The organism is Rhodoglobus vestalii, assembly GCF_006788895.1.
Classification (GTDB): domain Bacteria; phylum Actinomycetota; class Actinomycetes; order Actinomycetales; family Microbacteriaceae; genus Rhodoglobus; species Rhodoglobus vestalii.
This window is the reverse complement of the sequence record NZ_VFRA01000001.1, coordinates 461373-518697: the sequence shown is the minus strand read 5'-3', so window position 1 is coordinate 518697 and position 57325 is coordinate 461373. Positions and strand designations below refer to the sequence as shown.

At 59.6% G+C, this 57325-nt stretch carries 56 protein-coding genes (2 of these 56 only partly in view); 41 read left to right on the top strand and 15 right to left on the bottom strand.

All coding sequences use genetic code 11. From position 1 onward, the window contains the following. Positions 1–430, top strand: partial view of a 30S ribosome-binding factor RbfA gene (gene rbfA / locus FB472_RS02540; protein ID WP_141989522.1) — the 3' portion only. It extends 56 nt beyond the left edge of the window; 430 of the gene's 486 nt are visible here — the last part of the coding sequence; its start codon lies beyond the left edge, outside the window; the stop codon is at positions 428–430. Here the strand turns inward: rbfA and FB472_RS02535 are convergent. Further along, positions 427–1272 (bottom strand): HhH-GPD family protein, encoded by an 846-nt coding sequence (locus FB472_RS02535; RefSeq protein ID WP_035897879.1) that lies wholly within the window; start codon positions 1270–1272, stop codon positions 427–429. The genes rbfA and FB472_RS02535 overlap by 4 nt on opposite strands. Positions 1273–1354: 82 nt before the next feature. Continuing rightward, positions 1355–2362 carry a ketopantoate reductase family protein gene (locus tag FB472_RS02530; protein WP_141989521.1) on the bottom strand — a complete coding sequence of 336 codons (1008 nt, stop codon included), beginning with the start codon at positions 2360–2362 and terminating at the stop codon, positions 1355–1357. A gap of 159 nt (positions 2363–2521) precedes the next feature. On the opposite strand from FB472_RS02530, the gene truB reads away from it, so the two are divergent. From truB to FB472_RS02505, 5 genes are read left to right on the top strand one after another with little or no spacing between them, the layout of a single operon-like run. Beyond that, entirely contained in the window at positions 2522–3457 is a 936-nt protein-coding gene (gene truB / locus FB472_RS02525; RefSeq protein ID WP_246078031.1) for a tRNA pseudouridine(55) synthase TruB, read from the top strand. After that, positions 3450–3818 carry a hypothetical protein gene (locus FB472_RS02520; protein ID WP_035896781.1) on the top strand — a complete coding sequence of 123 codons (369 nt, stop codon included), beginning with the start codon at positions 3450–3452 and terminating at the stop codon, positions 3816–3818. Before truB ends, FB472_RS02520 begins: the two co-directional genes overlap by 8 nt. Positions 3819–3842: 24 nt before the next feature. Then, entirely contained in the window at positions 3843–4256 is a 414-nt protein-coding gene (locus FB472_RS02515) for a hypothetical protein (RefSeq protein WP_141989519.1), read from the top strand. Position 4257: 1 nt separating this feature from the next. Continuing rightward, entirely contained in the window at positions 4258–5214 is a 957-nt protein-coding gene (locus tag FB472_RS02510) for a bifunctional riboflavin kinase/FAD synthetase (protein WP_141989518.1), read from the top strand. Positions 5215–5264: 50 nt separating this feature from the next. Then, complete coding sequence (locus tag FB472_RS02505; RefSeq protein WP_141989517.1) at positions 5265–6521, top strand: MFS transporter; 1257 nt, start codon at positions 5265–5267, stop codon at positions 6519–6521. 3 nt (positions 6522–6524) lie between these two features. Here FB472_RS02505 and FB472_RS02500 read toward each other — a convergent pair whose 3' ends face one another. After that, on the bottom strand, positions 6525–7484 hold the full coding sequence (locus FB472_RS02500) for an ROK family protein (protein WP_021808488.1): 960 nt from the start codon (positions 7482–7484) through the stop codon (positions 6525–6527). A 147-nt stretch (positions 7485–7631) separates the two neighbouring features. On the opposite strand from FB472_RS02500, the gene FB472_RS02495 reads away from it, so the two are divergent. From FB472_RS02495 to FB472_RS02465, 7 genes are all read left to right on the top strand, one after another. Continuing rightward, on the top strand, positions 7632–8576 hold the full coding sequence (locus FB472_RS02495) for a sugar-binding transcriptional regulator (RefSeq protein WP_141989516.1): 945 nt from the start codon (positions 7632–7634) through the stop codon (positions 8574–8576). Then, positions 8573–9586, top strand: a complete 1014-nt coding sequence (gene deoC / locus FB472_RS02490; RefSeq protein WP_141989515.1) for a deoxyribose-phosphate aldolase — start codon at positions 8573–8575, stop codon at positions 9584–9586. The genes FB472_RS02495 and deoC overlap by 4 nt, the downstream gene beginning before the upstream one ends. 8 nt (positions 9587–9594) lie before the next feature. Then, entirely contained in the window at positions 9595–11106 is a 1512-nt protein-coding gene (locus tag FB472_RS02485; protein WP_141989514.1) for an aldehyde dehydrogenase family protein, read from the top strand. After that, entirely contained in the window at positions 11103–11960 is an 858-nt protein-coding gene (locus tag FB472_RS02480; RefSeq protein ID WP_141989513.1) for an aldehyde dehydrogenase family protein, read from the top strand. The genes FB472_RS02485 and FB472_RS02480 overlap by 4 nt, the downstream gene beginning before the upstream one ends. Before the next feature lie 74 nt (positions 11961–12034). Continuing rightward, positions 12035–13507: an SDR family oxidoreductase gene (locus FB472_RS02475; RefSeq protein ID WP_141989512.1), complete on the top strand. Its 1473-nt coding sequence runs from the start codon at positions 12035–12037 to the stop codon at positions 13505–13507. Between the two features lie 40 nt (positions 13508–13547). Next, a complete protein-coding gene (locus tag FB472_RS02470; protein ID WP_141989511.1) occupies positions 13548–14450 on the top strand; it encodes a ribokinase in 903 nt (300 codons plus the stop codon). Positions 14451–14538: 88 nt separating this feature from the next. Then, entirely contained in the window at positions 14539–15483 is a 945-nt protein-coding gene (locus FB472_RS02465) for a glycerophosphodiester phosphodiesterase (RefSeq protein ID WP_141989510.1), read from the top strand. On the opposite strand, the gene FB472_RS02460 is transcribed toward FB472_RS02465, so the two are convergent. Then, the gene (locus FB472_RS02460; protein WP_141989509.1) at positions 15480–16811 is read right to left on the bottom strand and encodes a M20/M25/M40 family metallo-hydrolase; all 1332 of its coding nucleotides are present in this window, start codon (positions 16809–16811) and stop codon (positions 15480–15482) included. The genes FB472_RS02465 and FB472_RS02460 overlap by 4 nt on opposite strands. Before the next feature lie 137 nt (positions 16812–16948). On the opposite strand from FB472_RS02460, the gene FB472_RS02455 reads away from it, so the two are divergent. The 4 genes from FB472_RS02455 to FB472_RS02440 all read left to right on the top strand — a co-directional run bounded on the left by FB472_RS02455 (position 16949) and on the right by FB472_RS02440 (position 23075). Then, a complete protein-coding gene (locus tag FB472_RS02455; RefSeq protein WP_141989508.1) occupies positions 16949–18745 on the top strand; it encodes a DUF2207 domain-containing protein in 1797 nt (598 codons plus the stop codon). A gap of 57 nt (positions 18746–18802) precedes the next feature. Further along, positions 18803–19147, top strand: a complete 345-nt coding sequence (locus FB472_RS02450; RefSeq protein ID WP_141989507.1) for a DUF6804 family protein — start codon at positions 18803–18805, stop codon at positions 19145–19147. Positions 19148–19337: 190 nt separating this feature from the next. Beyond that, positions 19338–21482: a DEAD/DEAH box helicase gene (locus tag FB472_RS02445; protein ID WP_141989506.1), complete on the top strand. Its 2145-nt coding sequence runs from the start codon at positions 19338–19340 to the stop codon at positions 21480–21482. 129 nt (positions 21483–21611) lie between these two features. Then, entirely contained in the window at positions 21612–23075 is a 1464-nt protein-coding gene (locus tag FB472_RS02440) for an aspartate ammonia-lyase (RefSeq protein WP_246078257.1), read from the top strand. A gap of 28 nt (positions 23076–23103) precedes the next feature. Here FB472_RS02440 and FB472_RS02435 read toward each other — a convergent pair whose 3' ends face one another. Further along, positions 23104–23616 (bottom strand): protoporphyrinogen oxidase, encoded by a 513-nt coding sequence (locus FB472_RS02435; protein WP_141989505.1) that lies wholly within the window; start codon positions 23614–23616, stop codon positions 23104–23106. A 9-nt stretch (positions 23617–23625) separates the two neighbouring features. After that, positions 23626–25101: an AlkA N-terminal domain-containing protein gene (locus FB472_RS02430; RefSeq protein WP_141989504.1), complete on the bottom strand. Its 1476-nt coding sequence runs from the start codon at positions 25099–25101 to the stop codon at positions 23626–23628. A 54-nt stretch (positions 25102–25155) separates the two neighbouring features. On the opposite strand from FB472_RS02430, the gene FB472_RS02425 reads away from it, so the two are divergent. Both FB472_RS02425 and FB472_RS02420 read left to right on the top strand, forming a co-directional pair. After that, complete coding sequence (locus FB472_RS02425; RefSeq protein WP_141989503.1) at positions 25156–25983, top strand: hypothetical protein; 828 nt, start codon at positions 25156–25158, stop codon at positions 25981–25983. Between the two features lie 57 nt (positions 25984–26040). Beyond that, complete coding sequence (locus tag FB472_RS02420; RefSeq protein WP_141989502.1) at positions 26041–27276, top strand: PrsW family intramembrane metalloprotease; 1236 nt, start codon at positions 26041–26043, stop codon at positions 27274–27276. A gap of 48 nt (positions 27277–27324) precedes the next feature. Here the strand turns inward: FB472_RS02420 and FB472_RS02415 are convergent, their stop codons facing one another. Further along, positions 27325–28407, bottom strand: coding sequence for a hypothetical protein (locus tag FB472_RS02415; protein WP_141989501.1), 1083 nt, complete (start codon positions 28405–28407; stop codon positions 27325–27327). A 208-nt stretch (positions 28408–28615) separates the two neighbouring features. Here FB472_RS02415 and FB472_RS02410 point away from each other — a divergent pair, with 208 nt between their 5' ends. From FB472_RS02410 to FB472_RS02400, 3 genes are all read left to right on the top strand, one after another. Then, on the top strand, positions 28616–30865 hold the full coding sequence (locus FB472_RS02410) for a UvrD-helicase domain-containing protein (protein WP_141989500.1): 2250 nt from the start codon (positions 28616–28618) through the stop codon (positions 30863–30865). 255 nt (positions 30866–31120) lie between these two features. After that, entirely contained in the window at positions 31121–31921 is an 801-nt protein-coding gene (locus FB472_RS02405) for a nuclease-related domain-containing protein (RefSeq protein WP_246078029.1), read from the top strand. A 62-nt stretch (positions 31922–31983) separates the two neighbouring features. Then, positions 31984–32694, top strand: a complete 711-nt coding sequence (locus FB472_RS02400) for a hypothetical protein (RefSeq protein ID WP_141989499.1) — start codon at positions 31984–31986, stop codon at positions 32692–32694. Between the two features lie 47 nt (positions 32695–32741). On the opposite strand, the gene FB472_RS02395 is transcribed toward FB472_RS02400, so the two are convergent. Further along, entirely contained in the window at positions 32742–33923 is a 1182-nt protein-coding gene (locus FB472_RS02395) for a MarP family serine protease (protein ID WP_141989498.1), read from the bottom strand. A gap of 152 nt (positions 33924–34075) precedes the next feature. On the opposite strand from FB472_RS02395, the gene rpsO reads away from it, so the two are divergent. Further along, complete coding sequence (gene rpsO, locus FB472_RS02390; protein ID WP_009771894.1) at positions 34076–34345, top strand: 30S ribosomal protein S15; 270 nt, start codon at positions 34076–34078, stop codon at positions 34343–34345. Positions 34346–34447: 102 nt separating this feature from the next. Here rpsO and FB472_RS02385 read toward each other — a convergent pair whose 3' ends face one another. After that, positions 34448–35050 (bottom strand): HdeD family acid-resistance protein, encoded by a 603-nt coding sequence (locus FB472_RS02385; protein WP_141989497.1) that lies wholly within the window; start codon positions 35048–35050, stop codon positions 34448–34450. A 100-nt stretch (positions 35051–35150) separates the two neighbouring features. Here FB472_RS02385 and FB472_RS02380 point away from each other — a divergent pair, with 100 nt between their 5' ends. The 6 genes from FB472_RS02380 (at position 35151) to FB472_RS02355 (ending at position 40354) form a co-directional block, all read left to right on the top strand. Next, complete coding sequence (locus FB472_RS02380; protein ID WP_141989496.1) at positions 35151–36068, top strand: NADP-dependent oxidoreductase; 918 nt, start codon at positions 35151–35153, stop codon at positions 36066–36068. 80 nt (positions 36069–36148) lie between these two features. Next, complete coding sequence (locus FB472_RS02375; RefSeq protein WP_141989495.1) at positions 36149–37360, top strand: benzoate/H(+) symporter BenE family transporter; 1212 nt, start codon at positions 36149–36151, stop codon at positions 37358–37360. 98 nt (positions 37361–37458) lie between these two features. After that, entirely contained in the window at positions 37459–38283 is an 825-nt protein-coding gene (locus FB472_RS02370; RefSeq protein ID WP_141989494.1) for a DUF4397 domain-containing protein, read from the top strand. Between the two features lie 52 nt (positions 38284–38335). After that, positions 38336–38944, top strand: a complete 609-nt coding sequence (locus FB472_RS02365; protein WP_141989493.1) for a class F sortase — start codon at positions 38336–38338, stop codon at positions 38942–38944. 20 nt (positions 38945–38964) lie between these two features. Further along, on the top strand, positions 38965–39525 hold the full coding sequence (locus tag FB472_RS02360) for an RNA polymerase sigma factor (protein WP_141989492.1): 561 nt from the start codon (positions 38965–38967) through the stop codon (positions 39523–39525). Further along, the gene (locus FB472_RS02355; protein ID WP_141989491.1) at positions 39512–40354 is read left to right on the top strand and encodes an anti-sigma factor; all 843 of its coding nucleotides are present in this window, start codon (positions 39512–39514) and stop codon (positions 40352–40354) included. The genes FB472_RS02360 and FB472_RS02355 overlap by 14 nt, the downstream gene beginning before the upstream one ends. Before the next feature lie 53 nt (positions 40355–40407). Here FB472_RS02355 and FB472_RS02350 read toward each other — a convergent pair whose 3' ends face one another. Beyond that, the gene (locus tag FB472_RS02350) at positions 40408–40590 is read right to left on the bottom strand and encodes a DUF5302 domain-containing protein (RefSeq protein ID WP_141989490.1); all 183 of its coding nucleotides are present in this window, start codon (positions 40588–40590) and stop codon (positions 40408–40410) included. Positions 40591–40898: 308 nt separating this feature from the next. Between FB472_RS02350 and FB472_RS02345 the strand changes: the two genes are divergently transcribed. After that, positions 40899–43148 (top strand): polyribonucleotide nucleotidyltransferase, encoded by a 2250-nt coding sequence (locus FB472_RS02345; protein WP_021808521.1) that lies wholly within the window; start codon positions 40899–40901, stop codon positions 43146–43148. A 178-nt stretch (positions 43149–43326) separates the two neighbouring features. Further along, positions 43327–43512 carry a hypothetical protein gene (locus tag FB472_RS02340; protein ID WP_141989489.1) on the top strand — a complete coding sequence of 62 codons (186 nt, stop codon included), beginning with the start codon at positions 43327–43329 and terminating at the stop codon, positions 43510–43512. A gap of 62 nt (positions 43513–43574) precedes the next feature. Here the strand turns inward: FB472_RS02340 and FB472_RS02335 are convergent, their stop codons facing one another. Further along, positions 43575–44120 (bottom strand): YbhB/YbcL family Raf kinase inhibitor-like protein, encoded by a 546-nt coding sequence (locus FB472_RS02335; RefSeq protein ID WP_141991421.1) that lies wholly within the window; start codon positions 44118–44120, stop codon positions 43575–43577. 188 nt (positions 44121–44308) lie between these two features. Between FB472_RS02335 and FB472_RS02330 the strand changes: the two genes are divergently transcribed. After that, complete coding sequence (locus FB472_RS02330; protein ID WP_141989488.1) at positions 44309–45301, top strand: aldo/keto reductase; 993 nt, start codon at positions 44309–44311, stop codon at positions 45299–45301. On the opposite strand, the gene FB472_RS02325 is transcribed toward FB472_RS02330, so the two are convergent. Next, positions 45298–45891, bottom strand: a complete 594-nt coding sequence (locus tag FB472_RS02325; protein WP_246078028.1) for a TetR/AcrR family transcriptional regulator — start codon at positions 45889–45891, stop codon at positions 45298–45300. The genes FB472_RS02330 and FB472_RS02325 overlap by 4 nt on opposite strands. A gap of 317 nt (positions 45892–46208) precedes the next feature. Between FB472_RS02325 and FB472_RS02320 the strand changes: the two genes are divergently transcribed. Then, the gene (locus FB472_RS02320) at positions 46209–47576 is read left to right on the top strand and encodes a M16 family metallopeptidase (RefSeq protein ID WP_141989486.1); all 1368 of its coding nucleotides are present in this window, start codon (positions 46209–46211) and stop codon (positions 47574–47576) included. 18 nt (positions 47577–47594) lie between these two features. Beyond that, the gene (locus FB472_RS02315; protein ID WP_021808528.1) at positions 47595–48197 is read left to right on the top strand and encodes a histidine phosphatase family protein; all 603 of its coding nucleotides are present in this window, start codon (positions 47595–47597) and stop codon (positions 48195–48197) included. Here FB472_RS02315 and FB472_RS02310 read toward each other — a convergent pair. Further along, entirely contained in the window at positions 48194–48652 is a 459-nt protein-coding gene (locus FB472_RS02310; protein ID WP_141989485.1) for a GNAT family N-acetyltransferase, read from the bottom strand. The two genes, FB472_RS02315 and FB472_RS02310, sit on opposite strands and share 4 nt — an antisense overlap. A 70-nt stretch (positions 48653–48722) precedes the next feature. Here FB472_RS02310 and dapB point away from each other — a divergent pair, with 70 nt between their 5' ends. Together dapB and FB472_RS02300 are read left to right on the top strand one after the other, a co-directional pair. Next, positions 48723–49478: a 4-hydroxy-tetrahydrodipicolinate reductase gene (gene dapB, locus FB472_RS02305; protein ID WP_141989484.1), complete on the top strand. Its 756-nt coding sequence runs from the start codon at positions 48723–48725 to the stop codon at positions 49476–49478. After that, complete coding sequence (locus tag FB472_RS02300; RefSeq protein WP_021808531.1) at positions 49475–49924, top strand: hypothetical protein; 450 nt, start codon at positions 49475–49477, stop codon at positions 49922–49924. Before dapB ends, FB472_RS02300 begins: the two co-directional genes overlap by 4 nt. Here the strand turns inward: FB472_RS02300 and FB472_RS02295 are convergent. Together FB472_RS02295 and FB472_RS02290 are read right to left on the bottom strand one after the other, a co-directional pair. Then, a complete protein-coding gene (locus FB472_RS02295; RefSeq protein ID WP_141989483.1) occupies positions 49921–50820 on the bottom strand; it encodes a TIGR01777 family oxidoreductase in 900 nt (299 codons plus the stop codon). The two genes, FB472_RS02300 and FB472_RS02295, sit on opposite strands and share 4 nt — an antisense overlap. Positions 50821–50822: 2 nt before the next feature. Further along, the gene (locus FB472_RS02290) at positions 50823–51248 is read right to left on the bottom strand and encodes an OsmC family peroxiredoxin (protein ID WP_141989482.1); all 426 of its coding nucleotides are present in this window, start codon (positions 51246–51248) and stop codon (positions 50823–50825) included. A gap of 96 nt (positions 51249–51344) precedes the next feature. Here FB472_RS02290 and FB472_RS02285 point away from each other — a divergent pair, with 96 nt between their 5' ends. From FB472_RS02285 to FB472_RS02265, 5 genes are all read left to right on the top strand, one after another. Continuing rightward, entirely contained in the window at positions 51345–52154 is an 810-nt protein-coding gene (locus FB472_RS02285; RefSeq protein ID WP_141989481.1) for a thymidylate synthase, read from the top strand. Beyond that, a complete protein-coding gene (locus FB472_RS02280; RefSeq protein ID WP_141989480.1) occupies positions 52151–52711 on the top strand; it encodes a dihydrofolate reductase in 561 nt (186 codons plus the stop codon). Before FB472_RS02285 ends, FB472_RS02280 begins: the two co-directional genes overlap by 4 nt. A 9-nt stretch (positions 52712–52720) precedes the next feature. Beyond that, entirely contained in the window at positions 52721–53695 is a 975-nt protein-coding gene (gene dapA / locus FB472_RS02275) for a 4-hydroxy-tetrahydrodipicolinate synthase (protein ID WP_141989479.1), read from the top strand. 94 nt (positions 53696–53789) lie between these two features. After that, positions 53790–55466: a ribonuclease J gene (locus tag FB472_RS02270; RefSeq protein ID WP_141989478.1), complete on the top strand. Its 1677-nt coding sequence runs from the start codon at positions 53790–53792 to the stop codon at positions 55464–55466. A gap of 65 nt (positions 55467–55531) precedes the next feature. Further along, a protein-coding gene (locus FB472_RS02265; protein ID WP_141989477.1) for an FtsK/SpoIIIE family DNA translocase crosses the window boundary here: on the top strand, positions 55532–57325 show its 5' portion. The gene runs 945 nt beyond the window's last position; the window shows 1794 of its 2739 coding nt (coding positions 1–1794); it begins with the start codon at positions 55532–55534; its stop codon lies off the right edge, out of view.

Genomic DNA, 57325 nt, shown 5'->3' with positions numbered 1-57325 from the left:
CAAGACACTTGAGCGTGGTATCAGAGATCCGCGGCTTGGGTTTGTCACCATCACCGATGTTCGGGTGACTGGAGATTTGCAGCATGCCTCCGTCTTCTTCACCGTTTATGGTACAGACGAGGAGCGAATCGATAGCGCCGCGGCTCTCAAATCAGCGACCGGGCTCGTTCGCCGCGAAGTGGGCAAGAACCTCACAGCGCGGCTGACGCCCTCAATTGAGTTCATCCCCGACGGCATCCCGGAGAACGCCGCCCTCATCGACTCGCTGCTGACCGAAGCGCACCATCGTGATGCGTCCATCGGCTCGCTCAAGAAAGATGCGAAGTACGCCGGCGACGAAGACCCCTATGTGAAGCCTCGCGATTATGCTGCCGAAGAAGAAGCAGCGGGTTTCGACGATGACGCGGTTTACGAGAGCAAAGACGACTAGGGCAACTCATAGTCCGCGCCACTGAGTACGACAAGGCCGTCTCTGAGAAGCCCATCCAGAGCTCGTTCTCGCTGTGCCGAATCAGGCCACACCTGCACAATTTCTTCAGGAGTTACGGGCACGTCGCTCGCGCGAAGCTCGGCAAGGATGAGGCCCCGCACCTGGCGGTCTGATCCCTCGAACCGTTTCTGGGGCGCCGGCCGTTTTCCCTCATACACCGGGTAACCATCGGCACGCCACTGACACAAATCGCGTACCGGGCACTCTTGGCACAGCGGTTTTCTCGCGGTGCAGACGATCGCGCCGAGTTCCATGGTCGCAGCGTTTGTGGACTGAGCGTCAGTGGGGTCAGCAGGGAGCAGTTCTTCCATTGCGGCGAGGTCTCGTCGGGTCGACGGCGGCCCCGCTTCGCCCTGACCCAGCACAACCCGGGCGATGACGCGGCGAACGTTCGTGTCGACGACCGGATGACGGTGGCCATAGGCAAACGCGGCCACGGCGCGAGCGGTGTACTCCCCGATACCGGGCAGCGCCAACAGTGAAGGGACATCCTCGGGCACCATGCCACCGTGGTTGTGCGTGATCGCGGTCGCGGCAGCATGAAGGTTGAGTGCCCGTCGAGGGTAGCCGAGGCGTTCCCAGGCGCGAACCGCATCTCCGGGAGCAGCCGCGGCAAGGGCCTCCGGCGTGGGCCACCGTTCCAGCCACTGTTCGAGTCGCGGGATGACGCGTGCAACAGGGGTCTGCTGCAGCATGATCTCGCTCACCAAAATTCCCCAAGCGCCGAACCCGTCGCGACGCCACGGAAGGTCGCGGCCGTGCTCGACGAACCACGCGCGGATTAGCCGCGATACAGTGCCAGCATTGTCCGCTGAGGGCCCACCGGCTGAAGCATCAGCAGCTGAGTCGTCAACGGCTGAGGGTTCAGCGGTCACGTGTTAGTGCCGCGTACCGTATGGCGACGTCGTCAGGGCTAAAAAATGTTCCGCTGGACTCAACAGAGTGCACAAGTTCGACCATGAGCGCGTTCACTGCGGCGGGTTGGCTTTTCGCCGTTGCGGCACGAACGACGGCACCGTTGAGGGCATCAACCTCGCTGGGCTGGCCACGCTTGATGCTCTGAAGGGTTGAGCCGGGATTGGGGGTGCTCCCCATGCGGCGGGCCATGACTCGTGGCAGCAGTTCGCTCATCCACAGTGGTGATCGAGCGAAGTTCTTCAGTCGACGATGGCTGAGACCCTGCAGAGTTTCGAAGTGGATTCCATTCGAGAGCGCGACTCTCACCGTCTCTCGCATGCTTGCTGTCATCACTCGGCGCAGCAAGGAGTGGGCAACGATTGATTGCACGCTGTATCCGGTGATTGCGGGCAGTGCATTGACCTGATTGATGACCAGCTTGGTCCACTGGGCACCGCGGAAATTGGCGACCACGGAGGTCGGCATGACGGCATCGAGAATATGTGCCGCATATCGGGCTGGCACATCATTGTCGCCTGCTACCCCGAGGTAGCTGGGCCCCGCCGCGGTGACATGGATATTTCCCGGTGAGAGAAATGATGACGCAAAGGTAGCAAGGCCACCAATCGCATCCGATCGAGGAGAAGCACGGTGTGCGGTTTCGAGAGAGTCGAGCCCGTTCTGAAAAATTACGACCGGCACGTTACGGAGGTAGGTGATGTTGTCGCGAAGTGCCTGTTCTGCGTCGTGCGCTTTCGTGGCAACGATCACGAGTTCGTTGACGCGCGTGAGGGTTGCTGCCGCACGCAACCGTGAGATGCTATCGCCCCAAACCCCGGTGATTGCCAGACCGGAGGCGCGGATGGTGTCAAGGTGGGCCCCGCGTGCAGTGACCTCCACATCATGGCCGGCACGCGCAAGCAATCCGGCGACAGCCCCGCCAACGGCACCCGCACCTATGACGCCGATTCGCATAGCCAAAGTCTACGGGCACCGCCATGCACTCCTGTCACCGCTGCCCGGCGTCACGGCGTCACGGCGGCCCGGTGGTGTCGAGGCGGGTGTGAGGTGCGAGAGAATTAGCTAATGTTGTTGCGCTGCCCACCCGGGGCTGCGGGTGGAGGAGGTTCGGTCGTGGCTAAGGCTCCGCGCAACCCTGCCAGTGGCATCCTGTTCATCGACAAACCGCACGGCATCACCAGTCACGGCGTTATAGCTCGGGCGCGGGCATCCGTCGGTACACGCAAAATCGGGCATGCAGGCACCCTTGACCCCATGGCGACGGGCCTGCTCGTGCTTGGCGCTAACAATGCCACCCGGCTCCTGACCTACTTGGTGGGTCTTGACAAGCAATACACTGCCACCATTCGCCTGGGGGCCTCATCAAATACTGACGATGCTGAGGGGGAACTCTCTGAACCAGCGGATGCTGCCGCCCTGAGTGCGATCACCAACCGAGACATCGCGGCCGCCGTCGCCCAGCTCACCGGTCACATCATGCAACGGCCAAGCTCCGTCAGTGCGATCAAAGTTGACGGTAAGCGTGCGTACACGCTCGCACGTTCTGGCGAAGAAGTCAGGCTTGCAGAACGCGCCGTCACAGTCTCAGCGTTCGAAGTGCTGGAGGTTGTGCGAGGGGAGCACATCGACGTTGAGGCTCGAGTGGACTGCTCGTCGGGTACCTACGTTCGGGCGCTTGCCCGCGATCTGGGTGCGGCCTTGGGGGTCGGTGGTCACCTCACCGTGCTTCGCCGCACCCGAGTGGGCCCTTTCCATGTTGACGGCGCCAGCACTCTTGCCGATGATCTTGAGCAGCACCTCATCGCCCCGGCGGTGGTTGCGGGTCAACTCTTTGACAGTGTCGAGCTCAATGACCAGCAATCGTTCGAGCTTTCCCGGGGCCAGCAGGTTCCTCTGGGCAATGTCGGTGCCGGTCCGATTGCCGTAGTGAACCCTGCTGGGCGGCTGATTGGTCTCGCCGAAGTGGTGAACGGGCGCACCCGCATCCTCTCGAATTTTCCGGCGGATGTCCGAGCGGTCGTGCAGGAAGGTGCGCCAGATAATGGTTGATTGGTTTGTATGGGTGCAGGTTGTCGTGGCCGTTATTGCGGGCTTGGCGGCGGTCACTGTTGGCTTTGCAGGAGTGCGACCAAATGATTACACCCTTGGCGCCACGCTGCTTGTTGAGGCGCTGCTGGTGGTTCAACTGGTGATGGCTATCATCGCGCCAGCCTTCGGCAATGTTGCGACGGGCAGCGCGCTGGAGTTCTGGATCTACCTGGTCTCGGCCATCCTGATTCCGCCGGCGGCAATCCTGTGGGGCCTCATTGAACGCAACCGGTGGAGTAGCGTAATTTTGGGGGTCGCCTGCCTATCGGTCGCTGTCATGGTTTACCGAATGAGCGAAATCTGGTTTGTGCAGTTGGCCTAGGCCACAGCACCTAAAGTTGAAGCGATGACTAGCAAGAATTCTTCTACCGCGTCGGGCATTGGCCGTGTGCTCATCGCCGTCTACGCGGTGATGGCATTGGGCGCTACCGCCCGATCCTTTTTTCAGATCGCTACCAAGTTTGACGATGCTCCCTTTGCGTATCTTCTGTCGGGGGTTGCAGGGCTCGTGTATGTGGTGGCCACGGTGGCCCTGGTGCGTTCGGGTGAGCTCTGGTTTCGGGTTGCCGTAGTGGCGATCGTGTTCGAACTCGTGGGAGTGGTGACCGTCGGATTGCTCAGCCTTTTTGATGCGGTGCTGTTCCCGGCCGATACTGTCTGGTCGTCGTTTGGGGCTGGTTACCTGTTTGTGCCTCTAGTGCTTCCCATCCTTGGTTTGTTCTGGTTGTCTCGGGTGCGTCGTTCTCAGGAGAATCGCTGACATGGAGTTGTTCGAATCTATCGATGCTGTACCGAATGACTTCGGTGCGGTTGCGGTGACCATCGGCAAGTTTGATGGGGTACACGGTGGGCACCGTGCGGTGCTTGCCCGACTCGAGCAGGTCGCCGCTGAGCGCGGATTGCACTCCGTTGTTGTGACCTTTGATCGCAATCCCATGAGTTTGCTGAATCCGACGGCGTGCCCCGAACCTCTGGTCAGCAAGCAACAAAAGCTGGAACGGCTCGCCTCGGCTGGAGTTGATGCAACTCTCGTGCTTGCATTCGATCGCGCATTGAGCGAAGTCAGTGCGGCAGAGTTTGTTGAGACGGTGTTGGTTGATGCACTCGCGACTCGGGTCATTCTTGTCGGCGCAGATTTTCGTTTTGGTGCCCACGGCACCGGCGATGTTCAGTTGCTGCGGTTGCTGGGCGAGGAGCACGGTTTTGAGGTTGTGGTTCTTGATGACGTCGAGCTCGAGGCAGGTCGCCGCATCTCGTCAACGTTCGTGCGGGAACTACTCGCTGATGGCCAGGTTGCTGAAGCGGGGCGTATTCTCACGACACTGCATTCCGTGCGCGGCATCGTGGTGCTGGGTCAACAACGCGGTCGAGAACTCGGTTACCCGACAGCGAACCTTGAGGCGAACTCCGAGGGATTCACCCCGGCCGACGGGGTGTACGCGGCGTGGCTGGTGGTCGACGGTACGCGCTATGCGGCCGCGGTGTCGATCGGCAACAATCCGACGTTTGAGGGCGTCGCGGAGAAGCAGGTTGAGGCGCACGCCCTTGATCAAGACTTCGATATCTACGGAAAGCGGGTCGAGGTCGAGTTCGTGGAATACGTTCGCGGAATGGTCAAGTTTTCTACGATCGATGCGCTGGTCGAGCAAATGTGTCTCGACGAAATCGTTGTGCGGGAAATTTTGGCCGTTCCCCCGAAAGTAGCGCCCACAAAGTAGCGCCCTCAAACTAGCATTCCGAGTGTTGAGCGACACGTAGACTTCTTCGAATGACTACTAGCTCGCGCACTATATGGCGAGGGCGGATTCTCGCGCTCCTGGGCATCCTCTTCATTGCCCTCAATGTGCGCACCGCGGTTGCCGCCATCTCTCCGATTCTCAGTGTGATTGAGAACGACATTGCGCTCACCAGCTTCGGGCTTGGGGTGCTCGGAATGCTTCCACCAATAGCTTTCGCGCTTGCCGGAATCTTTGCTCCAGCACTGGCACGCACCCGAGGGCTTGACGCGAGCTTGCTCATCGCCGCCATCGCCATGGTGGTTGGTTCGGGCATCCGTGCTCTCAGCGACAACTACCTCATGCTGGCACTCGGAAGCATCATCGCGCTGGGCGGCATGGGCATCGGCAATATTTTGCTACCACCGGCGGTGAAAAAGTACTTTCCTGATCGCCTTGCAACGGTAACCGGCGGCTATGTCATGCTCATTTCGATGGGCGCGGCAATCCCCGCGTTCTTTGCCGCTCCCGTGGCGGAGGTCGCGGGATGGCGTGTGTCGGTGTCGGTGTGGGCTGTGCTTGCCCTTACGGCACTTGTGCCCTGGCTCGTTCTTTCGTTGCGGGGGCGAGATTCGCGTCGCGCGGCGGCACGGGAAGCAGCTGTCCTAGCGGCACCGACGAGCATCTCAGTGTGGTCAATGGTTCGATCGAGGACGGCGTGGGCGATCACCATTGCCTTCGCAGTCTCGTCAATCAGCTTCTACTCGTTTTTTGCTTGGCTCCCCGAGATCCTTATCGAGTCGGCGAACATGACCAATGTCGAGGCGGGCGCGATGCTGTCGCTCTTTGGGCTCATCGGCATCCCCCTCGGCATCCTTTCGCCCATTCTGGTTAGCCGAATCTCGAACGTGGGCCTCATCATCCTCGCTGGCGTCGTTGCTGGCGCGGTCGGCTTCATTGGCCTGGCGTTCGCTCCCGAAACCCTGACGTGGCTCTGGGTGCTCCTTGTCGGTGTCGGGAGCATCACATTTCCGATCAGTCTTGTTCTTATCAATCTGCGCACGCGCAGCCACGAGGCGTCGGCTGCACTCAGTGGGTTTGTGCAGAGCATCGGCTATACGGTAGCCGCGCTCGGCCCCTTCGCTGTTGCTTTGGTCCGCGAACTTTCGGGCGGTTGGGTTCTGCCGCTCATGTTTCTGCTCGCCGCAAGCCTGCTGGGCTTGGTTAGCGCGCTTTGGCTCACACGGCCACGGTTTGTCGAGGATGAGTTGCAGATCACCCCGACCACCAGTGACAAGTTGCGCAACTGAGCGCTACGCTCGCGCGGCCTCACTGAGTCGTTCAGGGTGGTGCACGAGGGCGGCAGCTCCGATTAGGGGACCGTCATGGGAGAGCGCCGATGCGACGACGCGAACCTTGGTGATGAAGGGGAACGCTGCGCGATCGGTAATCGCTTCGGCGACGAGGGCAATGTAGTCGGCGGAGACGTGAGAGAAGCCTCCGCCAATGGCAACGAGCTCGAGGTCAACGAGTGCTGTTGCGGAAGCGATCGCGTGGCCAACTGCGCGAGCAGAGCGGCGCACAGCCTGAACGGCAATTTCGTTGCCGTCGGCGTAGTGTGCTGCTAGTTCTTCGCCCGTAGTTCCGGTCCAGCCGTGAGCCTGTGCCCATTCGACGGTTTTGGGACCGGAGGCAACCGCTTCGACGCACCCGGTTCCGCCGCATCCGCAGACCGTGTCTTCACCGCCGACTTCAACATGCCCAAAGTGGCCGCCGTTGCCGGTGGGGCCATCAATGAGCCGATCGTCGAGGATGAGGCCGCCGCCAACCCCGGTCGACACGACCATACCCATAAAGAACTTCACCCCTTGGGCTGCACCGATCCAGTGTTCGGCCAGGGCGATGCAGTTTCCGTCACCCCGAAGCGAAACGGAGAGTCCGGGGAGTTCCTCTTCGACAACGGCGCGCAGTCCAAAGTCACGCCACGCTGGAAGGTTGAGGGGGGAGACCTCGCCGCGGGATAGCGAAATGGGGCCGGCGCTGCCGATTCCTGCACCGAGGAGTTCTGCGTCATCGGGCAATGCTGCTGTGGACTTGCGGATGACGGTGCGCACGCTTTCGGCGAGTTGGTCGCTGGACGATGCGCGACCTGTTGGGGCGCGAAAGCGACTCGGTGGGAAAATGGCACCGTTGGGGTCGACAAGGGCGGCTTCTACTTTTGTTCCGCCGAGGTCGATGGCAAGGGCGTAGCGATTTGATGTGGTGGTGGTCACGGCATCAACCTTATTGGGTTCTCGGGTTTCGTCTGCTCAGTCGATGTTGTGGCCGTCACCCGGGAGTTTGCTGCTCATCTGAGCATCCAGAGTCACAAATGTTGCAGCAGTGAGCGCCTGACTCTATCGTTGGGGGAGGAGGCCGCAGTGGACGAATCGACCGAGCTCTTAGCCGTGCGCGTTGCTGAGCTCTACTACGAAGAGAATAAGACTCAAGACGAAGTGGGTGCCCTGCTGGGCATCACCCGTTGGAAAGTAGGGCGGCTGCTCACCCGTGCGCGCGAAACAGGAATTGTGCGCATCGACATCGTGCACCCCCGCGCCCGGCGACTGGATGTCGAACGCCAGCTCCGAGACCGTTTCGGTCTCAAAGATGCGGTCGTTGTTCCGCTTCCTACCGATGGCGAAGAGGTGAACCCTCGCGTGGCCCAGGCCGCTGCCGATTACCTTGCAGCAGTCAGACCTGTTCCTCGCACTCTCGGTGTGAGCTGGGGGCGCACCCTAGACGAGGTTGCTCGCCTACTTGCTCCCGGGTGGACCATTGGTGTGCAGGTTGTGCAGATCAACGGCGGTGTGAGCCTCAATAGCAAGCAGGGAACCGCAGCCCAGACTGCCGTGACCATTGCCCAAAAAGGACACGGTCAAGCAACGCTGCTGCCGATCCCCGCAATTCTTGAGCAGGTCGAAACGAAGCGTGCGATTGAGCGCGACCGATCGGTTGCCAGCGTTCGTGCACTTGGCGCTTCGGCATCCGCCTATCTTTATAGCGCTGGTGTCGCCGGTGCGAGTTCGGTACACATCGACAGTGGCTATTTGACCGAGGATGATGTTGACAACCTTGTGGCCAAGGGTGCTGTCGGCGATGTTGTCGGGCGCTATATTGACCGCAACGGTGAGATTGTCGATTTTGCTTTGGATGAGCGCACGGTCGGTATTGGTCTTACTGAGCTTCGTGCAGCAGAGCACGCAATTTTTGTCGTCGCGGGTGACGCTAAGCATGACGTCGCACGCGCCGTCGTTACGAGTGGGTTGTGTTCCGTTATCGTCACCGATGAGGCCACAGCACACGCACTTCTGGAGGAAACCACATGACTATCGAATCGGCCATCGCGCTCGCTCCTGCTGAGCGGGCGGTCACTCTCATCGGTGCAGATCTGACGGAGAAATCTCTCAAGCTTCACCTTGAGGGGCTCTCGGGTGTTGACGCTGTCGGGCTCGAGAAGCGTGCTGCTGGGCTGGGCACCCGATCAATCAAAACCACCTCAAAGGCATGGGCGCTCGACACCATCATCAAGCTCATTGACCTGACGACGCTGGAGGGTGCAGACACTCCGGGCAAGGTGCGTTCGTTGGCGGCCAAAGCCGTGCTTCCTGATCCGGGGGATTCGAGCACGCCACAGGTTGCTGCTGTCTGCGTTTACGGCGATATGGTTCCGTTCGCGGCAGAAGCATTAGGTTCGGCATGGTCGAACGGCTCAGATGAGGGGATCAACATTGCTGCTGTCGCTACCGCATTCCCGAGCGGTCGCTCATCACTTCCGATCAAGATCGCTGACACCAAGGAAGCCGTAGCAAACGGTGCTGACGAGATTGATATGGTCATCGACCGCGGCGCATTCCTCGCCGGCAAATACGGGATCGTCTTCGACCAGATCGTTGCCGTCAAAGAGGCGTGCCGACGCGATAACGGCACCTATACCCACCTCAAGGTCATCCTCGAAACCGGTGAGCTCAACACCTACGACAACGTGCGCAAAGCATCGTGGCTATCGATTCTTGCCGGGGGAGACTTCATCAAGACGTCCACCGGCAAGGTGTCGCCGGCCGCGACCCTGCCCGTCACTCTGCTGATGCTTGAGGTTGTGCGCGACTGGCACCTGCTCACCGGCGAAAAGATTGGCGTAAAGCCTGCTGGTGGCATCCGTAGTTCTAAGGATGCGATCAAGTATCTGGTGACCGTGGCCGAAACCGTTGGTGAGGAATGGCTGCAGCCGCACCTGTTCCGTTTCGGTGCCTCCAGTCTTCTCAATGACGTTCTCATGCAGCGTCAGAAACTCACTACCGGCCACTACTCCGGCCCCGACTACGTCACGATTGACTGAGGCACACCATGACTGAGAATGACACCGCACTGAGCGTGAAAGCACCAAGCTTTCTCGACTACGCACCGGCCCCCGAATCGACCTCGATTCTCCACCTGAAGAAGCACTACGGGCTCTTCATCGACGGTGAATTTGTTGACGGGCGTGGAGACTCATTCACCACAATTTCTCCCGCAACAGAAAAAGCGATTGCGTCAATCTCCAACGCCAATAATGCTGACGTGGATGCCGCAGTTGCGGCCGCCCGCAAAGCCTACGACCGCACCTGGTCGAAGCTGTCGGGCGCAGACCGCGGCAAGTATCTCTTCCGCATCGCACGGCTCGTACAGGAGCGCGCTCGCGAGCTTGCCGTGGCGGAGAGCCTCGACAACGGAAAGCCGATCAAGGAGAGCCGTGATGTTGACGTGCCTCTCGTTGCCGCCTGGTTCTTCTACTATGCGGGATGGGCAGACAAGCTCGACTATGCCGGGCTCGGCCCGAACCCGCAGTCGCTTGGCGTTGCTGCTCAGGTGATCCCGTGGAACTTCCCACTGCTCATGCTCGCCTGGAAAATCGCTCCGGCGCTCGCCGCGGGCAACACCGTCGTGATCAAACCGGCCGAGACCACACCGCTCAGCGCGATGATCTTCGCCGAAATCCTCCAGCAGGCTGGCCTCCCCAACGGCGTCGTCAACATCGTGACCGGTGCAGGGGACACGGGCCACGCTCTCGTTAACCACCCGGACGTCAATAAGGTTGCCTTCACCGGTTCCACGGGAGTCGGCCGCGCGATCGCCAAGTCGATTGCCGGCACGGGCAAGAAAGTCACGCTCGAACTCGGCGGTAAGGCCGCGAACATCGTCTTCGACGACGCACCTATCGATCAGGCCATTGAGGGAATCGTCGACGGCATCTTCTTCAATCAGGGCCATGTTTGCTGTGCAGGTTCGCGCCTTCTGGTGCAGGAGAACATCCACGATGAGGTCGTGGATCGGCTCAAAGCGCGGCTCTCCACTCTGCGCATGGGGGACCCGCTCGACAAAAACACCGACATTGGGGCAATCAACTCCAAGGCGCAGCTGGAGCGCATCCATGAACTCAGCAACATTGGCGAAGCCGAGGGTGCCGAGCGGTGGACCGCCAAATGCGACATGCCTCAAACCGGGTTCTGGTTCGCGCCCACGATCTTCACGAATGTGTCGACCTCGAGTCGTATCGCTCGCGAAGAAGTGTTCGGCCCCGTGCTGAGTGTGTTGACCTTCCGAACCCCGGCAGAAGCCGTCGCCAAAGCCAACAACACCCCCTACGGGCTGTCTGCGGGCATCTGGAGCGATAAGGGCTCCCGAATCCTCGCCGTGGCTGACAAGCTGCGTGCCGGAGTCATCTGGGCCAATACGTTCAACCGTTTCGACCCTGCGTCGCCCTTCGGAGGCTACAAGGAGAGCGGCTATGGTCGCGAGGGAGGCCGTCACGGACTGGCTTCGTACTTGGAATCCTCTGGCTGGGCCACGCCCGCCGTCACGAAAGGTGGCAAGAAGTGACCCGTCTCACGGTTCCCAAGACCTACAAGCTTTACATCGGTGGCAAGTTTCCGCGGAGCGAGAGCGGCCGCACGTATGAGGTGACCACCAAGAAGGGTGCGTTCCTCGCGAACGCCGCATTGGCGAGCCGCAAGGATGCACGGGATGCCGTGGTGGCGGCACGGTCAGCCTTCAACGGTTGGTCGACGGCCACCGCCTACAACCGCGGCCAGGTGCTGTACCGCATCGCCGAGCTGCTGGAGGGCCGTCGTGAGCAGTTCATCGATGAGTTGATGGCAACGGAGTCGCTGTCGAAGTCGGCAGCGACCGCTCAGCTGGATACCGCTATTGACGCGTGGGTTTGGTATGCGGGCTGGGCCGACAAATACGCGCAGGTAGCGGGAAACGGCAACCCGGTCTCTGGTCCATACTTCAACCTCTCCACGCCGGAGCCGAGCGGGATTATCGCGATCGTTGCGCCTCAAGACTCGTCGTCGCTACTGGGACTCGTGAGCGTCATTGCTCCGGCTCTCGTCAGTGGAAATACGGTTGTCGTTGTTGCTCACCAGGGCGCACCGCTCAGTGCGATCAGCCTCTCAGAGGTTCTTGCTACGAGCGATGTTCCGGGAGGCGTCGTCAACATCCTCACGGGCTCGCCGGCGGAGATCGCCCCCTGGCTGGCGAGTCACGCGGATGTCAATGGTCTCGACCTTGCTGGAGCAGAACAGCTCGAATGGGTTGACCTGCAGATCGCCGCAGCCGACACCCTGAAGCGGGTTTCGGGGCCGGTGGTGGGGGTTCCTGCGCCATCCATCGAACGTATTGTGCAGTGGACCGAGACAAAAACGGTCTGGCATACTAAATCTATGATTTAGAGAAACCGCGGCGGTCATTCCTTCACGACTGGTGCTGTGCGCCACTTCCCAGTTGCGCTGTTTAGAGTTGTAGGATGCACGTTCTCGTAACTGGAGCAACAGGATATTTGGGTGGCCGACTCGTACCTCGGCTGATTGTTGCGGGGCACACGGTGCGAGTTCTTGTGCGAAACCCCCGAAAATTGCGGGATGTGCCGTGGCGCAACGATGTGGAAACCGTTGTCGGTGATCTCACCGACGCAGAAACACTTACCGCTGCGGTAGCGGACATTGATGCGCTCTACTATCTGGTGCATGCCATGGGTGCCAAGGGCGACTTTGAGAAGACGGAAAAGGTTTCCGCACGCAATGTGGCGACCGCGGCCAAGAGCGCCGGAGTCGAGCGGATCGTCTATTTGGGCGGCCTCCACCCCGAGGGTGAGGTTGAAGAACTCAGCCGCCATTTGCGCAGTCGGGCCGAGGTCGGCCGCATCCTCATGGATTCGGGGGTGCCCACTATTGCGTTCAACGCGGGAGTTGTCATTGGTTCAGGTTCGGCATCGTTCGAAATGATCCGCCATCTCACCGAAGTATTGCCCTACATGCCGGCACCGAAATGGGTGCGCAACTTCATCCAACCAATCGCGGTTCGCGATGTGCTCTACTATCTCGTGTCTGCCCTAGAACTGAAGAAAGACCTCAACCGCAGTTTCGACATTGGCGGGCCGGACGTGCTGCGCTACGGCCAAATGATGAATGGCTACGCGCTTGAAGCGGGCCTTCACCAGCGGCCCATCGCGTCACTTCCGGTGCTTACTCCCTGGCTGGCCTCACAGTGGGTGAATCTGGTGACCCCAATTCCTCGTTTGCTTGCGGTACCGATCATCGAATCGCTGCAGTTTGACTGTGTTGTTCGAGATAAGTCTGTTTCTGATTTCATCCCGGAGCCTGAAGGTGGGCTTACCGGGTATCGAACCTCGGTGCGTTTGGCGCTCGTCAAGATGAGTGACGGAGAGGTTGAGACGAGTTGGCAGGATGCCACCGTTGCGGGCGCGCCGAGCGACCCGATTCCGAGCGATCCGGAGTGGACCGGTCACACCGTCTATACCGACTTGCGCGAACGACACACACCGGCGTCGCCGGCGGCACTGTGGGCGGTGGTCGAGGGCATCGGTGGCGAGAACGGGTGGTATTCGTTCCCGCTCGCTTGGGCTCTGCGCGGCTGGCTCGACAAGCTCGTTGGGGGTGTTGGTCTCCGACGAGGGCGTCGCCATCCCAGTACCCTTAATACCGGCGATGCGCTTGATTTTTGGCGGGTCGAGAGTATCGATCGTGGGCGCAGTCTTCGCTTGCGCGCCGAAATGAAGCTGCCAGGGCGAGCGTGGCTTGAGCTGACCGTGAGCGAGAGCGGTGATGGCGGCTCGCGTTATCGACAGCGTGCGGTTTTCTTCCCGAGCGGACTGGGCGGTCGACTGTACTGGCTCGCGATTCTTCCTTTCCACGGCGCAATTTTTAGCGGCATGGTCAACAGGATTGTCGCGGCCGCCGAAGCGGGAAAATCTGACTAGCACCGCTGAGGTGGCGCGCAGACTACGGTACTTTTGACTGATGTCAGGAATTGTTGTTGTCGGTAGCGCAAACATTGATCAGGTTTTTCGTGTGGAGCGAATTCCTTCACCCGGCGAGACTGTTCTTTCGCACGGGCTCAGCACAGCCCTCGGGGGCAAAGGTCAAAATCAGGCTGTTGCCGCGGCGCGAGCGGGTGCTGCGACCGTTTTTATTGGTGCTGTTGGTGACGACGCTTTTGGGGAGCAGGTTCGCTCTGGCCTCAGTGACGATGGCATCGATGTGTCGTTGCTGCGCACAGTTGCGATGCCCACGGGCACGGCATTGATAGCCGTCGATGGCACCGGGGAGAACATCATCATTGTCGAGCCTGGCGCGAACGGCCAGGTAACCGCTCTCACGAGCGCCGATGCTGCAGCCATCAGTGAAGCCTCCGCCCTGGTAATGCAGTTGGAGATTCCGCTCGACACGGTGGTCGAAGCAGCACGTATTGCCAGAGCGGCCGGTACGCGTGTGATTCTTAACGCCGCCCCCATCCAGGAGTTGCCCGAAGCTTTGATCGAGACTCTGGATGTGCTCATTGTTAATGAGCATGAAGCCGCTGAGTTGGCCCGCGATAACGGGTTGGATGCTGAGCCTGAGGGTGTGGGGCAACGGCTGCTCGCGCTCACTCCGACGGTGGTTGTGACCCTCGGTGCCGAGGGCGCGTCGTTGCACCGTGTTGGTGCTGAGCCAGTTCTGGTTCCGGCGCATCGGGTAACCGCCGTCGACGCTACGGGCGCTGGTGACACATTCTGTGGAGCTTTTGCCGCTGCTGTTGTGGAGGGAATGCTGCCGGATGACGCACTGAGGTTTGCCGGAGCTGCGGCGTCGATTTCCGTCGAGAATCATGGCGCTGTTCCCTCGATTCCGGTGCGAGAAGCTATTGAGACACGCCTCAAATAATTTACTGATTAGGTAACAGACAGGTAACAGACTCGCTATAGTGGGGCCACCGTGAACGTGCGGCAACCCGACAAAGGATGGCGAGTCAATGACGACACCGCAAAACTTAGTACCGGCATATCCTCATCTGCGTGCGCGCAAAGCCGCCGTTGCGGCGGCGATTGTCACCGCGATCACTCTGGCGCTAGTGCTGAACGTCAATGTCAGTCGCGTTCATGCGATGGGTGTGTTCTCCGCTTTGCGTTCGCCGGGGGAAGCAGCCTTTATTGCTGGACACCGCGGTGATGTGACCGCGGCGCCAGAGAACACCCTCGCGGCGCTCGGCCAGGCACTCAATAGCCCAGCCGACTACGTTGAAACCGATGTGCAGCTCACCGCAGACGGTATTCCGGTGCTCATGCATGACTGGACGGTGGATCGCACGACGGATGGCACAGGGCCGGTGTGGAACTACACCTACGAAGAGCTTTCAGCGCTCGACGCCGGATCCTGGTTCGGTGACGAATTTGTCGGTGCTACCGTTCCGACGCTCGAAGAGTTCCTCAATTTGCTGCGCTGGTCAACGAAGAACGCGATTCTTGAATTGAAAGGCACGTGGACCGACGAGCAAGTCGCGCTCGTCTCAGACCTCATCGCCCGCCATCGCGTCAATGACCACGTCATGATTGGCAGTTTCGACATCATGACCCTGCAGGCTTTGCAGCGGGTTAGCCCAGAATTGCCCGGAATGCTGATCGTGCGGGATATCGAGGGTGACCCCGCGGCGCTTGCGGCAGCCGCGGGAGCCATTGCTCTCGTGACGAGCAAGAGGGCCATCACGACAAACCCACAGCTGGTGCAGCGTGTACATGATGCCGGGCTCGGCATCCTTATCTATACACTCAATGATTCCGAAACATGGGCGGATGCCGTGTCGCTGGGTGTAGACGGAATCGTCACTGACCGTCCGGCCGAGCTGGGGCAGTGGATCGCGCAGGAAATAGCGGGGACGAGCGAGTTGCCATTCGCCACGGGTGTGGGAGTTGCAGGTTAGAGCGAGGCGATGAGGGCTCGGTAGAAGTTGATGCCATCAAGGTAGCTGCTGATGAGCATTCGTTCGTTGCGGGCATGGAGGGTATCGCGCATCTCGCGTGCCATCGCGAATGGAGTAAACCGATACACACCGCGACTGATGCGGGTGAAGTGGCGGCTGTCCGTAGCTCCATTTTGGATGTATGGCGTCACAATAGTTCCCGGGAAGCTCTTCTCGATTGTTGATCGCAGTAGCTCCCACGCAAACCCAGAAGTTGGCGACACCGGGGAGGGCTCACCGGGGGACTCCACGGTGATTCGCACCTTCTTGTCGTTGATGGCGCGTGTCACGTGCGTGATCGTGGCTGCCATGCTGGAGTTGACAGCAATTCGAACATTGATGATGGCGCTCACTCGTTCAGGAAGCGCATTCACCGCATGACCGCCCTCGAGCATCGTGACGGCCTGTGTGGTGCGCAACATCGCCGCAAGTTCGTCACTTTTACGCACTAAGACAGGCACGAGCAGAGGGCGAGTCCACGACACATTCCGCAATAGGAATCCAGTAAACCCGGTGGCGTGAATGCCGATGGTGTGAAGCAGATCCGAGCCCGTCGCGGTCAGATGTGCGGGAAACGGTCGCGAGTTAAGCCGCATGATTGCCTGGGCGAGCCGAACGGACGCCGTCATCCGGGGCGGTGTTGACGCGTGGCCACCCGACTGATCGACGGTGAGACGCAGCATTGCTGTGCCCTTCTCGGCGACACCCACTACGGCCATCGGAGCATCGACCTGATCGAAGACGTCGTCAACAATTGCGCCCCCCTCGTCCAGCACCAAAACAGGTTTCACTCCGCGTTGTTCGAGCAAATCGACAATTGCGGATGCCCCGGTGCCGTGCGTTTCTTCGTCGTGTCCAAAGCAGAGATAGATGTCTTGCGCAGGCACGAGTCCTGCTTCTAGCTGCGACTCGACAGCTTCAAGGATGGCGACGACGGAGCCTTTGTTGTCGAGTGTTCCGCGCCCCCAAATGAGCTGATCGTCCCCTTTGCCGCTGAGCTCTCCCGCAAAGGGCGGCCGTTTCCATCCCTCGGGAGGGGCAGCAACGACGTCATAGTGTGCGAGAAGCGCCGACGGTTCGGTGGATGACCGACCGCGCCAACGAAAAATGAGAGAGTGCTCGAGCACTGTCTCGCGCTCAAGGCGGCTGTGGCACAGCGGATATAGTTTGCGGAGTGCTCCGGCAAAACGGGAGAATTCGGTCCAATCGGTGGTTTCTGCATCTTCGCGAGAAACAGTCGGTATGCTCACTAGCTCTTGCAGGTGTTCGACGGCCAAGGCACTCTTCATAGGACGACTCTATCGACAGCGGGCCACGGGTTGCCTCCACGCTGGGGCCGCGATCGCTCGAAAGGGACACTGTGGCACAGCGTGGGCTTACAAACGGCAGACCAGGATCACGAAGCAGCGGCACTCTCCGGGGTTTAATGGCGCTGGGTGTCATGATTCTGGGGGTGGCGGCTCTTGCGGGAGCGGCCCCAGCGGATCAGCAGTACAGTCCAGCGAACGTTCTGCCTAGCGGGGTCGATGACTTCGAATTCGACAGCTACGACGCTGACTTTTTTCTTGATCGTGATAGCGAGGGTCGATCAACCCTGCGCACCGAAGAGACGTTTGTTGCCGTTTTCCCTGCCAACCAGAATCAAGGCATGCGTCGCGCGATCCCCGACTCGTACCAGGGCGCACCCGTCGATCTCTCAAATATTTCGGTAACCGATGAAACGGGCACAGCGCGGCCATTCGAGGTCGAGACCGATGAGGGATTCACTCTGGTTACCAGTGCGGGGGACTCCTTCGTTGACGGCGCTCAGACCTACGTTTTCCGTTATGAACAATCGAATGTCACCCGATACTTTGCGAATACCGACGCCGACGAGTGGTACTGGGACACCATAGGAACAGGATGGGATCAACCATTCGGCAGCGTAACCGCCACCGTTCATCTAAGTAGCGCAATCTCAGCATCGCTGACTACTGAGCCTCGATGCTACTGGGGCTATGAGGGCTCGACAGCGGAGTGCGACATCAGTGCAATCGACTCCGGTCAATTTGTTGCAACGCACAGCGACCTGGCTGCAGGTCAAAACGTCACAGTTGCCTTCGGGTTCGAGCCCGGCACGTTTATCGCCCGCGACAGCACCTATCTCGCCACCGGTGCAGGTTTTGTGCAACCGTTCGGGGCTCTTGGTGCGCTCCTAGCTTTGGTCTGGGCTATCCGCACTCGCCGCACGAAGCTTGCTGATGCAGCGGGGAGACCCACCATCATTGCGGAATACTTGTCGCCACGTGATCTATCAGTGACGACCGCTGCTCTCCTACTGGGCAAGCGCGGTAAAGTGTTCGCCGCGCAGATCCTCGATTTCGCCGTGCGCGGTAGGTTGCGAATTGCGGAGTCAGAGGTGAGCGGGTTTCTTTCGAAAAAAACTAGCTATCGTCTCGAACTTGTTGATCCGACCGACGTGCGTGGCGTCGAACTCGAGATTCTGCGTGCCCTCTTCGGTAAGCAACTTCAGCACGGAGCGGTGCGCGATCTGGCTAAGCCCAACGCCAAACTCGGCCAACGGCTGTACAAGATCGTTTTGCGAGAGAACTCTGGGCTGGTTTCGGCAGGCTTTCGGCGTAAGGCATCGGCGAGTAGCTACCTGCCGTTCGTTCTCTCTGTGGTTTCTGCGGCCCTAACGATTGTGGTCGGAATAGTTCTGATCGATGGGGCGCACGGCGCGGCTATTCCGTTCATCATGACAGGGTTCGCCCTGGTAGCAGCGGTCGTGACGGCAATCTTGCTGTTCCGCACACCCGTGACGGCCCTCGGGGCCGAGACCCGTGATCATCTTGAGGGGCTTGAATTGTATATTCGGTTGGCAGAAGCTGACCGCCTGCAGATGCTGCAAAGCCCCCGGGGTGCGCTGCGTGAGCGAAACGAATCCACGGGAGAAAATGACGTGCTCAGCATTTACGAAAAACTTCTTCCCCATGCCGTGTTGTTCGGGCTCGAAAAGGAGTGGTCGGAGCAATTGGGCCACTATTACCCTGAACAATCGCCAGAGTGGTACGCAGGATCGGGGGCATTCAACGGTGCCCTGTTCGCGGCAAATATCTCCAGCATCTCTGACTCCATTGCACAATCGTATTCGGGCAGTGCGTCGAGCAGCTCAAGCGGAGGCTCCGGTGGAGGTGGCTCTTCAGGTGGTGGAGGCGGTGGTGGTGGTGGCGGCGGAGTCTAGAGTTCGCTGCGACGGCGCGACACTGGCGACACTGGCGAGCCCGGTATATTGGATTCCGTGAGTGCAACGTATCCTGATCGACCTCGCCGGGTTGTTTTGCCGGCGGCAATACTGGCGGTTCTGGTGCTGCTGGTGGGTGCGGCAATCATCGACTCCGATATTTTTACCGTCGTTCGCTATGTGGTCAGCATTATGGCGCTCATCTGTGTGGTCCTCATTGTGCAGGCACGCCAGTGGTGGTGGGCTACCGGGCTCGTGCCCATCGCGATTCTCTGGAATCCCGTGTTTCCGATCGAGATTGCCAACACTCAACTGTTCGCCGGATTGCACTACGCGGCAGCCCTAGTGTTCATTGTGGTGGGCGTACTCGTGCGAGTCACTGATCCGACAGCGAGACGTTAGTTTTTCGCCTAGCACGATCGTTCATTTCTGCGTACACTAGAACCGCATCCCTTGAGACCACCAATCGCACCGCAGTTGGGTCTGGCTCACTCGAGTGGATGTTGTCACCCAGTTGAAGTCCCCTTCGTGGCAACGTCTTCGAGTATTCGATCCGCGTGACTGAGCCGTTCGCCTAGTACCAGGAGACTAATTGACCAACTCGTCAAAAACCGGCCCCTCGCCGCGTAACAAGCGACCCAAAAACTCGCAGCAGCGACAGGCGGGTTCTCAACGACGCCGCGCACGACCCGGTGACGACACCGGAGTCATCCCTGTTCTCGCTCGCGCTGCTCGCGAAGTCGAGACGGCGGTGCAGAATGGCCCGCTCAAGCCCGCAAACCGTGCTCGCTTTCAAGTGGCTGCACTGCTTCTGCGCGAAGAGCGCGCGCGAGTCAAGGTCGATGCGGCGTTGACAGACTCTGAACGTGCCAATGAACAGAAAAGACTCGACGGCCTCGCGGGCATCCTGGCGAAGACCGCTGCCCGCGACACCAGTTTGATATCGATGTTGGGCGAGTCGGCCCCGATCACTCCCGCGGCTCAAGCGTTGCGCCGTGATCTGCTGCTGGCGGCTGGCGTTGAGTTGAGCCCAGAAGAGCTGATCATTTCGGCCGAACCGAAGCCGGTCGACAAGCAGGTCGAGAAGCAGGTCGTTCCGGCATCCGTTCGTCAGATGCAGATGGCCAACCCGTTCCTCGCTCCCGACTTTAGCGCCGCGCCGGCGCAGCCCGAGCACGGCAACCGTCTGACTAACTGGGAGCTCATCGAACCGCTGTTCCGCGCGTTTGAACAGGGTGCCGGTGGCGGGGCTGCCTCCATGAAGCTGCCAGAAGCGGCATCGCTGCAGACCCGTGGCCGCCTTGAGCTCATGCGCCACCAGGCGCGCTTCGTTGAGAAAGTCAAGCAGGGGCACCGAACGTTCCTACTGGCAGATGAGCCAGGTCTTGGCAAAACTGCCCAAGCACTGATGGCAGCAGAAGCGTCACACTCCTACCCGCTGTTGGTCGTTGTCCCCAATGTTGTGAAAACCAATTGGGCTCGCGAAGTGGAATTGTGGACGCCGGGCCGCAGCGCCACCGTTGTGCACGGCGACGGCGAATCCGTTGATGCCTTCAGCGATGTTGTCATTGTCAACTATGAAGTGCTCGATCGCCACGTCGGCTGGCTCGGCCGCTTTGGCTTCAAGGGCATGGTTGTCGACGAAGCCCATTTCATTAAGAACCTCAAATCTGAGCGTTCGAAGCACGTGCTCAGTTTGTCGCGAAGCATCCGTGCAACGTACCCGAAAGCGCTCGTCATGGCACTGACGGGAACACCGCTCATCAACTCCATCGAAGACTTTCGCGCGATTTGGCAATTTTTGGGATGGATCGATGGCACCAAACCACTGGCCCCACTCATGTCCAAGCTTGAAGAGTTCGACCTCACGCCCGCCGACCCCGGTTTCTTCTCCGAAGCCCGACGGGCTGTGATCGACATGGGCATCGTGCGCCGGAAGAAAGTGGATGTCGCCGCCGACATCCCCGCACGCCGCATCGCCGACATCCCGGTCGAACTCGATGACGATCTTGGCCGTTCCATCCGCGCCGCAGAGCAAGCGCTCACGGCTCGCCTGGTTGATCGCTTCACTCGCGTGCGCAATCTCAAGCCAGAGGTCGCGGCCGAGGACCTCATCCGTGTGGTCGCGCATGCCGAACTTGAAGAGTCAAAGAGTGCGACCACCGGGGAGAATGTCTTCACCATGGTTCGCCGAATCGGTCAGGCTAAAGCAACCCTTGCCGCTGACTACACCGCACAACTGGCCCGCTCTGTTGGCAAGGTCGTGTTCTTCGCGAAGCATATCGATGTAATGGATGCCGCTGAAGCGCACTTTGCCAAGGTTGGCCTCAACTCTGTTTCCATTCGCGGAGACCAGAGCCCAAAAGCGCGTCAGAATGCGATCGACTCGTTCGCGGATGATCCCGAGGTCTCCGTCGTGGTGGCATCACTGACTGCCGCTGGCGTTGGGCTCAACCTGCAGGCGGCATCCAACGTCGTTCTCGCGGAACTCAGTTGGACCAACGCTGAACAAACTCAGGCCATTGACCGTGTGCACCGCATCGGTCAAGAGCTTCCCGTGACGGCGTGGCGAATTATTGCCGCGCACACGATTGACGCGCGCATCGCGGAGCTCATCGACAGCAAAGCGGGTCTCGCTGCGCGGGCTCTCGATGGATCTGATGAGGAAGTGGTGGCTGAGTCGAATGTTCAGTTGCAGGCACTTTCGGCACTACTGCGTGACGCAATTAAGAATTAGCCTTCCGTCAAGGATGGGTCTTCCGGCCTTGGGCGTCCCCGACGCCGATAGGCTTTCGAGCGTACACTCAACACGTAAGTGACACGCAGTTTTGTTGTGCCAGCCGTCAACGGAGATGAGAACCAACAGTTGAGTAACACCTCTTCAGAGAACACCGCCACCCGCATCGAATCTGATTCGCTCGGCGCTCTCGAGATTCCTGCTGACGCGTATTGGGGAGTGCACACTCTCCGCGCGATGCAGAACTTTCCCATTACCCGACGGGCGATTTCTGTCTATCCCGATCTAGTGCTCGCTCTGGCGCACATCAAGCAGGCGGCGGCGCGCGCGAATGCTGAGCTGGGTGTGATCGAATCACAGAAGGCACACGCCATTGATGCGGCCTGTCAGGAGATTCTGGAAGGCTCGTTGCATGCAGAATTCTGTGTCGGTGTTATCCAGGGTGGTGCTGGTACCTCCACCAATATGAACGCCAACGAAGTAATCGCAAACCGCGCCCTCGAGATCTTGGGTCATGAGAAGGGTGAGTACTCGTTCCTTCACCCCATCGATGACGTCAACCGCAGCCAGAGCACCAACGACGTATACCCGACTGCGATTAAGCTCGCGATGGTCTTCGGGGTTCACCGCCTGCTCGTCGAGCACGAACTGCTGTCCGGTTCCTTTGCTGACAAGGGGCGCGAGTTTGTCAGCATCCTTAAAATCGGGCGCACGCAAATGCAAGATGCGGTGCCGATGACCCTGGGCCAAGAGTTCTCTGGGTTCTCCCACACGCTCGAAGAAGATCACGCCAGATTGACCGCCGTGCTGCCCTTCATGAGCGAGATCAATATGGGGGCAACCGCCATTGGTACCGGAATTACGGCAGATCCTCGCTATGCCGAAGCAGTGCGGCGCCACCTTACCGATGCCACCGGGATCGAGATGAAGACGGCGTTTGACCTCATCGAGGCCACCAGTGACGTCGGAGTGTTCATGACGCTGAGTGGTGTGCTGAAGCGTTCTGCGGTGAAACTTTCTAAAATTTGTAACGACCTCCGCTTGCTTTCTAGCGGGCCGCAGGCAGGATTCGGCGAGATCAACCTCCCTGCCAAGCAGGCAGGTTCGTCCATCATGCCTGGCAAGGTGAACCCGGTCATCCCCGAAGTCGTCAACCAGGTCGCGTTCAGCGTAATCGGGGCGGATGCCACAGTCACAGCGGCAGCGGAAGGTGGCCAGCTGCAACTAAATGCTTTTGAGCCCGTGATTGCTCATTCGCTTCTTCAGTCGTTGGAGTGGATGACGAATGCGTGCCGCACACTGCGTGAAAACTGCATCGTTGGCATCACGGCCAACGAGGCACGACTTGCGGCTCAGGTCGAGTCGAGTGTTGGTGTCGTCACGGCTCTTACCCCGTACATCGGCTATGCCGCTGCGGCGACTCTTGCCCACACGGCCCTTACGACCAATGCCTCGATTGCCCAGCTTGTGGTGTCGGCGGGACTGATGAAGGAAGAAGATGTAGCGCGCGTGCTCACTCCCGAGCGACTCAGTGGCGTTTCGCCCATGACCGCGGCGATTACCTTGCCGGTGATGCCCTCAACGGGACAGTAGGTAGCTCCGCCGGCGAGCAGCCTCAAAACTACTTTGCTGACTGCTCGTCGTCGTCATCGTCGAGAGGCGCGAGAGCTTCGTCGCGTGCTTTTCCGGCGGTCGTGACGGCACGGTCGATGGCAGATTCGCCGCGTTCGCGCAGTTCTGCAGCCGTCTTGGTGGCGTTATCGCGCACATCGGTGGCGGTGTGTGTCACGCGACCGACAACGTCGCGAGCCGACGCAGAAGCTCGGTCAACAAATTCTTTGGCGGACTCTGTGGCGGATTCAGCAACATCGCGAACGCTTTCTGCGACATCTTTGGCCGTATGCGCCACGAACCCTGGCGTTGCCTTAGCAACCGCCTCGGCACGATCGCGCAAAACGGGACCCTGGGTGCGTGCGTAGTCTTCGACATTGACGCGCGCTTTAGCTACGCGAGCGCTTTCCCAAAACTTTGTCACAGTGCTTTTCATTTGGTCGTAGCGTTCGCGGCCTTCGCGCGCTCCCACCACGTAGCCAATGGCGATACCGATTCCGAGTACGAAGAGTCTGACGTTCATGACTCCACCCTATGGTGAGTTGGGCGTAGGCTCCACCGGTGACGGTCGAGATCGCCACAAATGCATCGACGCATAGCTGCGCCACGGAGCCCATTGAGTGGCATAGCGCGTTAACGCTGTGGCGGCAGCGGGAAGCCCTAACTCGTCGGCACCCTGACGAATAACACGGTCACGGTGCAGCATGATGTCGGGATTGCCGAGCACCCGCATGGCCATGTATCCCGCCGTCCAGGGACCGATTCCGGGCATTGCGGTCAGTCGAGCCGTGAATTCGTCGAGGGGAGTCGAAACATCGAGTATGAGTTTTCCGGATGCGAGAACCTCGGCAATTGAGAGGATAGCGGCGACTCGGGTACGAGGTCCAGGAAGAACTTCGGCACCCGCCTCAGCCAGTTGGGCTGCGGTCGGGAATAGTCCTTCGGTGCCGATTTCCCGTGCTAAGCGGGCGTGTACGGTGCGCGCCGCCGCCACCGAAATTTGTTGACCTGTGAGTGTTCGAAACAGAGTCTCTTCGGCGTTGACGCTTCCGGGCAGCCGAATTCCTGGCACCCGGGCCACTGATGCGGCTAGCACTGGATCCCACGACAGAGCTCGGTCGATGGCCAGCGAATCTGCATCGAGGTCGAACAGGCGGCGGACGCGCGCAACGAGGGGTGAGACATCCGAAACTTTGGCTAGTTGGGCTGTGCAGACAACGCCCTGTTCGATCAGTTGCAGGCGCACTGTCGCTATGCCGCCTGGCAGACGTAGTGCCCGCTCGAAACTGGTGGCGGTCGCGGTCTCGATTCCGTCAATAGCGTGGTTTGCAAAGAAAGTCATGAGCCCCGCGCCGTCAAAGGGTGCCCGGGTGGGAAGCCGCAGGGTGAGGTTTGATGGAAGCTCAAGAGAGTGATTCCCGTCTGCAGATGGTCCGCGGCGTGCGAGGATGCGGAGTTGCGTTGGTGTTGTTTCGTACACCGCCTGAATGGTGTCGTTGAACTGTCGGATGCTGGAGAAGCCGGCCGCGAATGCGACATCCGAGATGCTGAGACCGGTCGCGCTCAGTAGTGTTCGCGCCGCCTGCGCTCGGTGGGCTCGAGCAAGGGCGAGCGGGCCGGCGCCGAGTTCCGCCGAGAGTACGCGGGTGAGGTGGCGGCTTGTGTATCCCAAGCGCGATGAGAGCCCTGCTACTCCTTCACGTTCCACAACACCGTCGGCGATGAGACGCATTGCCCGGGAAGCGAGGTCGTCATTCAGGTTCCAGTCGGGGGATCCAGGCGTGGCATCTGGCTGACACCGTTTGCAGGCGCGGAGGCCCGCTTCATGGGCGGCGGCGGCCGTGCGGTAGAACCGCACGTTTCTGGGCTTGGGGGTGACGGCGGGGCAGCTTGGTCGGCAATATATTCCGGTCGAGTGAACACCGGCAATAAACTGTCCATCGAAGCGGGAATCTCGCGAGCAGAGTGCTCGGTATTGTTCATCGAAGCTCAGGGTTCCGGCGGGCATGAACCAAGCGTGTCACCTTCGAATCCTCTCCACCAGAGCGACTACAGTCGCACCGTGGAATCTTCTTGGACAGTACTCACCGTCATGGCGGCGCTCTGGCTCATCGCGTTCGCATCTCAGTTGGCCGACTACGCCACCGCACGCTTTGATCACCTTCGACTTGCTCGCGGCGTGAGAACTCGAGTGCGGTTGCATCCGGTTGCCTGGGTCGTTCCTTTGGCAGCACTAGCGCTCGTCATCGGGGCTATCGGCGTGAACCTGAGTACGAGAGCATTCTTTGCCGATCCCACTCGAACTTCTCCCGCCGTGCTCATCGCACTCAGCACGGTTGTTGTCCTTGTGGCAGTCGTCGCTACGGTCACTCTGGTCGTGGTTCGTCCTCCCGCTGACAGCTACCGACTTATGCGCGATGAACTCATCGAGCTGGCGGGTGTGCGTCTTCATCAAGACCAGGTCGACGAGTTTCGCGCGCGTGTTGCGGCCGTTGATGCCGCATCCGACGATCGAAAGCGTGTCGATGGCGTAGCGGCTAGTTCAGCGCTGACTCTGGTGGTGCGCACACCGCAGCGCTTTGTTGCGCCGGTCGTTGCGCTGGTTGTAGCCGTCGCTGCGCTCATCGAGGTGCTGAACGACCCGTCGCGCTCGTGGGTGCTCGTCGTTGCGTTGCTGACAGTTGTTGTAAGCTGCACTTTTGCTTGTGTCGCGGCGAGAGCGTCCGCGGCGTTACGTACCTCGGTCCGTTCCACTCAAGAGGTGTATCGGGGTGAGCTTTCCGGTCTCATTGCTGAGGTCGAAAAGTCATCGAAGAAGCGGGTAGCAGGTCTAGGCGATCGGGTGGCCCGTGCGTTGAGCATCCTGCGTGAGCAGCAAGGATCGCAATAGCTCTTCCTTTCTCTGCCCGGCTCACTACCGTGTCGTGCGCACGCTAGGGTTTTTGACATGACTGCGAGCGATTCATCTCCTGCGACTCCAGATTTCACGGCTTCCGCGGGTGTTGCTGCCGAGCATCCCGCGGCTGCACCCGCTGATGTTGCCCTCGAAGCCCAGCAAGATTCTGTCCATGTTCGCGCACCCAATTCCCGTGGCCCGGGCCTGCTTGTCCTCGGAATTGTGGGAGTTGTCGCGCTCTCACTAGTGATGCTCTTTGTCGTGGTGTACCTAATTTCAGGTCTCGGCACCGATGCCTTTGCGCTCGGTGGAGTTCTCGCGCTAGCACCTCTGGCTGTGGTGTTTTTTGCCGTCCGGTGGATTGATCGGTGGGAGCCAGAGCCACGATTGGCTGTTGTCTTCGCTTTCCTTTGGGGTGCAGGTGTTGCCGTTCTTATTGCTCTAATCGTTGGCGCAGAAATTGAGAACGTTGTTGCTGCAATCGGCGGGCCGGGGCCTGGCTATGAATTCTTCTCCGCTGCGGTCCAAGCGCCAGTGGTTGAAGAAATGGGTAAAGCCCTCGGCATTCTGGTCATTTTTTGGGTTGCTCGACGGCATTTCGACGGACCAATCGATGGGTTGGTTTACGCCGCCTGGGTGGCCGGTGGCTTTGCGTTCACAGAGAATATTCTCTATTTCGGTTCCGAGTTGGTCAGCCTCGATGGCGGCGGCGTTGGTCTCTTCCAAATGTTTTTGGTGCGCGGCCTCATGTCGCCGTTTGCCCACGTGATGTTCACTGTCTGTGTCGGCATCGCTCTGGGGTTTGCGGCACGCTCGAGCCGAAGGCGCGTGGCAGTGGTGATGTTCGTCGTGGGGTTGGGGCTTGCGATCGCTTTGCATGCCCTGTGGAACGGAGCGCTATTCTTCGTCAATGATTTCTTCGGTTACTACGCGATCGTGCAATTTCCTCTCTTCATGATCGCCATCGTGATCGTCATTTATTTGCGCAAGCAGGAGGAGAAACTGACCTTCGACCGGTTAGCCGAATACGCGACTGTTGGTTGGTTCAATCACGAAGAAGTGGCGGTGCTTGCCACCCGCCGTGGCCGTCGGCAAGCTTTAGTCTGGGCTGCTCGGCACAACAAGCACCCGGCCATGAAAACCTACATCCACGATGCGACGCGCCTCGCGTTCGCCCGTCAGCGCATCATTACCGGTCGTGATCGCATCGGTGCCACAGCTGATGAGGCTCTCTTGCTTGGTGCAGTGGTCGAAGCGCGGCATGTGCTTCTCGGTCGTCAGCCCTAGCCTGCGCCCGGGAGTTGCCGTGCGGATGTGCACGGCGCCCACGAAAAACTAGGTGAGCAGGTCGTGGAGAAAAACGGCGCCGACCAGCGCCGCGAACCCATAAGCGACGAGGAAGACGAATAAAGGAACCTGGGTTCTCAGACGTCGACCCCGCGGGGCGATCAGGTTCACACGGGAGTCGCCGATGCTCTCGTCTGCATAGTTGCGCGACTGACGGAGGGCTTTGGAACCGACCAGATCTGCAATGCCCAACAGACGTTGATGCTGCACTGGGTCCACGAGGTCGAATGGTTGGGGGGAGTAGACCAAGAGCCAGCTATCGACCACTTCCACGTCGTACGGTGAAGCGTGGTCGATGAGCAGTGCCATCAGATCGGGAGTGAAAACGTAAAGCGCATCACGTTCGTACTGCTGCGGGCAGTAGAGCGTGAAGTAGGAGTTGAAGTCGCCCTCGAGCTTGAGTACCTGACTCTTGGCAAAGGCCAGCGGTAAACTGCTGACACCGAAGAGATAATTATTCGCTTTGGCATCCAGCACCATGTGCGGCAGTGCTCGATCGAGTTCAAGAGCCATCAGGCCCCAGTTATGGGTTTCACGATTCTTGCCGGAGCCAGTCGTGTACCGGTAATTACCGTATTCGAGGCTCCGGCCACTCACGCTCCGAAAACGGTCACGAATCGAACGTTTCTGACTGACGTCGAAGAGCAGCCCAGAGTAGCTGACTTTAGTATCGAGCGGTGCAAACGCCAGCTCGTTATCTTCAGCAAACTTGTTCATCCGGTAAAAGCGTTGCCAGGGGCTCCCGTTGCGACGCCACGCGCGCACGCCGAGATAGCCTGCCCAGATGGCTGCACCCATCACGGGGAGCAAAACAAGCAGCGAAGGTATGGCGGGCCTCAAGGAGCGCTCCGCGAGCGCAGCCTCACCGATTGCAGCGAACACACCAAAAAGTTGGGTGCCAACGATCACCGCGAAGAACACCGCGACGATGGAGCCCAGCCCCACCTTTAAGGCCGTGACGATGGCACGCTGCGAGTATCCAAACAGGCTGCGGCGGTTCGACCGAAACCGTGCCACCGCATCAGGATCGACAGGGTCAATCAGAGCGGAGTAGTTGATCGAGCGAAGCATGAGCCCATCGTAATGGGCCCATCGTAATTGGGGGTGCCCTCATCAAGACTCATCGCCCACCGGTGCGGCACTGCCTGCGACTCTGGTGAGCGATGAGTTGTTATGCAATTAGCCTGCCACTGAGTTCGCTGGAGCGCAAGGGTAAATCGGCAAATCACTACTCGAATACGGCGTAAGATTGGAGGTCGGAATTTGGAGAGGACCGGGGATGTCATCGAGTGAGCTTGCACGGGAACGTGACTACGTTCACGGCCTCTACCACCAGCTCGATTCGCTTCGAGATGCCGCGCAACAGCAGCTCGAAGCGGTGCGCAGAAGCACCCCTGGGGGAACCCACCAGAATCGGTCCGAGCGAGACGCATTCGCCCGTATTTATGAAGACAGGGTCGGGCAATTGCGCGAAATCGACGAGCGTCTGGCGTTCGGGCGACTCGAATTAGAGCCGGAGGAGGGCGGCCCTGAGCGCGTCCTGCGGTACATCGGGCGCATCGGCCTCCGAGATGAGGAACAAGTGCCACTGTTGCTCGACTGGCGGGTTCCGCAAGCGCGAGCGTTTTATCAGGCAACAGCGGCAACCCCCCTAGGTGCACGTGCCCGGCGCCACCTGCAGAGCCGCGGTCGAGATATTGTGCGCATCGACGACGAAATTTTTGATTCTGAGATCCTAGAGAGTGACGTCGCTTCGCTGCAGGGTGAAGCTGCCCTGATGGCAAGTTTGACCGCCGAACGTACCGGTCGCATGGGCGACATCGTTGCCACGATTCAGGCTGAGCAGGATGCCATTATTCGATCCGACCTCGGCGGTACGCTCGTCGTGCAGGGTGGCCCGGGCACCGGTAAAACGGCGGTTGCGCTGCACCGCGCTGCCTACCTGCTATATTCGCACCGGGAACGGCTTTCGACATCCGGTGTGCTGATTGTGGGGCCGTCGCGCTCGTTCTTGCGCTATATCGAAGCCGTTTTGCCCTCACTCGGTGAGACCGGTGTGGTGCTGGCCAGCCTTGGCCAGCTGTTTCCCGGAGTGGATGCTCGGCGCGAAGATGTCGATGCTGTGGCGAGCCTGAAGGGTTCTCTGGAGATAGCGGCTCTCATCAGGAGGGCTGTGCGTTCTCGGCAGGTGGTGCCGACAACGACTCAGCGCATGGAGATCAATGGCGAGATTCTTGATGTGCCTGCGGAACTAATTCGGGGAGCAATGCAGAAGGCCTGGGATTCCCACAAGCCGCACAATCTTGCTCGCGTGGCTTTCAATAAGGCGGCGATCAACGCACTCAGTCGTATGCTGGCCGATCAGCTCCGCTCTCATGGCAACACCATCGATGATTCTGATCAGAAGTGGTTGCGCGAAGACATCCGCACCGCGCACGATGTCAAGGTCGCGCTCAACACCGCGTGGATGCCGCTCTCCCCGCAAAAATTGGTCAATGATCTCTATGCGCGACCCAACTGGTTGCGCAGCCTCACGCCTCGGTGGACTCACGACGAGAGGCAGCTGCTGCTGCGCGAACGAGAAGCACCATTTACTGTGAGTGATGTTGCGCTGCTCGACGAAGCCGCGGAATGGCTCGGCGAGGTGGATGTTGAACACACTGCGGCCGAACGTGAACAGTCTCAGCAGCGAAAGCGCGACCTCGAAAACGCTGCCGCCGCCATCGAGAACATGGGCGTTGAGGGCATGATTGATGCGGAGACTCTCGCTGATGGCTTCGAGGCGACGGCAGAGCGTTCCTCAACCGCTGATATCGCAGCGGCGGATCGCTCGTGGGCTTACGGGCATATCGTCGTTGATGAGGCGCAGGAATTGTCGCCCATGCAGTGGCGACTTCTCGCACGCCGCAACCCTCTGAAGTCGTTCACGATTGTTGGTGATGTTGCTCAGGCGAGTGCGGCGGCCGCCGCAACTCGCTGGGATACGGCGCTTGCCGCCCACGTCGGTAGCGCGTGGCGGCTCGAGGAGCTCACCATCAATTACCGCACGCCATCCCAAATTGTTGCTGTTGCTGAGGCTGTGGCGTTGGCGCACCAGGTTTCGATCACGCCGTCTCGAGCGGTCCGTGAGAGCCCCTGGCCAGTGGCAGTTACGACAACGACGGATGGTAGCCGTATTGCGAGTGTTGTCGAGGCGGTGCGGGTTGATCGAGCGATCTCCGCTGAGGGAACGATGGCCGTCATCGTGAGCGATTCGCTCACCACTGATGTGGTGGAGGCGCTCGAACGCGAGTTTGGGAACGACGTCGGGGAGGGAGCGGCGGGCCTCATGAGGCCGATAGTGGTGCTCACACCCCGCGAGTCAAAAGGCTTGGAGTTTGATTCGGTGATTGTGGTTGAGCCGCAGCGAATCATCAACGAGATTGCGCGAGGGGCTGCGGCGCTTTACGTGGCCATGACGCGTTCAACACAGCGGCTCAGTATCGTCGCGTCTGAGGGTTTGCCGCAGGGAATTCCCGAATCGAGGTGAATGGGCCATTGGCTGTTTGCCACGCTGGCTGATTGCCCCATTGGGGTGGTCCCACAAGTGGGGGTTACATGAAATTCACAGTGTGGGCACTATATATCTAGAAGTCATTCCTCGGGGGAGGGACCTTCGCTCGGGAGCGATTCTTCGCGACGAGTCAGGCCGGAGGCGGGGGAGCCTCCGGCCTAACGTATTTCGGCGTGCAGTTCGGTGTGTGCAGTTCGGTGTGTTTAGGCGATATGAGAGTGGGAGGACTTGGTGCCGCAGAACCATAGTCTTCGCGGTCAGATCGCTGGGCAGTCTGCCATATCCGCAGTAATCGAAGCGCAATCACACCGTGCGCCGCGGGGGCGATTCGCACGTGTCTTTGGTTCGTCGCCTCTCACCGATGAAGGAAAAGCGCATTACCGAGGCGCGGTGGGTGAGCTTCTTGTCGGATCAATCCTTGACCGGCTTGGCCACAGCTGGGATGTACTGCACGGGGTTCCCCTTGGTTCGACGTCGCTGGACCACTTCGCGGTCGGTCGCGCGGGCGTTTTCGCACTCGTGGTTGTCAACTGCCAGTCAGCGGAAGTGGCTTTCAGCGGTGACGACCTGATTGTTGCAAAGAGCATTAGTGGCGCTCTGACAGAGGCACGAGAGTCAGCGCGCCACGTTGCTGGGGCCTTGAGCGCCGCACTCAACGCCCCAATCGCGGTCACCGCAGTGCTGGTTCTCGTGGAACCGACCAAGGTCTCGGGGCTGCTGGCACCCGAAGATGTTAACGTACTCACTTCGAGCCAGCTTGAACAGTGGTTGCTTGCTGCTCCCGCGATCCTTTCCGGTGCCGCTGTCGCCGAAATTTCTGGAGCCGCGGAAGCGAACGGTACGTGGCCAGAGCCTCAATCGGTCGCGCACGAGGCGCGAAATCTGACGCGCGCTTTCGTGCGTATCCATCATGATGTTCGCACGGCGGCGGTGCGACGTTTCTTATGGGTTGTCGCTGCGCTGGTCGCGACGATCTTTTCGCTCTGGGCTGTGGTGATGATTTTGACGTCGCTTGTCGTGAATTCAGGGTGACGCGTGAGCTGAAGTGACCGCTCTCTCGGGCCGTGCTCTTGGGGACTGCTAGCGTGTTCCGGGTGACTTCTGAGCCCTCGCTAGATCCTGTGCAGCGCCGTGTTGCGGTGGTTCCGATAGTTGTGGCGGTTGTTGCCGTGCTGGTTTTCGCAATTATCGTGACCATTGTTGTCACTCTCGCGGCCACACGACAACCGGCAGACAGTTCTCAACCGCCCGTTGTGAGCGCTACGCCAGCTGTGCCGGGTGCCGCAACCACGCCCCCAGAGCTATCCGCGATCGCGCCGACAGGAGCCTCAACGGGCACGCGCTGCATAGACTTCACGTCAGAGACTGATGCGCTTGATATCGACTCTGTTTCGGTGACTCAGCCTGACGGCGACAAATTGCTCATCGAGTTCCTTCTCACATCGGAAGTTCCCGATGGTTCGGTACAACTGGCTGTCTATGCTGAAACGGCGGATGCCGACCGCTCCTATCAATTCTCTGTCGAGGTTCGAGACGGTGAGATTCAGGGCGCCACGTCCTCCGAGTTTGACCGCGATAAGAGTCAACGAATGGATGCCGATGATGCGGAAATCGATGGTGCAGTCGTGCGATTTGCTGTGCCGCGAAGTCTCGTGAAGAAGCTCGACGACGATTGGTCATGGTTCGCGTTCACGACGCTCGATGATGAGCCGGTCGATGCGTGCCCGGGTGATCCTGGTTCCTCAGAAACCTTGAGGTTTGACGGTGGGGCGGACTCGTCAGACGATTCCGGCCGCGATGACTGATCGCAATGACAGACTGCGCTGGGTTATTGCTCTGACTGCCCCAACGATTACTCGCGTATGCATGCCCCGCTAGACACGGTTCCGTTGAGGGTGGGGGCTTTGTCTACGACGGGCCGGAGTTCGGTGAGAGTTACCGCATAGCCCACGTTTTCTTGGTCGGCGCTTCGGGCGAACACCGTCCCTATGACGGTGCCATCGAGGGTGAGCAATGGGCCGCCTGAGTTTCCGGGATTCACCTGCCCGGCAAGCGTGTAGACCTCGCGAGGGAAATCTCCTGTGCCGTAGATGTCGGGGCTGGTGGCAACGCTGATTCTCTGCACTAGTGCGGCGCCAATGGTGATCGGGCCTCCGAAGGGGTAACCCTGAATTGCCGCACTACTGCCGGGTCGTGCGGTGATTCCCAGGGGCAGGGGCCGAGGGGTGAGGCCGGGTACGGCGATTATCGCTAGATCGTCCCGCGCATCAAAGTAGACGACTTTTCCGGTGAGTACTTGGCCGTTGAGCGCCTCGACGACCGGCTGTTCGATGCCCGCAACGACGTGCGCGTTGGTGACAACTCGTTCGTCGGCGACGATAAATCCGGTTCCGGTTTGCGCTTGTCCGCATGCGTATGCGTTTCCGGTAATACGCACCACTGATGCGGCGGCGGTGGAGAGTGCGGCGCTGCCGGTATCGATTCCTGGAATTGTCGCTTCGGTACGCCCCAGTTCAGCGGTGAAGAATGGCACCGCTTGATCTGCGAGCACGGTGCGCAATTGGGCGATGGCTACTTCGACGTTGCCCGGTGTGAGGTCGTGAATCGTGCCGATCACCGCCGAATCCGCGATTGTTCGGGAGAGAAGTGGTGATCCGAGCTGTGCAACGCTGAAACTTACGGTGGAGACAACGAGCGCGGCAATTACGCCAATGACGACGCCTCCTGCCGCACGATCGATGCCGCGAAGCCTGCTCGTGTCGAGTTCTTCGCTCAGACCTTTCGCAATTGCATGGCCGATGGCGTGACCGACCGCGATTAGGCCGATAGCCGCGGCAATTGTGACGACGACGCGAATCTGCGGCTCAGGGATTGCGCGCGCCACGGCGGGGGCGAATAGAACTGCTGCGACGACACCCGCCACTATCCCGGCAATCACAAAAACGCTCCGGGTGAGTCCGACGTTGATGCCGTATCCCGCGTAACCGAGCAGCAGCACGATGAGCAGCAGGTCGAGCAGAAGGGCGGCATTCACGTTCCCACCCTAAACCGAGTGAATGGGCCAGCAGGCGTGCGAGGTGCCCGGTTCTGCTAGAATTACAAGGTTGCCGTCTAACGGCCGCGGATAAAGAGAGCTTACGCATCCAGCTGTGGGCACCGCGCAACGACCAGAGAGGGGATCACCTTATGGCTCTTGAAGCTAGCATCAAGAAGGCGATCATCGAAGAGTACGCAACCCACCCGGGTGACACGGGATCCCCCGAGGTCCAGATCGCGATGATGACTCGTCGCATCCTCGACCTCACGGAGCACCTCAAGATGCACAAGCATGACCACCACTCACGTCGTGGACTGCTTCTTCTTGTCGGTCAGCGTCGTCGTCTGCTGGGTTACCTGCAGAACGTCGACATCACGCGTTACCGCACGTTGATCGAGAAGCTGGGACTGCGCCGCTAGTCGACTCGCCACACTTGCCACAGGCCGTCATCGCATCGCGATGGCGGCCTGTGTTGTTGTGTTCACAGTCAGTTGCGCTAATCCGCGCACGTTCGAGCAGGGTTAGGCGACGGGTCCCGTTGCCGTATCTTTCTTGATCCGGCGGGGTAGCGTAAGCAGGGTGGTGAGACTCACGGCGATCATCAGGATCGCTCCGATCTTAACGAGCGAGACGAGGTCAGCTGCCGGAAGAACGAACATGGCGACTCCGGCAGCCATCGACACAATTCCGCTCAGCCAGCCGAACCAGCGGGGATGGATGGTGCCGCGAACGCCGCCCACCAGGTCGACGATTCCTTCGAGAATCCATCCAATTCCTACCACGAGCGCCAGTGCGATAAGAGACTCGAATGGGTTGGAGAGGCACAGCACGCCAGCGGTAACGATGAGTAGGCCCAGGATCCCGGTAACCCAACGCATGGCGGAGTCAAGCGACGTCGCAACAAAGGCAGCCATGATTCGGTACATTCCCGAAGCGATGAGATAGACACCGAAAAGAATCGCCACCGTCAGGAGCGTCGCACCCGGGAACAGCAGGCCGATAACACCCAAGACGAGCCCAATCATGGCAACGGCCGAGAGCTGTCCTCGATGTGCGCGCAATAGTGTTGGCATAAGATCGGCGGCGGTTGTGGTGCGAGTTGTGGTGCTATCAAGCGAGCTCATCAGAGTCCTAACCGGTGTGGTCAATCGGTGGATATTGGATTCATTCTCCCAGTTCCTCCGCATTGGTGTGCAGACACGACCCACCCGTTAGGCTCGATCTATGTCGCGTCGTATTACTTACTCTCAGCTCGGTGGGCCCGAAGTGCTCACCATTTCCGAAATCTCCGAACCCCATGCGGGTGAGGGTGAAGTGCGAGTGCGGGTGAAATTTGCCGCAATTAACCCCTTCGATGCCAAGGTATTCAGCGGTGAAGCTACATCGAGCCCGCAGAATGTCAGTTTTCCCAGCGGCAACGGTAACGACTTCGCGGGCGTCGTCGATGAGATCGGTGACGGCGTCAGCACGTGGGCGATCGGCGATGAAGTGCTCGGCGGCAAAGGGTTTAGCGCTCAGGCTGACTACGTGGTGGTCGTGGCCAACGCGCTCGTTCGTAAGCCGGATGCGCTCAGCTGGCAGCAGGCAGGTGCGCTCGACATCGTGGGTCGCACTGCATGGGCAAGCGTTGAGAGCGTCTCCTTGACGGCTGCCGACACCGTTCTGGTTAGCGCAGCGGCGGGGGGTGTCGGTGTGATCGCCGCACAATTGGCAAAGCTGAAGGGCGCGAAAGTGATTGGCTCAGCCAGCGAATCAAACCACGAATTTCTGCGTTCGCTGGGCATCCACCCGGTCACCTACGGTCAAGGAATGGTCGAACGTATTCTCGAGATCAGTCCGGAAGGCGTGACCGCCGCGCTTGACAACAACGGACGCGAAACAGTGGATGCCGCGCTTGCGCTCGGCGCTCCCGCCGACCGCATCAATACGATTGCCGACTACGCCGCGCTTGACGAATACGGTACGACGGGTGTTGGTGCTGCGGGTGCCACCGCGGATGACCTTGCGACACTCGCTGTGCTTGTGGCCGCGGGGACCGTGCAGGTGCCGATCGATTCGGTCTTCCCGTTCGAGCAGGTGTCGCAGGCATACACGAAGCTCTTGGAGGGCCACTCGCGCGGAAAGATTGTGCTTGAGCTGTAGCTGTAGTGGCTGCAGCACGGCGAGCCCGTGCCTGTACTGAACCGGCAATAGAATGAGCCGACCGTAGCCACCAGTAGAGAGTGACGACCACCATCTTTCAGCTCCTCTCTACCGGCGTCATTGCGGGCATCGCGGGCTTTGCAACGTCCTTTACGTTGGTGGTCGCAGGCCTGCGGGCTGTCGGTGCCAGTGACGTGCAGGCGGCCTCTGGCCTTCTGATTCTGACGGTTCTGATGGGACTCGCAACTATTGGGCTTGCTTGGCGTTACCGCATGCCGATCACTATTGCCTGGTCAACGCCGGGAGCCGCTCTGCTGATCGTCGCGGGCCAGGGGGATGGCCAGTTTCGTGCCGCGGTTGGCGCGTTTCTTGTGTGTGCGGCACTGATTGCTGTCTGTGGTCTTGTGCCCGTGGTGGGGAGGCTCGTCACGCGAGTCCCGCAGCCGATTGCCAGTGCGATGCTCGCGGGCATCCTGTTTCCGATCTGTGTTGCCCCCATCACCGCCTCGATTGAGTATCCGTGGTTGGGGTTGCCGATGGTGGTTGTCTGGCTGCTGTTGCTGAGGGTTGCTCCGCGCTGGGCGGTTCCCGGTGCGCTGCTTGCTGCCGTCGCCGCAATCGCCGTCACCTCGGGGGGAATCGTTGTGGCGGAATCGACGGTTGTGCCCCAACTTAGTGCGGTCGCACCCGTTTTTGATCCCCTTCTGATTGTTAGTCTCGGCATTCCACTGTTCATCGTGACCATGGCGGGTCAGAACGTACCCGGCTTCACCGTAATGCGCACCTATGGTTATGTGGTGCCCCCGGGCTCCGCTCTGACGGTCACAGGGATAGCGTCGACCGTGAGCGCATTTTTCGGTGGTCACGCGCTTAATCTGGCCGCAATCACGGCGGCATTGACCGCAAGCGAGGAAGCGCATGAAGATCACAGCAAACGCTGGATTGCCTCGGTCTCCGCCGGCGTCACCTATGTTGTCATTGGTCTCGGGGCGGGCTTCGCGACAGCACTGGTGACAGTCGCGCCTCCCATCGTCGTGGTGGCGATTGCGGGGCTCGCAGTGATGGGCGCACTAATCGCCTCAATTCGATTGGCGCTTGAGGCTCCCGAACACCGAATAGCCGCGATCGCAACCTTTTTGGTCGCGAGCTCGGGAATCACGGTCGTCGGAATTGGGTCTGCATTCTGGGCGCTCGTCGTCGGCGCTGTCGTCATGGTGTGGCTTGGTTGGCGTCCCCCAATTGGACGTTCGAGGAAGCACGTCGAACCTCTTGCCGAGCACTCAGAAAAATAATTCCCAACTTTTTTGAGATTGCTGCATCCAAAACTACTGTTCAGTCAGAAGTACTCAGTGTCAGGCGATTTACGCCCGATGACGAGAGGACAAGAACAGTGCGAAACAAACTTATTGCCGGCGTAGCCGCCGGAGCGATCGCCGCATTAGGCGTCGCGCTACCAGCAAACGCAATCTCAGACACGAGTGCCGACCTTTATGTTCTGCACGCAGTGCCCGATACTATCGTCGACGTTTACGTGGACGGTGACCTCACGCTCGATGACTTCGAGCCCGGAACACTGACTGATCCCCTAGATCTTCCAGCCGGTGACTATGTTGTAGCGATCACAGCGTCCGATGCCGCCAGTGCTGACGACGCCATAATTGGCCCGATCACCCTCACCCTTGAGGCCAACACAAGCTACACCGCTGTTGCCCACCTCGATGCTGATGGTGCAGCCACAGCGAGCCTGTTCACGAACGACCTGAGCACGACTGCTGCCGGTGAAGGCCGCCTGACCGTTCGTCACACCGCAGCGGCCCCCGCCGTTGACGTGCTCGCAAACGGTGCTGTGGCCTTCGAGAACCTCAGCAACCCCGATGAAGTTAAAGCCGACCTCGCGGTCGGAACCATCTCGGCTACGGTCGCAGCAAACGGAACCACCGATCCAGTCATCGGCCCGGCAGATGTAACTATCGCTGAAGGCGTCAACACCATCGTGTATGCCTGGGGCAGCCTAGAGGACGACAACCTCGACCTCGCCGTGCAGACCATTGGTGGTCTTCACTCGAACCCCGGTGGAGTAGATGCCGGAACCGCCGGTCTCGCCGCTGACAGCAACAACGGTGCACTCATCGGTGGCTTGGGTGCCCTCGCAGCACTTCTTGCCCTCGCAGGATTCGCCGCGACACGCCTCACCGGCGCTCGCGCATCAAAGTAGTCACAACTCAATAGCCTAAAAAGCAGTGACACACACCATCAAGGAGAACGTTATGACCGCGAGAATCCTAGCCCTCGCGGCCATGGCGCTTCTCCTTGTTGGCTGTACAGCAACATCAAATCAGAGCATTGCCCCCGATGCGGTACCAGCCCCGCGGCCTACCGCTGAGGTGAACATTCCCCGTCAGTCGGCCGCACTTCAGCCGGTCGTTCAGGTCCCCGCTCCGGTACGGATCCAGATTCCGTCGGTCTCGGTCGATATCCAGATCGCTCCGGTCGGAGTTGAAGCCAGCGGCTACATGGAAATCCCGGAAAACATCACGATCGCAGGGTGGTACCGCTACGGACCATCGCCCAGTAGCGATACGGGCTCGACGGTGATAACCGCTCACGTCGATGATTTTGTGCAGGGTCTTGGTCCCTTTGCTTCCCTATCATCGATGCCGGCCAGCGCAGAAATTATTGTCACCACTGACGACGGCGTCGATCACCGCTATATTCTTGAGTCGGTGCAAAATATTCAGAAAGAACAGGTCCCGCTCGATCAAGTGTTCGATCGGGATGGCGCACCAAGAATTGTTCTCATTACCTGTGGCGGACAATTCGATGAGAACGTGCGGCAGTACTCAGACAATGTTGTCGCGATAGCCAACCCGCTGTGACCGCCATCGACCGGAGAGTTATGACTGACGAGGAAGTCGCTGAAGAAGCCCGCATGACGCAGGCCTTCGTCCAAGGTGACGAGTCGGCTCTCTCACAGGTGTATGGCCGCTGGTCTTCGCTGGTATTCACCCTTGCGGTGCGTTCACTCGGCGACCGCGGAGACGCCGAAGATGTCACTCAAAAAGTTTTTGTGTCTGCCTGGACGGGGCGGTCAAGCTTCAAGCCCGAGCGATCAAGCCTCTCGGCGTGGCTGGTGGGAATCACCAAGAACAAAATTGCCGATACCCACGAGGCTCGGGCCCGTGTGCGTCGGTTGCAGGAACAACTCGCCGCAACCACCTCGCGGGGCGAACCGGTCGTGGAAGACTTCGACTTGGCCGACACTTTGATGGTCGCCGACGAAATTGCTCGCCTTGAGCCGGATGCCCAAGCTATTATGCGTTTGGCATTTTTTGACGATCTCACACACAACCAAATAGCCGACCGCCTCGAACTACCTTTAGGCACGGTGAAGAGCCATATCCGGCGCAGTCTGCAGCGGATGCGAACACGATTGGAGGCGACCTATGCGACACGTTGATCCCGATATTCTGGCGCTGCTCGCCCTGGGTGAGGAAGCTGCAGTTCCCGAAGACAGCGCGCACTTGTCCGAGTGCGATCAGTGTCGACGGGAAGTCGAACTGCTCTCACGCGCCGCCCTCGTTGGCCGTTCCACTTTTGATGCCGGCGACCTCCTTGACCCTCCCGCACGTGTGTGGTCCCGGATCACCGACGAGTTGTCGTTCAGTTCAGAGAGCGTGATCCTCTCCGAAGCCGCACCCGAAGTTACTGTCTCATTTGCCGACCATTCAATCGACGCTCTCGCAGAGAAGCGGGCAGTAAAGTCCTCGAACTCAGAGCAATCTTTCCCCGCCGTCGCCGCACCGATTGTCGAATCGGGCAACGTCCACTCGCTTGAGAAGCGTCGTCGTCCGTGGGTGGGAGCACTCGCGGCAGCGGCGTCGCTCGCTCTCGTTGCAGCCACCGGTTCAGCGATCTGGCTCGGACTCCAACCCGCCGATCAGCCAACAGTTCTTGCGAGCGCAACGCTTGACGCATTCCCCAACTGGTCAGAGTCAACCGGCGAGGCCAAGCTTGAAAGACGGGCCGACGGCACTCGCATTGTTGAGGTCAGTTTCTCGGCACCGCCCACCGAGGGCGGTTTTCGTGAAGTGTGGCTGATCACCTCGGATGCCACAGCTCTTGTCAGTCTCGGGATCGTCGAGGGCATGTCAGGTCAGTTCACCGTTCCCGATGGTCTCGACGTAGATAACTACAACCTTGTCGATATCTCCGAAGAGCAGTTTGACGGAAATCCTGCGCACTCCGGTGATTCAATTGTTCGCGGCCAGCTGACCGTCGGCGTTTAGTTCACGGGCGCGCCCACGAACGCTCGCCGCGATCGGCGTGCAGTAGCGAACTGTTACCCGGTCTTCCGACGGAAGTCACGCTTGTGGTCAGCGCGTTCGTGAGTGCCCTGAATTGCCGATTCGGCGTCAAGCTGTCCAGGGCGGTCTTGTTCTTTGTTCTGTTTACGGTCCAAGGCCTCACGAAATTTGCGTTTGTTTTCTTCACTGGCTGAGGAGGACGAATCTGACGTTTTCATGCTCTCCAGCGTAAACGACCAGTGCTCTTTGCGTGTCGCCGGTGCTGATTTCGCGGGGTTTACGGCGCCTAATGATACAATCGGATAAGTTGTCCACGTAGTTGTGAGGCAACACCGGAGCAGGCTGGCAAGAAGCTGGTCACCGGTGGTAATTTTCCGAGTCGCTCGGAGGCTTTCTACTGTTGGCCAGACATGCGCCGCCACTCTAGGCATGCGCATGAACCATCGCGTCCTTCTGCCCGCTCCTGCTCCTTGACGAGTCGCACACCACACGGGTGCGCGACGTAAAACAAAGGAGAAACCCCCGCATGGAGGGTCCAGAAATCACATTCGCCGAAGCCGTTCTCGATAACGGCAAGTTCGGCAAGCGCACCGTGCGCTTCGAAACCGGTCGACTCGCTCAGCAGGCACAGGGTGCCGTTGCTGCGTACCTCGACGAAGAAACTATGATCTTGAGTGCCACCAGCGCGGGCAAGCACCCGCGTGAAGGCTTCGACTTCTTCCCCCTCACCGTGGATGTCGAAGAGCGTTCCTACGCCGCAGGCAAGATTCCCGGCAGCTTCTTCCGTCGCGAGGGTCGCCCCTCGACGGAAGCGATTCTCGTCTGCCGCCTCATTGACCGCCCGATGCGCCCGACCTTCGTTGAGGGTCTTCGCAACGAAGTTCAGATCGTCATCACTGTTCTGAGCATCGCCCCTGACGAGTTCTACGACGCGCTGTCGATTAACGCTGCTTCTCTCAGCACCCAGATCTCGGGTCTTCCGTTCTACGGTCCCGTTGCCGGCATCCGTCTGGCTCTGATCGGCGACCAGTGGGTTGCCTTCCCGAAGCACAGCCAGCTTGCTGACGCTGTATTCGACCTCACTGTTGCTGGCCGCATGGTCACAAACGACAAGGGCGAAGAAGACATTGCCATCATGATGGTTGAGGCTGAAGCTACGGAGAACAGCTGGGAGCTCATCAAGGCCGGCGCAACTAAGCCCGACGAGGCTGTTGTCGCTCAGGGTCTTGAAGCATCTAAGCCGTTCCTCAAGCAGCTTGTTAAGGCTCAGCTCGAGGTTGCCAACAAGGCGGCAAAGCCTGTTGCCGAGTTCACGCTCTTCCCGCCGTACTCCGATCAGGCCTACAACGCAGTCAGCGAAATCGCGGAGGCAGAGCTTCGCGACGTGTACAAGATTGTGGACAAGATCGAGCGCCAGACCGCAGACGATGAGCTCAAGGCCCGGGTCAAGGCTGAGGTTCAGTCGAAGGTTGATGCTGAAGAGCTCGGCGCAGACGTTCTCGGCATGGTCGGTGGCGCCTACAAGGCCGTCAGTAAGAAGGTTATGCGCGCCCGCGTACTCACCGAGGGAATCCGCATTGATGGCCGTGGCTTGAGCGACATTCGTGCGCTCGATGCTGAGGTCGAGGTCATTCCTCGTGTTCACGGTTCGGCAATCTTCCAGCGCGGCGAAACCCAGATCTTGGGTGTCACCACGTTGAACATGCTCAAGATGGAGCAGCAGATTGACTCACTGGCGCCAGTGACCAAGAAGCGCTACATGCACCACTACAACTTCCCGCCATACTCCACCGGTGAGACAGGCCGCGTTGGCAGCCCGAAGCGTCGTGAAATCGGTCACGGTTTCCTAGCCGAGCGTGCCATCGCACCCGTGCTTCCTCCCAGGGAAGAGTTCCCTTACGCGATCCGCCAGGTTTCCGAAGCTCTCGGTTCCAACGGTTCAACCTCAATGGGTGCCGTCTGCGCTTCGACCCTGTCGCTGCTCAATGCTGGTGTGCCGCTGCGCGCGCCCGTTGCGGGTATTGCCATGGGCCTGATTTCGGATGAGGTCAACGGAGAGACGCGATACGCGGCGCTCACCGACATCCTTGGTGCTGAAGATGCACTCGGCGACATGGACTTCAAGGTTGCTGGTACGAGTGAGTTCGTTACCGCCATTCAGCTTGACACCAAGCTCGCCGGTCTGCCTTCGTCGGTTCTCGACGGTGCACTCAAGCAGGCGAAGGAAGCGCGTACCGCGATCCTCTCGGTGCTCAACGCGGCAATTGATGCTCCCGACGAGATGGCTCCTACGGCTCCTCGCGTGATCTCGGTTCAGATTCCGATTGACAAGATCGGCGAGTTGATTGGCCCGAAGGGCAAGAACATCAACCAGATCCAGGATGACACCGGAGCAGACATCTCGATTGAGGATGACGGAACCGTCTACATCGGCGCTGTCGATGGTCCTTCTGCCGAGGCGGCACGCGCGGCGGTTAACGCCATCGCGAACCCGCTCAACCCTGAGGTTGGCGAACGCTTCTTGGGTACGGTCGTCAAGATCGCTACCTTCGGCGCCTTCGTTTCGCTCACCCCCGGCAAAGACGGCCTGCTGCACATCTCTGAGGTTCGCAAGCTTGCCGGCGGCAAGCGTGTCGAGAACGTCGAAGACGTTCTCGCTGTCGGGCAAAAAATCCAGGTCGAAATTACCAAGATCGATGACCGTGGAAAGCTGTCGCTCGCACCGGTCACCGATGAATCTGACGCGGAAGCAGCGGCCCCCGCTGACGAAAGCTAGGTTCGACTCGACGCAACTGCGTTAACGTCAGAGCGCCCATCCTCCTTGAGGGTGGGCGCTCTGACGTTAATCATGCTCGCGCGGGAGAGCACCGACCCTGGCTCCGATGGGGCAGTCAGCCCTGTCTGCCCCCTCACGGGGTGAGGCTCATGGCGCGAGGGAACGATACGGTGGGTTTGTGGCCCGAATCCCGACACCTTTTGACACCTTCATGACCGACATGCTCGTGTGGCTTGATACTGCGTGGTATCTGTGGGTGGCTCTCGCCATCGTGGTCGGTGTCGTAATCGTCAGCATTGTGGTGGCTCGAATGCGCAACCGAGGCTACGAACGCGTACCTCACTACTATCGCCAGACCAGCTAACTCAGACGTCTTCGTCCTCGAATTTGCGTTGCCTGCACAGAGGGCTGCCGTGTTGTTGTTTCTTAGCGCGCGGGATCGTTGGGGGTGCTTGATAGGCCGGTCAGCTGAGCCCGGGCAACGACGTGGTCGCGCATCGAGAATCCGAGCATAGCGGGGGTGCTTCCGCGGGGAATATCGAGGAGTTCGACCGTGAGAGCGCTGAGTGTGAAAACGTACCGGTGCTCACCGTGGCCGGCAGGAGGAGCTGCACCCTGAAAAGTCTCAAGCCGTAAGTCGTTGGGCAGGGAGATCGCACCATTCGGCAGGAGCCCGGCATCCGAACTTCCGGCGTTCTGCGCCAGTGACTCAATCGATGCAGGAATATTGAGCACAGCCCAGTGCCACCAGCCGCTGCCGGTCGGGGCATCCGGATCAAACACCGTGAGCACAAAGCTTTTCGTGCCCGAGGGGAACCCGTGCCAGTGAAGTGTGGGGGAGCGGTCTTCACCGTCCGCGTGTGCGATCGAGGATCGTGCCCACTGCGGGAGCGTGCCTCCCGCAGAAAAATCGGGGCTCTCAAGAACAAATGAGGGCACGTCTGGAAGCTTCCAATTGGGATCGTTCACGATGGCATTCCTCTCGAAGGTCAACACGGTGGTGTTGCCATTATTGCGAGGATGTCACGAAAACGACACCGCTTCCCGAATCTCACCGCGTTGGGGCGGTTTTTTGACACGGAGTAATAACGATCTACGTGTTGTACGCGCTGTGAGGCGCGGCGCGTTTTATCCTTACCAAAAGCCTTGTGGGAGGCCCGATGACGCAGATACACCCGACGAGATCGCTGCCGGGTTCACGAAGCGTGCCGGTAAGCCCCCGATCCCTCTCCGCCACTCGAGTCGTTGGCTCATCCGAGCTTCGCGTGTTTCCCCTCGCGCTCAGTGGCAACGGTTTTGGTCGGACCACAGACGATCCCGCGACCACCGCTATCCTCGACACCTTCGCTGAGGGTGGAGGCAATTTTGTCGACACCGCCGATTCGTACGCGTCGGGCCGCAGTGAGCTGATGATCGGTAACTGGATGCGTGACAGGCGCAACCGTGACGACCTGGTTATCGCCACCAAGGTCGGCAAGAGCCGCGAGAATCCTGGCATGCACGCGGGAGCAATCAAACGGTCCGTTGCGGCCTCGCTCGCGCGATTGGACACGGCGCACATTGACTTGCTCTACCTTCACGTCGATGACGAGAGCGCCGACTTTGATGAGACATTAATGGCTGTCGACGAGCTCATCACCGAAGGCAAAGTGCGCTATTTTGGCGGCTCCGATCACACCGGAAACCGCCTCATTCAAGCGAGGATCGCGTCTGGTCAGATCGGCGTGGCTCCTATGACTGCAATCCAGACGCACTACAACCTGCTTCATCGCGAAGAGTACGAAACTGGGGTTGCGCATGTGGCAGGGATTCTCGGTTTGGGCGTGATTCCACGGTTCGCACTTGCCAGTGGTTTTCTCAGCGGAAAGTATCGGCACCGTGCCGACTTGGCACTTAGCTCACGTGGGCAGGACAACGCTCAGTACCTTCGCCGTCGCGGTCTGAAGGTCGTGAATATGTTGGACCAGGTTGCCGGTCACCATGACGCGAGCCCGGCAATGATTGCGTTGGCGTGGCTACTCAACAAGCCAGGGGTTGTCGCGCCCGTGGTGAGTGCGAGCACAGCCTCTCAGGTGCCCGAACTATTGGCCGCGGTTGGCGTGCAACTAACGCGGCATCAGGCTGCTGATTTGGACCGCGCCTCAAGCTTCTAGGCGTTGACTGATTCGGCGAGCACGCGCTTGACCACTCGCCCGAGTGCAGCTCCCGCTGCGATGGTGTCACCGGCATATCCGCCCGCCAGTGCGCCGTCTTTGGCGAGTATGATTTCGTCGGCTGCTTCACCAGGGAACGGGTGGCCTGTGCCACGCATTAGGTCGAACAGCGTCTCGTGATACCAGTCGCGGTGCTCAGCAATGATGAGGCGTGCGGGATGCGTGGGGTGAGGGAACTCCGCGACAACGTTAAGGAAGGGGCATCCGCGAAAGTCCTGCGCAGTGAGTTTTCCGGCGACACTCTCGAGGATTCCTAGGAGCGCAGAGTCGGGGGAGGGCGCGCTTTCGATGATTGAGCGCACTTGCGCTTCGACGGAAGCTCTGCGGCTCCTCACGTACTCAAGAATGAGATTGTCTTTCGAGCGGTAGTGCTTGTAGAAGGTCGCTTTCGTCACGCTTGACTGGGCGATGATGCGATCTACTCCGACAGTGAGAATGCCGTTCTGATAAAAAAGTTCGTTGGCGGTGTCGAGGATCCGCCCCTTGGCCGGAGCGCGCTGAACGGTGTCTGGTGTCTCAATTACCGTCACAGCGCACTCCTTCCGGAAGAGATTCGGATCAGGAACACTCTCCGCTAAAAACATCGCTTGATTCGGGTTCAGGCAATGCGGTTGTGATGCACAACCCGGTTCGGGTCCGGGTTGTGTAGTCATCGACATCACCCACTGAATTTTCAGCGATGACTGGTCGGCTTCGGGTGCCTGTCCAGAACTGTAGCACAGGAGGACATACAGACGAGTCTGTCTGTCCTCATTCTTTGCCCCCAGTCTGAGGGGGATGAATTGTGCTGGCCGCCGTCAGGCGGTGCAGGCGGTGCGGGTGGGCTCAATGACGTAGGCTCAGAGGGATGAACGGCGTTGTGATTCTTCCTCTTGACCTTCCTGAACTGTCGTTCACTGCAACCGGCGACAGTCTTGTTCGCCGAACCGTGCTCCCTAGCGGCGTGCGCATTCTGAGCGAACAGGTGCCCGGTGCACGCAGTGCAACCGTCGGCTATTGGGTTGCTGCCGGGTCGCGAGACGAGATGCCCGGCACCTTCGGCGCCACCCACTTCTTGGAACACCTGTTGTTTAAGGGAACCCCCTCACGCAGCGCGCTAGAAATTGCCGTCAGCTTCGATGCAGTCGGCGGTGAGCACAACGCGATGACCGCTAAGGAATACACCTGCTATTACGCCAAGGTGCAAGACAGTGACCTGCCAATGGCAATCGAAGTGATCGGCGACATGCTCACATCGAGCGTCATCGATCCCACAGAATTTGCCAACGAACGCGGGGTGATTTTAGAAGAACTCGCGATGGCCGACGACGATCCCACCGATGTCGCCAGTGAGCGCTTCTTCGAAGCAGTCTTTGGCGAGCATCCACTTGGCCGACCCATCGGAGGCAGCGCAGAAACGATTAACGCGATCTCGCGAGATTCGGTGCTGAAGCACTATAGCGGCAACTATCGGCCACAAGATCTTGTGATCACCGTCGCCGGTGCCGTCGACCACGATGTGCTCGTCACCGCCGTGTCGGGGAGCCTCGTCTCGGCAGGATGGGACCTCGGGCTTGCCGCAGCGCCCGTTGCACGCCGCGGCAGCGCTGCTGTCGCAACTCCTGGTTCTACCCAGGGCCAGCGCCTTCAGATCACCCATCGACCCATCGAACAAGCGAATATTATTGCTGGTGTCGAGGGGCTCTCTGCCACCGATGAGCGTCGGGCAACCCTTACTGTGCTCAATTCCATTTTGGGCAGTGGTATGTCATCACGGCTCTTTCAGGAAGTCCGCGAAAAGCGTGGCCTCGCCTACTCGGTGTATTCCTTCGCACCGAGTTACTCCGATTCAGGAATCTTTGGCATCTATGCCGGATGCTCGCCCGCAAAGTCGTCTCAGGTTGCAGAGCTGGTGCTCGAAGAGTTCACGAGAATGGGCAAAACTCCGGTGACAGCGGAAGAAATAGGTCGGGCTGTAGGCCAGCTCCGCGGAGCATCAGCGCTCGCGCTCGAGGACTCAGACTCGCGCATGTCGCGACTCGGTCGCAGCGAGTTGACGCTCGGCGAGTTTGTCGACCTCGACGCATCAATCGCGCGGATCTCCGCGGTCACTGCCGACGGCATCCAAGAACTTGCTCGGGAACTTTCCGCACGCCCGCTGTCGATTGCGGCAGTCGGCGCGGTCACCCAAGAGATGTTCTCCGGGCTCACTCTCGGCAGCGTTGCCCAGAGTTAGATCAACAAAGGAATGGTGATGGCTCACTACTTGTATCTCGTGCGTCACGGCGAACAGCAAGACGCCGAACATGGACTGCCCGATGGGCCCCTTTCGGGCAAGGGAAAACGGCAGGCAATGGCGATCTCGGAGCGGCTCGGAGGTGTTCCCTTTACGCGTGCTTTCCACTCGCCTCTGCAACGCGCGGCCGAAACCGCCGCCATAATGACCGAGCGGATGCCCGCCCTGAAATCGCTGCCGACCACTTTGCTCATGGACTGCATCCCCAGCGGCCCCACCCCCGACATGCCCTCTGCGTTCGAACCATTCTTTGGTTCGGTCACACCGGAGGAGATCGACGCCGGGCAAGCTCAGATGGAAGACGCTGTCGCTGACTTCCTCACCCCGGCACGCGAAGACCGCCACGACCTCCTCATTACCCACAACTTTGTGATCGCCTGGTTTGTCCGCGAAGTGCTCGGTGGTGAGCAGTGGCGGTGGCTAGGCCTCAACCAGGCCAATTGCGGGCTCACGATCATCCGTGTGCGAAGTGCCAAACCACCGGTGCTCGTGGCGCACAATGATCTCGGCCATCTTCCGGCGGAGCTCCGCACGGGACTTCCTGAAGAGCAGCCGTACTAGCTGAGAGATTTGCGGTACCAGGTGGTGGCGTTGGGGTTGTCGTTATACGGTTCGCACGGATCAAAGCCGCTTGAGCGGTACAGACCACCGGCGGCGGCCAAACTCTCATTGGTGTCGAGCACCAGTTCGGTCGCTTCCCAGTGCCGAGCCTGCCGCTCAAGCTCACCTAAAATCTTCCGGCCGAGGCCAGCACTGCGGCCATCGGGGCGAACCCACAGGTGCTTCACTTCGAAGCGACCCTCATCGAGCTGACGAATGCCACCGCACCCCAGTGCGCTGCCCGGACCCTCCACAATCATGAACACGCCTCGCGGTGGCTCAAACTGTTCCGGCGTCGGGAACGTGGTGACGTAGCCCGAGGGCGTGGGGAAGGTCTCGGCCCGGTAGCTGAAGTACTCGGTGAGCAATTCGTGGGCAAGAGCATCCGTAACGGGGACCGGGCGAAACTGTGGCACCTGTCCACAGTACTCGCGGCAGCCGTGGCGGGCAGTAAATGAAGTCGCTCAGGATTGGTAGATTTGAGTCATGACAACCAAAGTAGCGGTAGTGGGCGCAACCGGCCGCATGGGAAAGTTCATCAGTGGAGTGGTTGAGGCCGCCGCAGACTTCTCACTCGTTGCCGCCCTCAATTCGCGATCGCAACTCAGCGAAATGCTCGAGGCAGATGTCGTGGTGGATGTCACTGAACCAAGTGTGTCGCCGGCTGTTGTCGAGTTTGCGACCTCCCACGGCAAAAGCGTGCTCGTTGGCACCTCCGGCTGGAGTGAGGATCGGGTGCAGGGCATCAGGTTTTCGATCGCTGAGCGCGCCGATGTGGGTGTCATTTTCATCCCCAACTTCTCTCTTGGTTCTGCTCTGGCTACGTCATTTGCTGCTGCAGCGGCACGATACTTTGACTCAATTGAGATCATCGAGAGTCATCATGCGGGCAAGGTCGATTCACCATCGGGTACCGCTGTTCGCACGGCGGAGCTGATGGCGGATGCGCGAGGAAATCGGGGGCCAGTCGCGGCCCCCCACCACGACCAGCGAGCACGCGGCGAGCAAGTGGCAGGAATTCCCGTGCACAGTCTGCGGATGACGGGCGTCGTCGCCCACCAACAGGTCATTTTCGGGGCCCCCGGTGAGGTGCTCACACTCGACCACCGCACACTTTCACAGGACTCATACGAGGCCGGAATTTTGATCGGTTTGCGGGCGATTGTCACGGCGACGGGAGTGACCGTTGGTCTCGACCAGCTTGTTGATCTCTCACCCCAAGGTCGGGAGGATTCACAATGAAGACGCGCATAGCAGCTCTCGTGATGGTCGGACTTCTGGTTCTCTACCTTATTTTTGTGATCAACTATTCGTTTATCTTGATCGGAACAGGCGAACCGATCGCTCAGGTCATGGGGTGGGCGCTGGTCGTGCTTCCCGTGATCGGGTTCTGGGCGCTCGGGGCAGAGATGGTTTTCATTTTTCGTGCTGAGCGGCTGTTCAACACCCTCAGGGACGAAGCCGCGCTGCCGGCAGAAATTGACGAACGGCGGCCGAGCGGTCGACCAACACAAGAGGCAGCAGACCAAGCATTTGAGCTCTACCGCGCCGAGGCAGAAGCGAGCCCAGAATCCTGGCGTGCGTGGTTGCGGCTCGGGCTTGCCTACGATGCCAGTGGTGACCGGCGTCGCGCCCGGTGGGCGGTCCGCCGCGCCATCACGATCTCGCGCGCACCGGTTGGCCGCTAGTCGACGAACTCGTCGATCGCCTGCTCGATAGTGGTGTGCGTGAAGCTGAATCCGGTGTCGAGCAGAGTGCGCGGCTGAACGTTCTCATCGACCAAAATAAGATCCTTGCCGGCGTCGCCCAGCATCCGCAGAGCGAAGCTTGGCACCGCAAACCAGTGTGGCTTTCCCATCAACTGTGCAAGGGTTTTCGTGACCGTCTTTGCTGTTGCCGGGGTCGGCCCGACGAGGGAAACGGCTCCGTGGAAATCGCTCCGCAGTAGGTGGATGATCGCAGCGGCTTCATCGTGGAGGCTAATCCACGGCCAGTACTGCCCGCCACTGCCGAGCCTGCTGCCCAGACCGAACCGTGTCAGGAGGTTGAGCGGGATGAACGCTCCACCTTCGCCAACGACAATTCCGGTGCGGAACATCACAAGACGGGTGCCTGCGGGAGTGAGTTGAGCGGCTTTCTCCCACGCGTCGACGACGTCGCTCAGAAATCCGGTTCCTTTCGTGGACGCATCGGTAAGCACCTCACCGGGTCTGCTGCCGAAAAAGCCCACCGCTGATCCGCTGAGAAATACGCTCGGGGGAGCGGCCGCCCGGCGGATTGCTTCTGCGATGGTGCGTGTTCCATCTACCCGGGAGCGCAAAATTTCGCGCTTGTAGCTCGCAGTCCAGGGCAATTTTCCTGTGCTGGCACCGGCCAAGTTAATGACGACATCCGCTAGCTCGATTGCTCGCTCGTCGATTGTTCCTGCCTGCGGATCCCACTCGTATTCGTTCGTGGCTGTTGGGGATCGTCTTACGAGTCGTAGCACTTCGTAGCCCTCTGCCTCCAACTGGGAGACGAGCTCGGTGCCGATGTAGCCGGATGCTCCGGAGACCAGCACTCGAGTGGTTGGTGATTCAGCCATGGCTACGCGAGACTCGCTTCGAGTGTGACGGGGATGCCGGTGAGCGCGCGTGACACCGGGCAGCCTTCCTTGGCTTCCTGAGCAAGTCGTTGAAAGTCTTCGTCGCTGAGACCAGCTACTTTGGCGCTCACGAGAAGGTGGCTTCCGGTAATTCCCTCGGCGGGGTCAAAAGTGACTGCCGCCGTTACCTGAAGGCTTTCCGCCGGGGTTCCGTTGCTGGCGAGTCCATTCGAGAACGCCATGGCAAAACACGAGGAATGTGCTGCCCCGAGCAGCTCTTCCGGATTGGTCGTCGACTCTTGACCCTCTGACCGTGCGGCCCACGTAACGGGAAACTCTGCGGCTTCAGAAGAATCAAGCGACAGCGTTCCTTTACCGCTGAACAGGTCACCAAACCAGAGTGTTGTTGCTTCGCTTGTAACAGGCATAGCTGTTCCTTTCGTCGTTCTCAACACTATGCGGTTGCTGGGCGACGCGCATAGGAAACCCGTGTGAAGTCGCTCACAGCAAGTACTATTGACTCGATGGCTTCCACGATCGCAACCCCCTACGAAGACCTGTTGCGCGACACTCTCGCGAACGGCGTCCATAAGAGTGATCGCACGGGCACCGGCACTCGCAGCGTGTTCGGTCGTCAGCTGCGTTTCGACCTCGCCGAGGGATTCCCCCTCATCACGACTAAGCGTGTGCATTTCAAGTCGATTGCCTACGAACTGCTGTGGTTCTTGCGCGGCGAAAGCAATGTCTCGTGGTTGCGCGATAACGGTGTCACGATCTGGAATGAGTGGGCAGACGAAGCGGGAGAACTGGGCCCGGTTTACGGTGTGCAGTGGCGTTCCTGGCCCACCCCCTCTGGCGAACAAATTGACCAAGTCTCTGAGGTCATCCAGCAGATAAGGACCACCCCCGACTCGCGTCGACTGATTGTCACAGCATGGAACCCGGCCGACATCCCGAAGATGGCGCTCGCGCCCTGCCATGCGTTCTTCCAGTTCTATGTCGCAGATGGCAAACTCTCCTGCCAGCTCTATCAGCGCAGCGCCGATCTCTTTCTTGGAGTCCCCTTCAACATCGCGAGCTATGCGCTGCTCACCCACCTCGTTGCCGAGCAAACCGGCCTTGAGGTAGGAGACTTCGTGTGGACCGGCGGCGACTGCCACATCTACGACAACCACCTCGAGCAAGTAAGCGAGCAGCTCACGCGTGAACCCTTTGCTTCGCCACGCCTCGCGATCAACTCGCAGCCCAATGACGTGTTTGGCTACGCATTCGAAGATTTCGAGATAATCGGCTACGAACACCACCCGGCGATCAAAGCACCGGTTGCCGTGTGAGCGTTATCGTTGGCCTGATCTGGGCGCAATCTGAGGGCGGAATCATCGGCAGCGAAGGTGCAATGCCGTGGCACCTGCCCGAAGACCTCGCACATTTCACAGCTCTCACCCTCGACAGCTCCGTCATCATGGGGCGAAAAACGTGGGAGTCCCTCCCGCAACGCTTTCGGCCACTACCCGGCCGCCGCAATATCGTGGTCACTCGTCAGACTGAATGGTGCGACAACGGGGCCGAAGTTGTCCACAGCATCGAGGAGGCAATTGAGCTGGCGTCATCATCCATCACGCCGACATCCACCACCTCGACACTCTCGACCTCAGATGCTCACGTCTGGGTGATTGGCGGAGCACAAATCTACTCGCAGGCCCTCAACTACGCTCAGCGCCTTGAGATCACAGAGATTCGTGAGAGTTTCGAGGGGGATACCCGTGCGCCTGTGCGCGGTGACCAATGGATGCTCGCAGTCAGAGAGCCCGTTGCGGGTTGGCACACCTCAGCCACGGGTCTTCACTACCGTTTTCTTCGGTACGAGGTCTGCGACCCCAACCAGCGGTAGCCTAGGGGGGTGTCTACAGTGAATCCTTTCGGTCAAGTTCTCGTCGCGCTCATCACACCTTTCACTTCGGAGGGTGAGGTCAGCTGGGCCGATGTCGAAAAGCATATCGACGATGTCATCAGTGCCGGTGCCGACGGCATCGTCGTTACGGGCACCACAGGTGAGACCAGCACGCTTACTGACCCCGAGAAGATTAAGCTCGTAGAGGTCGCTAAGTCGGTTTCGGCTGGACGCGCCAAGGTCATCACCGGCGGTGGCTCCAACGAGACCGCTCACGCGATTGAGCTGTATCGGGCCAGTGAAAAGGCGGGTGCTGACGGCGTGATGATTGTCACTCCGTATTACAACAAACCGACACAGGCCGGGGTTCTGACCCACTTCCGCATGATTGCGGATGCCACAGATCTGCCGGTCATCCTCTATGACATTCCCGGTCGCACCGGTGTACCGATTCGGTACGAAACTATCCTTCGTGCGGCGAAGCATCCCAACATTCTTGCGGTCAAAGATGCGAAGGGCGATTTCAGTGAGGTCAGCCGTGTTCTCAATCAGACCGACCTCATGTACTTTTCGGGTGATGACGCCAATATTTTACCGCACCTTTCGATTGGTGCCACGGGGCTCATTGGTGTCACTGCCAATATTGCGCCCGCGCCGTACCGCGTGATCGTCGATGCGGTCAACGCTGGTGACTTGGCGACAGCAACGGCCGCGCACCAGGCCCTCGAGCCCCTTGTCCGCGCCGCGATGACCCACGTTCCTGGCACTGTTGCCGCTAAGTACATCCTTCACGGTCTCGGTCGCATTTCGAGCCCGCGCGTTCGTTTGCCTCTCGTCGGACCTGAAGAGGCAGAGGCCGCACAAATTGAGGACGAGTTGGCGTTGGTCGCCGGTATTGATGGTCTTGATTTCAGGAATTTTCGTCCTGATCGCAATGCGGCAGCGGGCGGCGCTCTGCCGAAGATCGCGGGAGCGACGCGCTAGCGCGCGCTACGAGGGGTAGGCTCTCGCATGGGCGCGGCCCACATTTTTTGCACAGGGGCTGACGGCCTCACACTTCTATCTGCAAGGTAATTGAATGCCAGTTTCTCTCTTTGATCCTCCTGCCCTCGAAGCGGGAACTCTCCGCGTCACACCGATTGGTGGCCTCGGCGAAATCGGCCGCAACATGACCACATTTGAGATTGACGGCAAGTTGTTGATCGTTGACTGTGGCGTTCTTTTCCCTGAGGAACACCAGCCCGGCGTCGACCTCATTTTGCCTGATTTCAGTTCCATTCGTGATCGGCTCGATGACGTTCTTGGCATTGTTTTGACGCACGGTCATGAGGACCACATTGGCGCGGTGCCATATCTCTTGCGTCTGCGGCAAGACATTCCGCTGATCGGTTCCACTCTCACTCTCGCCCTCATTGAGGCGAAGTTGAAAGAGCACCGCATCAAGCCGTACACGCTGAATGTCACCGAGGGCCAAAAAGAAAAAATCGGTCCCTTCGGTCTTGAGTTCGTCGCGGTGAATCACTCGATTCCGGATGCCCTTGCTGTCGCCATCACGACGAGCGCTGGAGTTGTTCTCCACACGGGTGACTTCAAGATGGATCAGCTTCCGCTCGATGACCGCATCACCGACCTTCGCGCCTTCGCCCGTCTGGGTGAGGCCGGTGTCGACCTATTCCTTTCTGACTCGACAAACGCGGATGTTCCGGGATTTACTCCCAACGAACGCGACATCGGGCCGGTCCTAGAGGGCGTTATTGCCAAAGCTCCGCGTCGCGTGATTGTCGCAAGCTTCTCAAGCCATGTGCATCGCGTGCAGCAGGTTTTGGATGCCGCCGTCGCCAACAATCGCAAGGTTGTTCTCATGGGCCGTTCTATGGTGCGCAACATGGGCATCGCGGCTGATCTTGGATTCCTCAAGGTGCCTGACGGGGTTCTGTTGGACGCCAAGAAGGCGGTCAACTATCCGGACAACCAGCTCGTCTACATGTCTACGGGCAGCCAGGGCGAACCGATGGCGGTTTTGGCGCGCATGGCCAACATGGAGCACCAGATTGAGGTGGGTAAGGGCGACACGGTTATTCTCGCGTCGAGCCTTATCCCGGGCAACGAGAATGCTGTGTATCGCGTGATCAATGGCCTCACCAAGTTGGGGGCCAATGTCGTGCACAAGGCCAATGCCAAGGTGCATGTTTCGGGTCACGCTGCGGCGGGGGAGTTGCTCTACTGCTACAACATCTTGCGCCCCAAGAATGTGCTTCCGGTGCACGGTGAGTACCGTCATTTGGTGGCGAATGCGAACCTCGCGATTCAGTCAGGCGTGCCGGCCGAGAACACGATCGTCGCTGAAGACGGAACGGTGATCGACCTCAAGGATGGTCTCGCTTCGGTTGTAGGGCAGCTTGATGTCGGATTCGTCTATGTGGATGGTTCGAGCGTTGGTGAGATCACGGATGCTGACCTCAAGGATCGTCGCATTCTGGCGGAAGAGGGTTTCATATCCATTTTCATTGCGGTGGATGCTCAGACGGGCAAGGTCATCGTTGGGCCGGAGATTCAGTCTCGTGGTTTTGCTGAAGACGAGAACGTTTTCGATGCCGTGAAGCCTCAGGTTGTGAAGGCGCTCAAGGATGCCGCCGAGAATGGCACTCGTGATACTCACGCTTTCGCGCAGGTCGTTCGTCGCACGGTCGGCCGCTGGGTTAACACTCAGCATCGCCGTCGTCCGATGATTGTTCCTGTCGTCATCGAGGTCTAGTTTCCCCCAGCCGAGGTTGAGTGTCGCTGCGGCCCTCTGACGGAGGCCACAGGTAGCTTTGAAGCATGGCTACGCGTACATCGTCGACCTCGCGCTCGGGTGCGTCGAAACCTCGCGCCAGAAATGCTTCGAACAAGACTCAGGCAACGAAACGACTGCCGCGGGGGAAGCAGGCTCCGGTTGAACCAGAGGGCCCGCTTACGAAGCTGTGGATGGCGCTCGCACACGTCGTTGGCGGAGCTTTCCGGGTGTTTGGTCGCGAGGAGCTCACGAAAGATGAACGACGGGATGGCGTGCCGTTCCTATTCGTCGTACTAGCAATTGTTGGTGCCGTCGTTGAGTGGTTCAATCCCCTTGATTCAGTTGCGGTAGCGCTCGATGCGTACACGTTTGGTGGGCTTGTTGGTCGCGTCGCGTTCGCTCTTCCCGTGATCTTGCTGTTGTTGGCGGCGTGGATGTTCCGGCATCCGTCGAGCGTTCACGACAACGGCCGCATCGGTATTGGCCTCAGTATTCTCATTGTCACGGTCGCGGCCCTGTGCCATGTCTTTGGCGGGCAACCGCATCCCTCCGAGGGGGCAGAAACCATCGCTCGTGCTGGGGGAGTGTTCGGTTGGCTGTTGGCCAATCCGCTTATCTGGCTTGGTACCCCGCTGCTTGCGGTGCCGGTGATTGTGTTGCTGATGGTTCTTTCCCTGTTTATCATCACCAAAACTCCGCCCAACCGACTCCCGTCGCGCCTGCGCGAGCTCTACGCGTATCTTTTTGGTGCACAGCTGCAGAGCGATGAGGAGCGCGCTGCGGCTAAGGCTCAAGCGAGCGCGAACAAGAATGATTCGGTTCAGTTTGGGTCGCTCACTGATATCGGTCTCGGCGACGATAACGACACATCTTCGCTCCCATGGTGGCGGCGAAACAAGTCCCAGAACAGTGAGGACAAAGCGTTCGACAGCCCGGTGATCTTGCGCGATCAGGCAACCGAGGTTGTAGATCCGACGCCACCGCCGGCGGCCAAAGATCTGACCAAGAAAGACGACCAATTCGGGGTCGAACTGCTCGAAGATCTCCTTAAGGCTGAACAAGCGGTCAAAAATTACACCACCGGCGAAGTGGATGCTCCCGCCACCGGTATGCGAGACGACGGCCCCGGTGTGCTGCCCGGATTCACGACCAAGGCCAGCGAGAAGGGTTCCGCCGGCGAATTCGACGGACCGCATGAGACCAGTCTGCACGCCTCGAAGGCGGTTTATCGACTGCCTGAAGCGACCATGCTGTCTGCGGGAACCCCGCCCAAGTCTCGGTCCGCGGCCAATGATGAGGTCGTTGCGGCGATCACTGAAGTCCTTAAGCAGTTCAGTGTTGATGCCACCGTCACCGGGTTTAGCCGTGGCCCCTCAGTCACCCGCTACGAATTAGAGCTCGGCCCCAGTGTCAAAGTCGAGCGTGTAACCGCGCTGGCTCGCAACATCAGCTATGCGGTAGCCAGCAATGAGGTGAATATCCTCTCGCCCATCCCTGGCAAGAGTGCCATTGGCGTCGAGATTCCGAACAAGGATCGGGAGATCGTATCCCTCGGCGATGTGCTGCGTTCAAGCGCCAGCACCAAGAGCGAGCATCCGATGACGATCGGTCTCGGAAAAGATGTCGAGGGTGGATTTGTTGTGGCGAACCTCGCCAAGATGCCCCATCTTTTGGTTGCCGGTTCCACCGGTTCGGGCAAGTCTAGCTTCGTGAACTCAATGATCACGTCGGTGCTGATGCGGGCCAAGCCCGCTGAGGTTCGCATGGTGCTCATCGACCCCAAGCGTGTCGAACTCTCGATCTACGCGGGAGTTCCCCACCTCATCACGCCCATCATC

Excerpts from the sequence above, each read along its gene's own strand:
- FB472_RS02530 (WP_141989521.1), bottom strand. The coding sequence starts at position 2,362 with ATGCGAATCGGCGTCATAGGTGCGGGTGCCGTTGGCGGGGCTGTCGCC.
- FB472_RS02520 (WP_035896781.1), top strand. The coding sequence starts at position 3,450 with ATGGTTGATTGGTTTGTATGGGTGCAGGTTGTCGTGGCCGTTATTGCG.
- FB472_RS02515 (WP_141989519.1), top strand. The coding sequence starts at position 3,843 with ATGACTAGCAAGAATTCTTCTACCGCGTCGGGCATTGGCCGTGTGCTC.
- FB472_RS02510 (WP_141989518.1), top strand. The coding sequence starts at position 4,258 with ATGGAGTTGTTCGAATCTATCGATGCTGTACCGAATGACTTCGGTGCG.
- FB472_RS02505 (WP_141989517.1), top strand. The coding sequence starts at position 5,265 with ATGACTACTAGCTCGCGCACTATATGGCGAGGGCGGATTCTCGCGCTC.
- deoC (WP_141989515.1), top strand. The coding sequence starts at position 8,573 with ATGACTATCGAATCGGCCATCGCGCTCGCTCCTGCTGAGCGGGCGGTC.
- FB472_RS02485 (WP_141989514.1), top strand. The coding sequence starts at position 9,595 with ATGACTGAGAATGACACCGCACTGAGCGTGAAAGCACCAAGCTTTCTC.
- FB472_RS02475 (WP_141989512.1), top strand. The coding sequence starts at position 12,035 with ATGCACGTTCTCGTAACTGGAGCAACAGGATATTTGGGTGGCCGACTC.
- FB472_RS02470 (WP_141989511.1), top strand. The coding sequence starts at position 13,548 with ATGTCAGGAATTGTTGTTGTCGGTAGCGCAAACATTGATCAGGTTTTT.
- FB472_RS02465 (WP_141989510.1), top strand. The coding sequence starts at position 14,539 with ATGACGACACCGCAAAACTTAGTACCGGCATATCCTCATCTGCGTGCG.
- FB472_RS02460 (WP_141989509.1), bottom strand. The coding sequence starts at position 16,811 with ATGAAGAGTGCCTTGGCCGTCGAACACCTGCAAGAGCTAGTGAGCATA.
- FB472_RS02455 (WP_141989508.1), top strand. The coding sequence starts at position 16,949 with ATGGCGCTGGGTGTCATGATTCTGGGGGTGGCGGCTCTTGCGGGAGCG.
- FB472_RS02435 (WP_141989505.1), bottom strand. The coding sequence starts at position 23,616 with ATGAACGTCAGACTCTTCGTACTCGGAATCGGTATCGCCATTGGCTAC.
- FB472_RS02430 (WP_141989504.1), bottom strand. The coding sequence starts at position 25,101 with ATGCCCGCCGGAACCCTGAGCTTCGATGAACAATACCGAGCACTCTGC.
- FB472_RS02420 (WP_141989502.1), top strand. The coding sequence starts at position 26,041 with ATGACTGCGAGCGATTCATCTCCTGCGACTCCAGATTTCACGGCTTCC.
- FB472_RS02415 (WP_141989501.1), bottom strand. The coding sequence starts at position 28,407 with ATGCTTCGCTCGATCAACTACTCCGCTCTGATTGACCCTGTCGATCCT.
- FB472_RS02410 (WP_141989500.1), top strand. The coding sequence starts at position 28,616 with ATGTCATCGAGTGAGCTTGCACGGGAACGTGACTACGTTCACGGCCTC.
- rpsO (WP_009771894.1), top strand. The coding sequence starts at position 34,076 with ATGGCTCTTGAAGCTAGCATCAAGAAGGCGATCATCGAAGAGTACGCA.
- FB472_RS02385 (WP_141989497.1), bottom strand. The coding sequence starts at position 35,050 with ATGAGCTCGCTTGATAGCACCACAACTCGCACCACAACCGCCGCCGAT.
- FB472_RS02380 (WP_141989496.1), top strand. The coding sequence starts at position 35,151 with ATGTCGCGTCGTATTACTTACTCTCAGCTCGGTGGGCCCGAAGTGCTC.
- FB472_RS02365 (WP_141989493.1), top strand. The coding sequence starts at position 38,336 with ATGACCGCGAGAATCCTAGCCCTCGCGGCCATGGCGCTTCTCCTTGTT.
- FB472_RS02360 (WP_141989492.1), top strand. The coding sequence starts at position 38,965 with ATGACTGACGAGGAAGTCGCTGAAGAAGCCCGCATGACGCAGGCCTTC.
- FB472_RS02355 (WP_141989491.1), top strand. The coding sequence starts at position 39,512 with ATGCGACACGTTGATCCCGATATTCTGGCGCTGCTCGCCCTGGGTGAG.
- FB472_RS02350 (WP_141989490.1), bottom strand. The coding sequence starts at position 40,590 with ATGAAAACGTCAGATTCGTCCTCCTCAGCCAGTGAAGAAAACAAACGC.
- FB472_RS02345 (WP_021808521.1), top strand. The coding sequence starts at position 40,899 with ATGGAGGGTCCAGAAATCACATTCGCCGAAGCCGTTCTCGATAACGGC.
- FB472_RS02330 (WP_141989488.1), top strand. The coding sequence starts at position 44,309 with ATGACGCAGATACACCCGACGAGATCGCTGCCGGGTTCACGAAGCGTG.
- FB472_RS02320 (WP_141989486.1), top strand. The coding sequence starts at position 46,209 with ATGAACGGCGTTGTGATTCTTCCTCTTGACCTTCCTGAACTGTCGTTC.
- FB472_RS02315 (WP_021808528.1), top strand. The coding sequence starts at position 47,595 with ATGGCTCACTACTTGTATCTCGTGCGTCACGGCGAACAGCAAGACGCC.
- dapB (WP_141989484.1), top strand. The coding sequence starts at position 48,723 with ATGACAACCAAAGTAGCGGTAGTGGGCGCAACCGGCCGCATGGGAAAG.
- FB472_RS02300 (WP_021808531.1), top strand. The coding sequence starts at position 49,475 with ATGAAGACGCGCATAGCAGCTCTCGTGATGGTCGGACTTCTGGTTCTC.
- FB472_RS02295 (WP_141989483.1), bottom strand. The coding sequence starts at position 50,820 with ATGGCTGAATCACCAACCACTCGAGTGCTGGTCTCCGGAGCATCCGGC.
- FB472_RS02290 (WP_141989482.1), bottom strand. The coding sequence starts at position 51,248 with ATGCCTGTTACAAGCGAAGCAACAACACTCTGGTTTGGTGACCTGTTC.
- FB472_RS02285 (WP_141989481.1), top strand. The coding sequence starts at position 51,345 with ATGGCTTCCACGATCGCAACCCCCTACGAAGACCTGTTGCGCGACACT.
- FB472_RS02270 (WP_141989478.1), top strand. The coding sequence starts at position 53,790 with ATGCCAGTTTCTCTCTTTGATCCTCCTGCCCTCGAAGCGGGAACTCTC.